General features: G+C 66.4%; 50 protein-coding genes, 3 tRNA genes and 1 pseudogene (1 of these 54 cut by a window edge). 18 read left to right on the top strand and 36 right to left on the bottom strand.

Going from position 1 to position 57,274, the window contains the following annotated elements; genetic code table 11:
• The 3 genes from J7U37_RS19430 to J7U37_RS19420 form a co-directional block, all read left to right on the top strand.
• Positions 1–123, top strand: the 3' portion of a protein-coding gene (locus tag J7U37_RS19430) for a BLUF domain-containing protein (RefSeq protein ID WP_247636761.1). The gene continues 354 nt to the left of window position 1, outside the view; only the last 123 of its 477 coding nucleotides appear in the window; its start codon lies beyond the left edge, outside the window; its stop codon occupies positions 121–123.
• 191 nt (positions 124–314) lie between these two features.
• Positions 315–1,289 carry a cobalamin-dependent protein gene (locus J7U37_RS19425; protein ID WP_247636760.1) on the top strand — a complete coding sequence of 325 codons (975 nt, stop codon included), beginning with the start codon at positions 315–317 and terminating at the stop codon, positions 1,287–1,289.
• 40 nt (positions 1,290–1,329) lie between these two features.
• A complete protein-coding gene (locus tag J7U37_RS19420) occupies positions 1,330–1,752 on the top strand; it encodes a BLUF domain-containing protein (protein WP_247636759.1) in 423 nt (140 codons plus the stop codon).
• Positions 1,753–1,759: 7 nt separating this feature from the next.
• On the opposite strand, the pseudogene J7U37_RS19415 reads toward J7U37_RS19420, so the two are convergent.
• Both J7U37_RS19415 and J7U37_RS19410 read right to left on the bottom strand, forming a co-directional pair.
• Positions 1,760–2,011: pseudogene (locus tag J7U37_RS19415) on the bottom strand (hypothetical protein); the annotation flags it as partial.
• Positions 2,012–2,133: 122 nt separating this feature from the next.
• Positions 2,134–3,570, bottom strand: coding sequence for a carotenoid oxygenase family protein (locus J7U37_RS19410; protein ID WP_247636758.1), 1,437 nt, complete (start codon positions 3,568–3,570; stop codon positions 2,134–2,136).
• Between J7U37_RS19410 and J7U37_RS19405 the strand changes: the two genes are divergently transcribed.
• From J7U37_RS19405 to J7U37_RS19385, 5 genes are all read left to right on the top strand, one after another.
• On the top strand, positions 3,500–3,709 hold the full coding sequence (locus J7U37_RS19405; RefSeq protein ID WP_247636765.1) for a hypothetical protein: 210 nt from the start codon (positions 3,500–3,502) through the stop codon (positions 3,707–3,709). The genes J7U37_RS19410 and J7U37_RS19405 overlap by 71 nt on opposite strands.
• 276 nt (positions 3,710–3,985) lie before the next feature.
• Positions 3,986–4,672 (top strand): zinc metallopeptidase, encoded by a 687-nt coding sequence (locus J7U37_RS19400; RefSeq protein ID WP_247636757.1) that lies wholly within the window; start codon positions 3,986–3,988, stop codon positions 4,670–4,672.
• A gap of 446 nt (positions 4,673–5,118) precedes the next feature.
• A complete protein-coding gene (locus J7U37_RS19395) occupies positions 5,119–7,569 on the top strand; it encodes a PAS domain-containing protein (protein ID WP_348773008.1) in 2,451 nt (816 codons plus the stop codon).
• Between the two features lie 365 nt (positions 7,570–7,934).
• Positions 7,935–10,427, top strand: a complete 2,493-nt coding sequence (locus J7U37_RS19390) for a histidine kinase dimerization/phosphoacceptor domain -containing protein (RefSeq protein WP_247636756.1) — start codon at positions 7,935–7,937, stop codon at positions 10,425–10,427.
• Positions 10,428–11,082: 655 nt separating this feature from the next.
• Positions 11,083–11,685, top strand: coding sequence for a site-specific integrase (locus J7U37_RS19385; RefSeq protein WP_247636755.1), 603 nt, complete (start codon positions 11,083–11,085; stop codon positions 11,683–11,685).
• A gap of 36 nt (positions 11,686–11,721) precedes the next feature.
• Here J7U37_RS19385 and J7U37_RS19380 read toward each other — a convergent pair whose 3' ends face one another.
• Both J7U37_RS19380 and J7U37_RS19375 read right to left on the bottom strand, forming a co-directional pair.
• Complete coding sequence (locus tag J7U37_RS19380) at positions 11,722–12,675, bottom strand: HNH endonuclease signature motif containing protein (RefSeq protein ID WP_247636754.1); 954 nt, start codon at positions 12,673–12,675, stop codon at positions 11,722–11,724.
• Between the two features lie 220 nt (positions 12,676–12,895).
• Positions 12,896–13,177, bottom strand: a complete 282-nt coding sequence (locus tag J7U37_RS19375) for a DUF2312 domain-containing protein (protein ID WP_247636753.1) — start codon at positions 13,175–13,177, stop codon at positions 12,896–12,898.
• A 1,341-nt stretch (positions 13,178–14,518) separates the two neighbouring features.
• Between J7U37_RS19375 and J7U37_RS19370 the strand changes: the two genes are divergently transcribed.
• From J7U37_RS19370 to J7U37_RS19360, 3 genes are all read left to right on the top strand, one after another.
• Positions 14,519–14,704 carry a hypothetical protein gene (locus tag J7U37_RS19370; RefSeq protein ID WP_247636752.1) on the top strand — a complete coding sequence of 62 codons (186 nt, stop codon included), beginning with the start codon at positions 14,519–14,521 and terminating at the stop codon, positions 14,702–14,704.
• Positions 14,705–14,843: 139 nt separating this feature from the next.
• Complete coding sequence (locus J7U37_RS19365) at positions 14,844–15,311, top strand: hypothetical protein (protein ID WP_247636751.1); 468 nt, start codon at positions 14,844–14,846, stop codon at positions 15,309–15,311.
• Positions 15,312–16,054: 743 nt separating this feature from the next.
• On the top strand, positions 16,055–16,648 hold the full coding sequence (locus tag J7U37_RS19360; protein WP_247636750.1) for a MucR family transcriptional regulator: 594 nt from the start codon (positions 16,055–16,057) through the stop codon (positions 16,646–16,648).
• Positions 16,649–16,726: 78 nt separating this feature from the next.
• On the opposite strand, the gene J7U37_RS19355 is transcribed toward J7U37_RS19360, so the two are convergent.
• The gene (locus J7U37_RS19355) at positions 16,727–16,948 is read right to left on the bottom strand and encodes a hypothetical protein (protein WP_247636749.1); all 222 of its coding nucleotides are present in this window, start codon (positions 16,946–16,948) and stop codon (positions 16,727–16,729) included.
• Positions 16,949–17,119: 171 nt separating this feature from the next.
• Here J7U37_RS19355 and J7U37_RS19350 point away from each other — a divergent pair, with 171 nt between their 5' ends.
• The gene (locus J7U37_RS19350) at positions 17,120–17,704 is read left to right on the top strand and encodes a PAS domain-containing protein (RefSeq protein WP_247636748.1); all 585 of its coding nucleotides are present in this window, start codon (positions 17,120–17,122) and stop codon (positions 17,702–17,704) included.
• Between the two features lie 217 nt (positions 17,705–17,921).
• Entirely contained in the window at positions 17,922–18,887 is a 966-nt protein-coding gene (locus J7U37_RS19345) for an IS481 family transposase (protein ID WP_247636747.1), read from the top strand.
• An 18-nt stretch (positions 18,888–18,905) separates the two neighbouring features.
• Here the strand turns inward: J7U37_RS19345 and J7U37_RS19340 are convergent, their stop codons facing one another.
• The 12 genes from J7U37_RS19340 to xseA form a co-directional block, all read right to left on the bottom strand.
• On the bottom strand, positions 18,906–20,156 hold the full coding sequence (locus J7U37_RS19340) for a site-specific integrase (protein WP_247636746.1): 1,251 nt from the start codon (positions 20,154–20,156) through the stop codon (positions 18,906–18,908).
• Positions 20,157–20,432: 276 nt separating this feature from the next.
• A tRNA-Met gene (locus J7U37_RS19335) sits at positions 20,433–20,509 on the bottom strand.
• Between the two features lie 111 nt (positions 20,510–20,620).
• Positions 20,621–21,862 carry a tryptophan synthase subunit beta gene (gene trpB / locus J7U37_RS19330; RefSeq protein ID WP_056184499.1) on the bottom strand — a complete coding sequence of 414 codons (1,242 nt, stop codon included), beginning with the start codon at positions 21,860–21,862 and terminating at the stop codon, positions 20,621–20,623.
• 199 nt (positions 21,863–22,061) lie between these two features.
• Positions 22,062–22,706, bottom strand: a complete 645-nt coding sequence (locus J7U37_RS19325) for a phosphoribosylanthranilate isomerase (RefSeq protein WP_247636745.1) — start codon at positions 22,704–22,706, stop codon at positions 22,062–22,064.
• 25 nt (positions 22,707–22,731) lie between these two features.
• The gene (locus J7U37_RS19320) at positions 22,732–23,106 is read right to left on the bottom strand and encodes a LapA family protein (RefSeq protein WP_247636744.1); all 375 of its coding nucleotides are present in this window, start codon (positions 23,104–23,106) and stop codon (positions 22,732–22,734) included.
• Positions 23,107–23,143: 37 nt separating this feature from the next.
• Complete coding sequence (gene ihfB / locus J7U37_RS19315) at positions 23,144–23,455, bottom strand: integration host factor subunit beta (RefSeq protein WP_055959108.1); 312 nt, start codon at positions 23,453–23,455, stop codon at positions 23,144–23,146.
• 46 nt (positions 23,456–23,501) lie between these two features.
• A complete protein-coding gene (gene sppA, locus J7U37_RS19310; RefSeq protein WP_247636743.1) occupies positions 23,502–24,485 on the bottom strand; it encodes a signal peptide peptidase SppA in 984 nt (327 codons plus the stop codon).
• 409 nt (positions 24,486–24,894) lie between these two features.
• Positions 24,895–26,625: a 30S ribosomal protein S1 gene (gene rpsA / locus J7U37_RS19305; protein ID WP_056184418.1), complete on the bottom strand. Its 1,731-nt coding sequence runs from the start codon at positions 26,623–26,625 to the stop codon at positions 24,895–24,897.
• A 339-nt stretch (positions 26,626–26,964) separates the two neighbouring features.
• Positions 26,965–27,675 (bottom strand): DUF1013 domain-containing protein, encoded by a 711-nt coding sequence (locus J7U37_RS19300; protein WP_056184416.1) that lies wholly within the window; start codon positions 27,673–27,675, stop codon positions 26,965–26,967.
• A gap of 224 nt (positions 27,676–27,899) precedes the next feature.
• On the bottom strand, positions 27,900–28,844 hold the full coding sequence (locus tag J7U37_RS19295; protein ID WP_056097113.1) for a ribose-phosphate pyrophosphokinase: 945 nt from the start codon (positions 28,842–28,844) through the stop codon (positions 27,900–27,902).
• A 148-nt stretch (positions 28,845–28,992) separates the two neighbouring features.
• Positions 28,993–29,220, bottom strand: a complete 228-nt coding sequence (locus tag J7U37_RS19290; protein WP_247636742.1) for a DUF4170 domain-containing protein — start codon at positions 29,218–29,220, stop codon at positions 28,993–28,995.
• A 247-nt stretch (positions 29,221–29,467) separates the two neighbouring features.
• Positions 29,468–31,192, bottom strand: a complete 1,725-nt coding sequence (gene xseA / locus J7U37_RS19285; RefSeq protein WP_247636741.1) for an exodeoxyribonuclease VII large subunit — start codon at positions 31,190–31,192, stop codon at positions 29,468–29,470.
• 460 nt (positions 31,193–31,652) lie between these two features.
• Here xseA and purD point away from each other — a divergent pair, with 460 nt between their 5' ends.
• The gene (gene purD / locus J7U37_RS19280) at positions 31,653–32,936 is read left to right on the top strand and encodes a phosphoribosylamine--glycine ligase (RefSeq protein WP_247636740.1); all 1,284 of its coding nucleotides are present in this window, start codon (positions 31,653–31,655) and stop codon (positions 32,934–32,936) included.
• Positions 32,937–32,946: 10 nt separating this feature from the next.
• Here purD and rsgA read toward each other — a convergent pair whose 3' ends face one another.
• The 6 genes from rsgA to J7U37_RS19250 all read right to left on the bottom strand — a co-directional run bounded on the left by rsgA (position 32,947) and on the right by J7U37_RS19250 (position 40,306).
• Positions 32,947–33,945 (bottom strand): ribosome small subunit-dependent GTPase A, encoded by a 999-nt coding sequence (gene rsgA / locus J7U37_RS19275; protein ID WP_247636739.1) that lies wholly within the window; start codon positions 33,943–33,945, stop codon positions 32,947–32,949.
• A 7-nt stretch (positions 33,946–33,952) separates the two neighbouring features.
• The gene (locus J7U37_RS19270) at positions 33,953–36,685 is read right to left on the bottom strand and encodes a valine--tRNA ligase (RefSeq protein ID WP_247636738.1); all 2,733 of its coding nucleotides are present in this window, start codon (positions 36,683–36,685) and stop codon (positions 33,953–33,955) included.
• A 106-nt stretch (positions 36,686–36,791) separates the two neighbouring features.
• A complete protein-coding gene (locus J7U37_RS19265; protein WP_282103993.1) occupies positions 36,792–37,409 on the bottom strand; it encodes a DUF2497 domain-containing protein in 618 nt (205 codons plus the stop codon).
• 179 nt (positions 37,410–37,588) lie between these two features.
• Entirely contained in the window at positions 37,589–38,956 is a 1,368-nt protein-coding gene (locus tag J7U37_RS19260; RefSeq protein ID WP_056184405.1) for a TolC family outer membrane protein, read from the bottom strand.
• 294 nt (positions 38,957–39,250) lie between these two features.
• Complete coding sequence (locus J7U37_RS19255; RefSeq protein ID WP_247636737.1) at positions 39,251–39,901, bottom strand: protein-L-isoaspartate O-methyltransferase; 651 nt, start codon at positions 39,899–39,901, stop codon at positions 39,251–39,253.
• A gap of 331 nt (positions 39,902–40,232) precedes the next feature.
• Positions 40,233–40,306: transfer RNA gene (locus tag J7U37_RS19250), tRNA-Cys, on the bottom strand.
• A gap of 369 nt (positions 40,307–40,675) precedes the next feature.
• Here J7U37_RS19250 and J7U37_RS19245 point away from each other — a divergent pair.
• Positions 40,676–40,751, top strand: a tRNA-Asn gene (locus tag J7U37_RS19245).
• 245 nt (positions 40,752–40,996) lie between these two features.
• Here J7U37_RS19245 and J7U37_RS19240 read toward each other — a convergent pair.
• The 13 genes from J7U37_RS19240 to J7U37_RS19180 form a co-directional block, all read right to left on the bottom strand.
• Positions 40,997–41,638, bottom strand: a complete 642-nt coding sequence (locus tag J7U37_RS19240) for a DedA family protein (RefSeq protein ID WP_056184401.1) — start codon at positions 41,636–41,638, stop codon at positions 40,997–40,999.
• A gap of 189 nt (positions 41,639–41,827) precedes the next feature.
• The gene (locus J7U37_RS19235) at positions 41,828–42,016 is read right to left on the bottom strand and encodes a hypothetical protein (RefSeq protein ID WP_056184399.1); all 189 of its coding nucleotides are present in this window, start codon (positions 42,014–42,016) and stop codon (positions 41,828–41,830) included.
• A 184-nt stretch (positions 42,017–42,200) separates the two neighbouring features.
• Positions 42,201–42,401 (bottom strand): hypothetical protein, encoded by a 201-nt coding sequence (locus J7U37_RS19230; protein ID WP_056184397.1) that lies wholly within the window; start codon positions 42,399–42,401, stop codon positions 42,201–42,203.
• 202 nt (positions 42,402–42,603) lie between these two features.
• Positions 42,604–43,725, bottom strand: coding sequence for a branched-chain amino acid ABC transporter substrate-binding protein (locus tag J7U37_RS19225; RefSeq protein ID WP_056184395.1), 1,122 nt, complete (start codon positions 43,723–43,725; stop codon positions 42,604–42,606).
• An 86-nt stretch (positions 43,726–43,811) separates the two neighbouring features.
• Entirely contained in the window at positions 43,812–44,177 is a 366-nt protein-coding gene (locus tag J7U37_RS19220; protein WP_056184393.1) for a DUF6867 family protein, read from the bottom strand.
• Between the two features lie 2 nt (positions 44,178–44,179).
• Positions 44,180–44,977 carry an ABC transporter ATP-binding protein gene (locus tag J7U37_RS19215; RefSeq protein WP_247636736.1) on the bottom strand — a complete coding sequence of 266 codons (798 nt, stop codon included), beginning with the start codon at positions 44,975–44,977 and terminating at the stop codon, positions 44,180–44,182.
• Positions 44,974–45,786: an ATP-binding cassette domain-containing protein gene (locus J7U37_RS19210; protein WP_247636762.1), complete on the bottom strand. Its 813-nt coding sequence runs from the start codon at positions 45,784–45,786 to the stop codon at positions 44,974–44,976. Before J7U37_RS19210 ends, J7U37_RS19215 begins: the two co-directional genes overlap by 4 nt.
• 104 nt (positions 45,787–45,890) lie before the next feature.
• Positions 45,891–47,261 (bottom strand): high-affinity branched-chain amino acid ABC transporter permease LivM, encoded by a 1,371-nt coding sequence (gene livM / locus J7U37_RS19205; RefSeq protein WP_247636735.1) that lies wholly within the window; start codon positions 47,259–47,261, stop codon positions 45,891–45,893.
• A 3-nt stretch (positions 47,262–47,264) separates the two neighbouring features.
• On the bottom strand, positions 47,265–48,182 hold the full coding sequence (locus J7U37_RS19200; protein ID WP_056481199.1) for a branched-chain amino acid ABC transporter permease: 918 nt from the start codon (positions 48,180–48,182) through the stop codon (positions 47,265–47,267).
• A 235-nt stretch (positions 48,183–48,417) separates the two neighbouring features.
• Positions 48,418–48,831, bottom strand: coding sequence for an EF-hand domain-containing protein (locus tag J7U37_RS19195; RefSeq protein ID WP_247636734.1), 414 nt, complete (start codon positions 48,829–48,831; stop codon positions 48,418–48,420).
• 133 nt (positions 48,832–48,964) lie between these two features.
• Complete coding sequence (locus J7U37_RS19190) at positions 48,965–49,429, bottom strand: hypothetical protein (RefSeq protein ID WP_247636733.1); 465 nt, start codon at positions 49,427–49,429, stop codon at positions 48,965–48,967.
• A gap of 101 nt (positions 49,430–49,530) precedes the next feature.
• Entirely contained in the window at positions 49,531–49,896 is a 366-nt protein-coding gene (locus J7U37_RS19185; RefSeq protein WP_247636732.1) for a hypothetical protein, read from the bottom strand.
• A 54-nt stretch (positions 49,897–49,950) separates the two neighbouring features.
• A complete protein-coding gene (locus J7U37_RS19180) occupies positions 49,951–50,610 on the bottom strand; it encodes a DNA-binding protein (RefSeq protein ID WP_247636731.1) in 660 nt (219 codons plus the stop codon).
• Between the two features lie 179 nt (positions 50,611–50,789).
• Between J7U37_RS19180 and J7U37_RS19175 the strand changes: the two genes are divergently transcribed.
• The 3 genes from J7U37_RS19175 (at position 50,790) to J7U37_RS19165 (ending at position 56,998) form a co-directional block, all read left to right on the top strand.
• Positions 50,790–51,458: a response regulator transcription factor gene (locus tag J7U37_RS19175; protein WP_247636730.1), complete on the top strand. Its 669-nt coding sequence runs from the start codon at positions 50,790–50,792 to the stop codon at positions 51,456–51,458.
• Positions 51,455–52,894, top strand: a complete 1,440-nt coding sequence (locus J7U37_RS19170) for a HAMP domain-containing sensor histidine kinase (RefSeq protein ID WP_247636729.1) — start codon at positions 51,455–51,457, stop codon at positions 52,892–52,894. Before J7U37_RS19175 ends, J7U37_RS19170 begins: the two co-directional genes overlap by 4 nt.
• Positions 52,895–53,146: 252 nt before the next feature.
• Positions 53,147–56,998, top strand: coding sequence for an EAL domain-containing protein (locus J7U37_RS19165; protein ID WP_247636728.1), 3,852 nt, complete (start codon positions 53,147–53,149; stop codon positions 56,996–56,998).
• The last annotated feature ends 276 nt before the right edge of the window (positions 56,999–57,274 follow it).

Here is a 57,274-nt window from a genome sequence, read left to right as displayed (position 1 = left end):
GACATCCGCGTCGTGTTGCGAGACGCACTCGAAAGCACCGACGACAAGGACAATATCGCGGCCCTGATGCGCATCCTACAGCAACTCGATACGGGTCATATCAATGCGCTTGGGCGAGCTTAGTCGCGGTAGCGATCCGTAGCTTTCAAGCAATGTACCCACAGCGTCGATGTCCTGATCGATGAGAGCGCGAGCTTGGCGGATACAATAATGCTCTCTCTGGATTGTCGTGCGGAACAAGCACACGTCGAGCCAGGAACTTTCCGCAAGCGCCTTTACAATCTGTCAAAGCGGCGGTCTGATGTGTACAAGAGGTGCACGGCATCGACCGACAAGCGCCCCGGCACAGGAAGAGCGTTCGGGGGGAGCAGACCATGTCAAACCTCGCTTTGTCCACCACGGCGTGGACTGATCCGTTGGCGCGACCCGCCGGCTGGGTCTCGGAGGTTCGGCTTGCCTATGCGCGCAAACGCACGGCCGAGGACAGCCGCCAGCGCGCCCTGGCTCTCAGCCGCATCGTCGAAACAGACATCATCCCGCGTTTGAAGCTGCTTCACCCGCAGCTTGCACCCGCGGCGAACGCTCCGCTCGCCAAACCTGACGCGCAACAGATCGAAGTCTTCACGCAGCTCCTCCTCGGTTCGGATCTCTCGGCCGCTTCGGACGCCGTCAGGGATCACCTGGCCAAAGGCCATTCGACCGAGAGCATGTTCCTCGAACTCCTTGCACCGGCCGCCTCCTTGCTCGGACGCCTATGGGACGAGGACCTCTGCGACTTTATCGAAGTGACCGTGGGCGTTGCCCGCCTCCAGCTGCTCCTCTCGCAATACCGATCCGAACCGAAGCTCTCCGCTCACGACGAGGCCCGGGCGGCCCTCCTGATGGGGGCACCGGGCGAGCTGCATACGTTTGGCGTGGCCGTCGTGGAGCAGTTCCTGCAGGTCGCAGGATGGCAGGTCACGAGTGGCTTGGCGTCCAGCCCGGGGCAGATCGCAAGCCTCGTGAGATCGACGTCGTTCGATGTCGTCGGACTCACGCTGAGCTGCGAGACCCGTATCGAAGGGCTCACGGCCTCGATCCAGTCGATCCGCGACGTCTCCCGGAACCGTTCGGTCGGTATCATGGTGGGGGGGCCTGTCTTCCTCGACAAGCCCGAACTCGTCGAGCGGGTCGGCGCGGATGCCTCCGCCGTCGACGCGCCGACGGCGGTCCTGCTGGCGCAGCGGCTTCTCGAGATCGGCCTCGAAGAGAGGCGCCGGGCTGACACCAAAACTGCCTCCTGCGGGTGACCCCGAGGTTTCGAAGGCAACGCAATCGGAGGCTGGCCAAATGAAGCTCGTGCAGCTCGTCTATGCGTCCCGTCCGTTCGGTTTCGATCAATCCGCCTTGGATAGTATCCTCACCCAATCGCGGCGCTGCAATACACGGGACGGTCTGACCGGCGCCCTGATTTGTCGTGGTGACATCTATCTCCAGCTTTTGGAGGGCAGCGCAGACGCTCTCGATGCGACCTACGCGCGGATCGTCCAGGACGATCGGCACTTGGAGATCACGCGTCTCGTCTATGCGGATGCGACCGAGCGTCTGTTTCCCTCCTGGGCCATGCGGAGCGACCCCGCACGCACCTGGATGTGGTCCCAGGATGACGTAGCCAAGGGGGCGGTAACGCAGGCGTCACCCGTGTCCGTGCTTGGAATTTTTCGACGGCTTGCGGCCGAGCCCGTCCAGCCGCCTAAGCTCACCCTCGTATAATCTGCACTCGAAGGGCTCGCCTGAGGTGCGCGTAGATGAAATTGAGGCCGGACGTAGTGCCCCAATGGTCAAGTAGGTGCGACTTCAGTTGTCCCAGGGACAGGGGTTCCCGCAGCAGCGGGTTGTCGAGCAGGTAGATCTGTTCGACCGAGAGGTAGTTTGCTGCCCGCTGGTAGGCATCGATGGCAGCGAGGCCTGTCGGTCCCAGCGTTCCGGGCACGAAGTCGGGGAAGAACGGCTTTCCTTCGTGATCCTGGATGACGGCAGGCTTCGGGTCACTCGCGACAGGCATTTCGGGTTCCCGGGCATTACGGGACAATCCTGCACCCCATGAAATATTACAGAGGAACGCGGATCGAGTGCCGAAGCATCCAGAGACGGTCACTCGGCCTTGTGCTCTGGAAACCAGTTCCCATGAAAGCCTGGCGGGATCCGATGCCCCAGGTGCACCGCGGCGACGGGCGCCGCCTCGAATGCGTGCGCGTCGAGGATGACGAAGTCGGTCGTATCACTCACCGTGTCGACGACGAGCCCAACGAGCCAGCCCTCGTCTTCTTCAGCCTCGGGCCTCGCAGGCACGAAAACGAACTCGCCCGGGACACTGTCGGGGCCGAACTCGTGAACGCGCCGCTCCCGTGTCTCCAGATCGTGCTTGTAGAGTTGCGTCGCGCCCACGAGCTGCGTGTTGCCGTCGGCGGGGACCGAGCCCGTATAGACGTATCGGTGGTGCTGCCCAAAGCGACGCTCGTCGATCCGGGGGAACTCCTGCGCCGCGGAATCGATCACCCGGCGGTCGACCCGCCCCGTCGTGGGGTCGGCTGTCCAGCGCTCCAGCCAGCCCGGTGCATCGAGGCCACCACCTGCCGAGGTGAACACCCTCTCGTAGGTGATGACGTCGAGGATCACCCGCCCGTCAGCGTCGTCGTAGGCATTGGCGACGTGGAAGACGAAGCACGGCTTGACCGCGCACCAGATGATGTCGGCGGCCGTGCCATGCCGCGGGAGCAGGCCGACGCGGGCGCGGTGGGCCGGGTTCCAGCGGAACGGGAAGCGGTGTCCTGCCAGCACCGCGCGCATCGAGAAGGTGACGGGCAGGTCTAGCACGACGACGAAGCGGGTCGTGATCGCGCAATCGTGGATGCAGGGTCCGTGCTCGACCGGAATTGAGACGTCCCGCACAACGCGACCGGCGGGCGAGATAACGACGTGGCGCACGCTGTCCCAGACGCGGCCGTCATAGGCGATGGCATGTGTTTCACCGGTCGCCGGATCGCGATGCGGATGCCCCGTGAAGGAACCGGCGAGGGTGCCGTCGAACGTATCGTAGCGCTGCGTCTCCAAGTCCTCGGATAAAAAGACGGGAAAGCTGCCGGCTTCGACCACGGCAAAAGCGCGGCCGCCGATCGCGACGACGTTGGTGTTGACGGTGTCGTCGCCGCGACGCGGCCCTGGGGCAGCGGGCCGGCCGAGCGCTGCAGAAACTGCATGCGAGCCGATCCAACGGTTACGGTACCACATGGCCTTTCCGTCCTCGATGCGGAGACCGTGCACCATGCCGTCGCCCAGGAACCAATCGTGGCCGCGCGTCGTCGGGCGGGCGGGGTTGGCGCCCATCTTCAGGTATCGGCCCTCAAGCCCCGCCGGGATCGTCCCGGTCACGGGCAAATCCCGCAGGGTCAATTCCTCGCGCATCGGCGCGTGGACCCCGACCACGAAGGGGTGCTGCGTCCTCGGAAGGCGCAATCGATTGCAGGCCGCCACCAGCGCGACAAGGCCCTCGGCGGCGGCACGCAGGCTGGACTCCATCAAGTTCGGCATCGGGGGCTGGCTCGGGGTGATCGGAGGAAAAGCAAGAGCCCCGGTGATGGAGGCGCTCGCGTTTCCGGATAAGAATGCCACCTCTGGTCGCCAGGGAAGACTGGGCGATTTTGTCGATGAAGCATCTAACCACGTCTGACCACGCGAGGGGAGTGGATCGCTGCATCTATGGCGCAGTCAGCCAAGCGCTCGGACGCCTCCAGCCGCCGGATGAATGGCTGCTTTTGGGTTTGCTATCGACCAACTTCTACGGCGTGATTGGGTCGGAGGCGGAATGTCCGCTTCAAGGCGACGACATTAGGCCTACTCCCCACCCAATCCGGTTTTGACGCTTGTCAGGCTATTATCAGACGGTGGGCACCCCGGGTAAGGCGCCGCGCTTTTACGGATACGGCCACGTGCCTACATATCACTCGTGCCTGTCCTCCTAGCGCTTGGCGCCGCCCTCCTGTTCGGTCTGGTGTTCGGCCCCCAGTGGTGGGTGCGCCGAGTGATGCAGCAACACGCCGCCGAGCGGCCAGACTTGCCCGGGACCGGTGGCGAGCTCGCCCGCCATCTGCTCGACATGGCGCGGCTAGAGCACGTCCTCGTCGAGATCGCGCCAGCCGACCACTACGATCCGGTCGCGAACGTCGTGAGACTGTCGCTGGGGAACCACGACGGCCGCTCGATCACGGCGGTCGCGGTCGCGGCGCACGAGGTCGCCCACGCACTCCAGCACGCGGCGGGGGACCGGCTTTTCGCGGCGCGGGTGAGGTTCTCCCCGGTCGTGCAGGGCTTTGAGTTCGCCGCGGCCCTGGTGATGATGACCGCGCCCGTGGTGCTCGCCTTCGTCCATTCGCCTGCCCTGCTCGCCGTGCAGATGGGGATCGGCATCGCGCTCCTTAGCGTTCGCGTCCTGTTCCACTTCCTGACGCTGCCGGTCGAGCTTGATGCGAGCTTCCGCCGGGCCCTGCCCATCCTGGAGACGGGTCGCTACCTCGACGAAGGCGACATGCCCGGCGCCCACACCGTACTGCGCGCCGCCGCCCTTACGTACGTAGCTTCGTCCCTCGTAGCGCTCGTAAACATTGCCCGCTTTCGACGGCTCCTCCCGTTCTAAATCGTCCAACGCGAGCGCCCCGTGTTCTGCCCCGATAACAAAAGCCCGAACGGGGATACCTGGCACCTTGGCCGGGTACCCGCGAACGGTGGCGCCTTCGTCATCCCCCAGCCCAAAGGTTCATCTGGGGGGCGACTCCGCTATATCGAGTATATCGAGCTCGGTGCCTTCCTCTGCGACGACAACGGCAAGCCCGAACAGCAGGCTCTGCTTCGCCTGATCGGCACCCTCGTAGACGTTCCTCCCTATGGCGGAGGAACGACGGCGATATGACCGCCCCCAGGATGTGGAACAAGCTCGTAGCCGCAGCCGTTCGGGAGCCGCGTCGACATTCGGGATCCCAGGGCCATACGCTTGCATGTCCACCCGCAGCCCACCCATGATTTCGATCCGCACCGTGCTGTGGACCGCCTTCGTAAGGACCCACTTCGCCGACGGAGCGTGATGTGGTGAGCGACAGTTTGGCCTTCCTGGCGGGCGGTGGCGAGGCCGCGCGCATGATTCGGGAGCGCGACTGGTCCGACCATCCGCTCGGCCATCCCGCGAACTGGTCCCCGGAGCTCCGCACGGCGCTCAGCCTCGTGCTCAACTCGCCGGAATCGATGATACTAGCCTGGGGGCCGGAGCTCACCTTCTTCTTCAACGATACCTACTTCCCGCTTCTCGGGCCACGCCTGGAATGGGCGATGGGCGAGCGCTTCGATGTGGTTTGGGCGGATGGCTGGGAGCAAGCCAAGCCAATCATCGACGCGGCTTTCGCCGGCCGAAGCCGACGCTTCGACGACCAGCCGTGGAGGCTCGACACCGACCGGGGCGAGGCCGATAGCTGGTTTTCGTTCTCGTACTCTCGCGTGCTCGACCGCGACGGTGGCATCGCAGGCCTCTTCATCTTCACTAACGAGACCACCGCGCGCGTGCTGTCCGACCGGGCACTGCGCGAGAGCGAGGAGCATTTCCGACAGACGGTCGAGCTCAATCCGCAGGTACCTTGGACCTGCGATCCGGACGGCAACATCCTGTCCTACTCGAAGCGCTGGCTCGACCTCACCGGTCAGGCGGCGGGCGAGCCGGACGGCTCCGGCTGGATCGCGGCGGTGCATCCGGAGGATGTGCCCGGGACCCTCGTAGCGTTCTCTTCCTCGCTAGCATCGGGCGAGCCCGTGGACGTGGACTATCGCCTGCGGGTGGGAGCCACCGGCGGCCATCGCTGGATGCGAGCCCGCGCCTGGCCACGCCGCGACGAAGCCGGTGCCGTCATCCGGTGGTACGGCGTCGTCGAGGACGTGCATGACCGCAAGCTTGCGGAGGCATGCCTGCGCCAGATGAACGTAACCCTGGAGCAGCGTGTCGAAGAGGCGCTGATGCAGCGCAAGCTCTGGGCAGACGTCTTCGAGACCACGGACGCCATGGTGGGCGCCCTGGACATGGATTACCGCCTACTGGCTGCTAATCGGTCCTGGATCGAAGAGTTCGAAGCCGCGTTCGGAATGCGACCCCGGATCGGCGACGACATCGTCGGCCTTCTCGCCCGTAGGCCAGATCACGCCGCCGCCGTCCGGGCGACTTGGGGACGGGCCCTAGCCGGCGAGGAGTTCACGATCGTCGAGGAGTTCGGCGACCCTGATCGTAAGCGGACCTTCTATGAGCTGAAGTTCACCACGCTGCGCGACAACGAGGGCCGCCGGATCGGCGCGTTCCAATATGTGCAGGACATTACCGAGCGGCTGCGCGCTCAGGAGCGCCTCGGCCAGGCGGAGGAGGCCTTGCGGCACGCGCAGAAGATGGAGGCGGTTGGCCAGCTCACCGGGGGCGTAGCACACGACTTCAACAACCTGCTCACCGTCATCAAGTCGTCGGTCGAGTTCCTGCGGCGACCTGACTTGGCCGAGGAGCGGCGCGCTCGCTACCTGGCGGCGGTCGGTGACACGGTTGACCGGGCCGCCAAGCTGACGAGTCAGCTTCTCTCCTTCGCGAGACGGCAGGCGCTGAAGCCTGTGGTGTTTGACGTTGCAGAGCGTCTGCGGGCCGTCGCCGAGATGCTAAACGCGGTGACAGGGGCGCGCATTCGCATCGTCACCGAGGTGCCGGAGCTGCCTTGCCACGTCCGGGCCGATCTGAGCCAGTTCGAGACCGCGCTAGTGAACCTGGTGGTCAACGCACGCGACGCCATGAACGGCGAAGGTACGCTGACCCTTCGCCTCGCATGCGGCTCCGGGCTACCGGGCATCCGCGGCCACGCGCCGGCCCCCGGGGTGTTCGCCGCGCTGGCGGTTGTCGACGAGGGCGCGGGTATCGCACTCGACCTGCTGGAGCGGATCTTCGAACCCTTTTTCACCACCAAGGAAGTCGGCAAGGGCACTGGGCTCGGCCTCAGCCAGGTCATCGGCTTCGCCAAGCAGTCCGGCGGCGACGTCGACGTGGCGAGCGAGGTCGGTCGCGGCACCACCTTTACCCTCTACCTGCCCCAGATCGAAGCATCGGTGGCGGTGGAGGAAAGCAGAGCGGGGGACGCCAGGGCAGTCACCATCGATGGCGGCCTGAACGTGCTCGTGGTCGAGGACAACCTCGACGTCGGACGCTTCTGCACTCAGCTCCTCCAGGACCTTGGCCATGCGACCTTCTGGGCGCAAAATGCCGAGGCCGCCCTGGCCGAAATGGATAGGGATCCCCGTCGGTTCGACGCGGTGTTCTCCGATGTGGTGATGCCGGGGATGGGCGGAGTTGAACTCGCTCGTCGCCTTCGTGCGAAGCATCCGGACATGCCGGTCATCTTGACGACCGGCTACAGCGGCGTCCTCGCCGGTGACGATAGCCATGGGTTCGACCTTCTCCGCAAGCCCTACTCTGCCGAGGATGTCGCCCGGGCCCTTGGCGAGGCCATCCGGCGAAGGTGGTAAGAGCTGTACGGGTGACCGTTACACCACCTTACGGAGCGCGAACCTGGCTGCGACAGACGCCTAAACGCCGGTCAGGACCAGGCGCAGGAAACAGGCAGGATGGTCGCGACGGTGTCGAACTGGGACGCTCGCCGTCCGAGATGGTCGGGGCGTCGTTCTGCCTGTCCATTCGGGCTCATTCATACACGGGCCAGCCATCCCGTGCCATAGTATGACCGGGTAATGCGAACCCTCCTGATGGGAATGATATGACGAGAGGTGACGGCAAGGGACTGCCCGCTGACGGTCCAGGCTATGACTCGCCCACGGTGAATCGGATCGCCGACATACCGCACGGCGTCGTTTGGCTTGACGACCGGGGCATCGTGCGTGCCGCCAACCCCGCCGCCGCAATCCTCTTGGTTCAGGCGAACGCAACCCTGGTAGGCCGGGACTTCTTCCGCGACCTGATGCCGGGAACCAACGTTCCCCGTGGACGCGGCCGCTTTCTCTCGGGCGTGCGCCGTGGGCGTCTCGACGTCGCCGCGCGCTTCGCCCTCGACCGTGCCGCTGGCCCGGTCCAACTCGACCTGCGCATGGCGTCGGTCGACGCTGCGGAGGGAGCGTCAATCGAGCTGATCCCGACCGAAAGGCCTGCTCCCCGTGATCCACGCCTGGGCGCCGCCGCTGTCGAGCGTCGCGAACGCGCTGAGCCGGTAGACGTCTCGGTCTGCGAACGCGAGCCGATCCACATCCCGGGATCGGTCCAGCCCGGCGTCGTCCTCCTCGTCGCCAATCCTACGGACCTCACCATCCTCGCTCACAGCGCCAATGTCGCCGAGGCGTTTCCCGATGCAGGATCGTCGTTGCTCGGTCGGTCGCTGCACGAAGTCCTGCCCGACGGCTTCGTAGCCTGCATCAGCGAAGCCCTCGTGGAAGGGCGCATGACCGGTGGCCAAACCGTCTTGGAGCGCATGTGTCTCGGCGAGGATGACACCGTCCCGTTCCTCGGCGTAGCCCATGCTCATGACGGTCGCGTCATTGTCGAACTGGAGGTCGTCCCGGAGCGACCCGGCGACTTCCGGTCCACGCAGCGATCGGGGGCGGGCCCCGCTGTGTCCCGGTTGCGTGCCGCACGGAGCGTCGCCGAGGTGGCCGAGGCGACGGCGCGCGAAGTCCGTGCCGCCACCGGGTTCGAGAGCGTCCTGGTCTACCGCTTCGACGCCGATTGGAATGGCGCGGCCATCGCCGAGGACAAAGTTGGCGACTGGTCCCGCTCGCTGCTCGGCCTCCATTTTCCTGCCTCGGACATTCCCGCCCAGGCTCGCGCCCTTTACCTGCGCGCCCGGAGCCGGTTCGTTACCGACCGTGATGCCGAGCCCGTGCCGATCCTCGGCGATGCTGCGGAGGCCGAGAGCCCGGTCGACCTCACATTTGCGCAGCATCGCTCGCTGTCGCCCATCCATCTGGAATACCAGCGCAATCTTGGCGTCAACGGCTCGATGTCGGCCTCCATCGTCGTTGACGGGGCGCTATGGGGCCTGCTGATCGGACACCATCGTCGTCCGCACTACGTGCCACCGGAGGTTCGGGCCACGGCCGCGCTGCTTGCCGAGACCCTCGCCATGCGGGTCCAGGAGATCGAGGGGCGGCGCCTCTGGGAGGCGCAGCAGGCCCATCTCGCCGCCGAGGGACGTCTCGTGCGCCAGCTGACCCGGTCCGACGACTACGTGGCTGCGCTGACGGCCGGTGAGACCACCATGCTCGACCTGTTCGAGGCGGAGGGAGCCGCCGTCGTAGCAGACGATGCCGTTACCGTGGTCGGCCGGGCACCAGAGCCCGAGGCTATCCGTACCCTCCGGGATTGGCTCCTGGGCGCTAGACCGACGGCCGAGGCCGGGTTCAGCACCCACGCCCTGCCCGCCGCCTATCCGCCAGCTTTGGCCTATGCAGACCGCGGCAGCGGCCTCGTGGCGGTCTTTGTCGACGAGTCGAGGCGCAACCTGCTGCTGTGGTTCCGACCCGAGGTCCCGAGTACCGTCTCCTGGGGCGGCGACCCCCGCAAGCCCGTGGCGCCCGGCAGCGGGTCGGCCGCCGTGTTGCCGCGGCGATCGTTCGAGCGCTGGATCGAGGAGCGTCAAGGTTTGTCGAAGCCCTGGGCGGAGTGGCAACTCTCCTTTGCCACTTCCCTCGCACAAGTCGTAGAGGGCGTCGTGCTACGCCAACGCCGTACCATCGTCGAGCTGACGGGACTGCTGGCGGACAAAGAGCGGGCCCTGGAGCAGAAGGACGTGCTGAGCCGGGAGATCGACCACCGGGTGAAGAACTCTCTCCAGATCGTATCGGCCTTCCTGCTGATGCAGCAGCGCCAGACCAGGGACCCGGAGGCAAAGCAGGCTTTCGCCGAAACTTCGGCACGGGTGATGAGCGTCGCGCGTGTCCACGACAGCTTGTACCAGGCAGAGAATATCGAGGACGTGGATCTCGGCCAGACTATTGAGAACCTCTGCCGCGACCTATCCGGCATGGCGGGCGACGGCCATACCGTCGGCATCACAGCCGACGCCCGGGTAATGGTTCCCTACCGCAAGGCGGTGGCGCTCTCGCTCATTGCCACCGAGCTCGTCACCAACGCCTTCAAGTACGCCTCCCGAGATGCGGGCGGCAGCCATATCTCGGTCAGCGTCAGCGACCAGGGCGGTGGCCGGGTCCGGGTGCGCGTCTGCGATGACGGCGAGGGCCTGCCAGAAGGCTGGGCCGATCGGAAGCCGAAGGGCACGGGGCTTGGAATGAAGCTGGTGCGAGCCATGCTCGACCAGATCGACGCGACGCTTGAGGTGGCGAACGATCCGGGCGCCTGCTTCACCGTGCATGCGTGAGGCCCGGGATGTCGGCCGTGATCCCGACGGTAACCGTGCTCGAACGATCGCGTACGGGCCGGGGTCCCACCCCTGGCTTGCTTCGGCTATGGCCTCCGCAGCCGTCCGGGAACCGACCCACGGTCGCAGCCTGCGGTCCTTGAGCTCGAACCGGCAACACGGACCTGTACAGCCCCGGCGGTGACCCAACTTTGCCATCCTAAGCCCACACGGTGGCCCTCAACACGCTTCGAGCCCCCGCGCCGCAACTACCGCGATTACGTCGCGATCGATGCCGAAGCGGGTCCCTGCAGGGGCTACCTGCCCGCGATCGGAAGGTTGCTTGCTGCTTCAGTCCGGAAATTTCAAACGCGAGGTCAATGGCTACTCGGGTCGCCTGGCATAGCCGAGCCGGAAAGAGCTGTAGTCCGACTGAACGACTGCTTCTGGGAACCCGGAAGAGGCCTTGCTATGACCTATTTGGGTCGAAAGCAGCCAGTGCACGCTTTAATTGTATATTCTTAGGTTGGTTGTGCAGGCACAAAAAGCTGAGCTTCAGGCCGACCCATAACATCATAAAAGCTATGTTTTATGATATTCAATAACAAGGTAAGTCTTTGCTGTTGCTGATTTTGTTCCAGGCCTCGCCCTTTCGGTCAATTGGAAACAGCATGCATTGTCGCTGATCCGCACACAGCATGAGATTTCAATGAAGCAGGCCAGGGTGCCCACCGAGGCGGAGTTCCGGCGGCTTGCAGCAGTGGTGAGTCAGGGCAAATATGGGCCGCGCAATCGAATAGCCCTGATGCTTAGCTACTTGGCCGGGCTACGAGTGGGGGAAATTGCATCGCTTCGGTGGAATGACCTCCTCGACTGTGAGGGCAAGGTCCGCGAGCAGCTCCGGCTCAGCGCGGCTGTCACCAAGGGCGGGCATGCCCGCGTGGTGTTCATGAACGGTCGGCTCCGCAAGGAGGTGGAGCAGTACCGGGGCAGCCTCGCGCAGCCCCCTGCCCCGCTTCAGCCGGTACTCATCACTCAAAAGCGCTCAGCGTTCAGCGCGAACACGCTGTGTCAGCTCATGAAGGGCTGGTACAATCTGGCTGGGTTGGATGGCGGATCGAGCCACAGCGGACGGCGCTGGTTCATTACGAAGCTCGCTCACGCCGGTATCTCACCCAAGGCTATCATGATGCTCGCTGGACACCGCCATCTCTCGACCACGCAGCGCTACATCGACGTCAACGATGAGATGATGCGTTCGGCTGTCGAAATTCTTTGAAGGAGCTGCTGCGCCTCGTCGGGCTGCGCTGGGCTCCTACTGAGTTGTAGTGCCAAATTTTGCTTTGGCATGCTGTCGGTGAAGCTCGAGGTATTTTTTATGCTTTGAATCAAGCCCCTCAACGCGGCATTCCGACATTCGATCTAAGCCAGCCTGAAGAAGCTGAGCTGGCGATAGCTGCGCAACATTGATCCATGCTCCGTTATCATCCAAGGTAATTAGGTGTTTGTCGAAGGCAGCATCAAAAGCAGCAGAGAGTAGTAAGCCATTGTGTCCGTCGAGGCGCTGATAGTTATCAGATATCGCCCAGGGATAAATATGAGATGCGCGGAGGAGCTCAGTTCGGTCTAGGCCTGTTGCACAACATCTCGGGCCTAGGAGGTCAATTACTCGCTTGCGGAATGTGTCCTGTCCAATTCGCTTGCTTTGCAGTGCGTTGTAGGTGGTCGCTGGATGTGTGGCGCCATCCTCTGCAGCCGCTGAATTGGTCTGCGCGAGTTGTTGACTAGAAAGTAATTGCAAAAGCCTATCAAACAGCTCCTCGCCGTCCCAGTCCGGAATGCGGCCTAGAAAGACCTGCAGCCCGTCACCGCTGCCGTCCGGCATAAGAGTTTTGAAGGGGCTATCCGGCGCTTCCTTCTTGAACAGCCCCTTTACGATCTCCTGCCGAGACGGCGGTCGCTGGAACTCTAAGAAATCAACCTGCAGCTCCCACCCATTAGGGCCCCAACCTTTGCTAGCATATTGCTTTAATGCGACTGGAACAGGAATATTCGCAGAGACATTTCCTTTTGATACTAAGAGGGCTCTTATCTTTTGATTATTGCAGGCAACGATAAAATTACCATCGTTTATTTCCTCAATCAAAGACCAATGCGATAATGGCGCTTGTAACTTTCCGTTTCGCTGGAGCTGATTCGGGCACCACAGTCTTCCAGCGCTCCGCTGCACCTTGTAAGCCTCACCGAGATTTACCCACCAAAGTGCCATCTATTCCCCGTGGGTGATTCAGCGACTTATCGATAGTGAGTTAGCAGGTATCAGAGGCTCTGCAAGAGCGGCCTGATTTCTGCTTGAAATAACGTGTTGAGACGCATCTGCAGCATCCTGTTGCGGTATTATCTTGTTCGGAGCAGCAAAACTTCATGCCGCCATGGGGATTTTCTGGCCACCACGGCGGCTCAACGCGACGAAGTTTACTGTTCCCCCCTTAGGCCGCTTCAGCCATCGGAGTGGGGCTCGGAGCATCCATCGCACGCATGTAGACGTCGAGCAGGGTCTCGTGCTCGTCTCGCTCGTCTTGATCCAATTTGCGGAGCTTCAGGATTTCTTTGAGAATTTTTACGTCGAGGCCCTCGCCTTTGGCCTCCAGGAAGATCTCCTTCTTGGCCTCCATAAGGTCCTTAATCTCTTCCTCGACCTTCTCGACGCGCTCGATGATCGAGCGGATACGGTCGCCGGCAACGCCAACGGTGTCGATGGTGTCGGACATGCTCTCTCCCTGGACTGTTCCGACCCGCAACCTCGTGGGTTTGAGTAAGCGAGAGGTTAAGATGCCTCGTAAGGTATGCCGTTTCCCAGCAAGGCAGAGCCCGTCTCGCGGGCAACCATCGTTGCGTTCCAGGGAAGGAGGCCGAGCCACTTCTGGTCGTGTAGCTGTACCAGGGAGAAAATAGAAAAAGCCCCGCCAATGACTGGCAGGGCTCTCGACCGTACAGCTTCGGTGTGTGGTGCCGAAACTCGCTTAGGCGGCGACCGTAGCAGTGCCAGCCGAAGTGTTCTCGTTTCCGACCTTAACAGCGCGGGGCTTTGCAGAAGTAGGAGCGCCCTGCGTGACGGCTACAAGCTCGCCTGCCGACGGAGAAGCGTCGCCCTTAGGGCTAAGGCGGTCAGCCACGAAGGCCACCAGCGCAATGTTGGCGATGCCGGCAGCGAGAACGGCAAGAAGCAGGGTGATCATGGTGCGAAGCCCGGGAGGTCGTTTGCGTTGCAGCATCTATGACACCGCACTGCCGCTTTTGGTATGCCAGATGCCAAATACCAGTCATTCTCTGGGTGCATGAGAGAGCCTGTAAGCAGGCTAAGCCCCTACTTTCGAGTAGTATAATGCGGAGGTATCCACCTGCGGCGCGCTATTTTGCATGGACAGGAGTTTGGCGATCTGCTTAATCCAGTTCCGCGAAGCGCCCGAGGAACAGCCTACTTCGAGCGCATTGCGTGGGTGTCTGTGGTTGCCCGCGGATAACCGAGGAGCTGCTGCATGTCTGCCGTCAGAAACCGTCAAGCTACTGAGCAGTGGATCACGCCGCCTGAGCCTGCGCTCAACCGATACCTGATCGGCTCGTACCGCCGTGCTGCCAATGATAATCGTGGCTATTCATCAAATAATCTACTGATCCTAAAGATATCTGCTTGCCTGACGATGATCGGTGTCCTTACTCTCCTGGCTGCTTTTACTCATTAGTTTTTCAGGCTCTTCTGTCTTCGCCCTCAGCATCAATTTCCGTCAATTCGCGTTTTGAGTGCTCTATAGAGCGGAGCCTATGTTGAGCTGTAGTTTGGTCGAAACCAGCTCAACTAGCTGAATCGGCCTTATGCCGTAGGATACTCTCTTCGGCCGATGGGCTCGCTGACGTTCTCTATCGCCTGTAGGACGTGAGCGGGGCAGCGAGCCCTCTGGTGTCCATGCGTGCGTTGAGAAGGAGTCTCTGCAAGGCATGGTCAGGTGTCGCCGCGGCTTGCCCCGGCGTAAAGCCTCCATCCCGAGCGGCCCAACGGCTGCCCGCAGCGTAGTCTTCACGACTCCTCAACCATGCGGCACCACGATGGGGGTATGCTGAACCTCTCACCTCCTCGTGCCATCACGTTTCTCGTGTCACTCGTGCTGATTGGCCTTGCTGTCGCTAGCCTCTACCTGCGCATCCCCACGATCGGTCCCACGGTGGTGAAATTCCGAATGTGGTTCTTCGTCGGCGCATACGTGGTGCTTGCGCTCGGCGTCGTCTCGAGAAGCCTTTGATCATCTGCGGGATTCCGGCCCTTTCAGACGATGACTTGCAGCGTCGCCGAAGCCGGCCCCTGACACTGAACGTCTTCCTGTGTGCTGCTGTTGCTGGCTCAGGCTATCGAAGCCGAGTTTGTGAGGTCGTGCCCGTCTGATGCCAACAGTGTTTCTGGATTGCGACGGCGTGCTCGCCGACTTTGATACCGGCGCGACCCAAGCCATTGGGATGCCGCCGGCAGAGTTCGAGCGCCGCTTTGGCCTCAGGCGGTTCTGGGGCAAGCTCGCCTCGCTCGATAGCTTCTTCGGCGAGCTTCCGCTGTTGCCGGATGCAATGGAGCTGTACGAGGCCGTTCAGCACCTGAAGCCGATTATTTTGACCGGTCTGCCGCGCGGGAACTGGGCTGAACCGCAGAAGCGTCGCTGGGCAGAACGTCACTTCCCCGGCGTAGAGGTGATCACCACAGGCGCTGCGTTAAAGCGGGAGCATTGCCGCCCTGGAGACACGCTCGTGGATGACCGGGAGAAGTACCGGCATCTGTGGGAGCAGGCGGGCGGCCTCTTCATCCATCATCGCACCGCGCAAGGGTCGATAAAGGAATTGCGCAAACACGCGTTTATTTAGCGCGACAGCCGTATCTGTGTTGAAGCGTGACTAGACACGGATAGCCTGTGCGCCATATGATATGTCTCCGCCGCTGGCGCGTTTTGCGCCGCTGAGCGTGTAATTTTCAGGATCTTTCCATACATGAAGCGCCGTAGCGCGCGACCGTTTACGGTCGAAATCAAGCATACCCGTACATCCCGCGTTTCGCTCATCGATGCCACGGCCCGTACTCGGACAAGCCAGAATGTCTGGTGTGCAGAGCTGATTGCCGCGGCGAACGCGACCGCTGAGGTTGAACCTACATATGTGCCGCGTGCCGAGCCTGTGCGTGCCGAAACGCCGGCACGGCGAGTGCTGCCGAGCCTTGTGCCGATGTTTGCGATGCCCGTTGAGCCAGACGCTTCTGAGGTGCGCGAGGCCCCTGCTGAGGAGCGGTTGCCACGGGTACGCCGGGTAAAGCCGCCCGCCAAACGTACGAAGAGCTCGGCAACCGCCGATAAAGCTACGCCGGTCTCTGATGAGGCCCAGGCTCAACGGCAGGTCGCTCCTTCGGCTGTTGACGCTATCGTTGAAGCTGATGCCGCTGTAATCGCGCAGCCCGCCTTGGCGCAGATGCGTTCCGCACGGCGCACGCAGCAGGCAGCCACCTTGCGGCCCGGTGAGCGCTGGAAGCGCCGGCTTCCGCGAGCCCTCTGGTGACTTGATAGCCCTGGTTTCCGTGATACCTGACCCTCGTGAGGTTCAGGTCTTAAGGAGCACGGATGGCCATCGAAGCTGGCGAACAGGACGATCTGGTAGAACTCACCACGCGGATCGTCACTGCCTACGCCGCAGGCAATCATCTTTCGGCGACTGAGCTTCCGGAGTTGATCAGAGGCGTTCATGCGAGCATTCAAGGGCTCGCCTCAGGGAGCGCGCAGCCCACCGAGAAGCAGCGCGTGCTGACGCCGGCTGAGATTCGGCGCTCGATCCAGCCTAACGGTCTGATCAGCTTTGAGGATGGCAAGGCGTACAAAACGCTGCGCCGGCACCTTGCCCGGCTTGGCCTCACACCGGAGGCCTACCGGGCCAAGTGGGGTCTTCCTGTGGACTATCCGATGACCGCCTCGGCCTACTCAGCCCAGCGCTCGCAGCTCGCACGCGATCTCGGCTTGGGCAAGTCGCGGGGTGCTGCGCCCGAGGCGCCCTTCTCTGCGGCGGACGAAGGGTCCACAGACAGAGATGATTCCTCGGCTGACGCAGAGCAATCAGTGACGCAGGACTCGATCCCAGAGCCTGAGCAGGCAGATATAGCCGATGCTTTCGAGGAAGAGATAATCCGCGAGCCGTTCGACGAGGATGGCATAGAACCCTGAGGATGCCTCGATAGATTGCATCTTCAAGTCTGTGTTAAGAAATAAATATAGTGGCGCCGCTTCAGATCCTGCGGCAGATCAATCGGCAGAAGATATTTCCAGTAAAGCTGCGGCAAATATTTTACGCTCCTCAGTGTTTAATCGACGTAGATGTTCACGTACGTGACTCAGCAGGGCCGCTGACTTAAGATTTGTAAGGCTGTTATCGGATCTGCATTGAGGTGAAATCTCACTAAATTCTGATGTCGGCACTCCAAGAGCGGCGGCGATACGAGCTAAAACTTTTTTGTCGTTCGCCATCTTCCTCGCGTCTCGTTCAGTGCTTCCGCGACGTCGTCGCGGCTGGCAAGAAGCTATCACTTCAGCGCTTACGCTGCCACAGCAGCCAAGCTGTGTTCAAGCATTGCAATCGCATATGTTATTCTTAGGAAAAATCTGTCACGGTGGGATGGAGGATTCGGAGGGGCGCTCGTGGGATTCGGTGCTATCAGCCAACAAACAGATCTGGAGCACCTACGTGCTGCTCTTGATGCATCGTGTGTCGTCGGTACCTGGAAGTGGGATCATATCCGGAACGTTGTCACCTATGACGAAGGCGCCGCACTACTTCTCACGGGCGATCCGGAGCTTGCGGATCGCGAGATCTGCGGCCCCATTGCTCTGAAGGCGGTCCATCCCACGGATATGACGTGGCTGATGGAACACATGCTTAAAGCTGTTCAGGCTGGTGGTTTGGTGCTGGCCGAATATCGAGTTTTTAAAAAAGATGGAACAGTACGATGGCTACTCAGTCGTGGGCGGACTTACCACGACGCAGTCGGCCAACCGGCACGTTCGCATGGGATCCTCATCGACATCACTGAGATGCGCGACGGCGGTGAGCGCTACATCCTCGGCAATCCACCGATGTCGAACGATAATCTTGAGCATGCTGCAGATCTTAGCATTGCGCTTAAGCAATCGCTGCCTCTTGATGCCCCAACCGAAGTACGTAGAGCGGTTGATCTTGTGTTGTTGAGTATTGGGCGCTCAATATCTCAGACACTTGATAAATAATTGTAGGTCGTTGCGGGTAGTGACGGGACCTCAATCACGACTCAGGCTTCTCCGTGCGGCTATTCAAAAGTAGGATTGTGGGACTGTTCCGTTCGAAGATTCAAAAAACAGATTTCAGCGAACCGTAAGCAGATTTCTTCGAGCTTCTGCTTAGGTGTGCAGTCCCGCAGTGTGGTGGCATCAGTTTAGCTGAGGTTGCCGCACACCGGGAGGCGTTATGGGACAGGTTCTTCACGGCTGCGCCACGACCACGCACGCGGTCAGTGCAGCGCTACAGCGATCGAAAGCTCCGCTCAAAGATCTTGCCGCTCAGCATGGACTGAACCTCAAGACGGTCGCGAAGTGGCGTAAGCGTGCCTTCGTGCATGACGCGGCGATGGGACCGAAGACGCCGCGCTCGACCGTGCTCACGACCGAGGAAGAGGTAGCGATCGTCGCCTTCCGCCGGCACACCCTCTTGCCGCTCGACGACTGCCTGTACGCGATCCAGGCCACCATCCCGCACCTGACCCGGTCGTCGCTGCATCGCTGCCTGCAGCGCCACGGGATCAGCCGGTTGCCCGAGGTTGGCGGTGATAAGCCCTGCAAACAGGCCTTCAAAGCCTACCCGATTGGCTTCTTCCACATCGACATCGCGGAAGTTCGCACCGGCGAAGGCAAACGGTACCTTTGGGTGGCCATCGACAGGACATCCAAATACGCCTTCGCCCAGCTGCACGAACGCGCTGATCGGCCCATGGCCTGCGCCTTCCTGGAGGCGCTCATCGAGGCTTGTCCTTACCGCCTGCACCTCATCCTGACCGACAACGGCATCCAGTTCGCCGAGCTGCCTAAGAACCGTCGAGGCCCGACTGCCCTGTACCGCGTCAACCGCTTCGACCAGATCTGCCGGGCGCACGACATCGAGCATCGGTTCACCAAGCCAAACCACCCGTGGACCAATGGCCAGGTCGAGCGCATGAACCGGACCCTCAAGGAGGCGACCGTCAAGCGCTACCATTACGACAGCCACGACCAACTGCGGGAACACCTCGCCGCTTTCCTGGATGCCTACAACTTCGCTCGGCGACTCAAGACCTTACGCGGCCTCACGCCATACGAAGCGGCCTGCCGAGCCTGGGCAGACGATCCGGACCGGTTCAGATACGATCCGACCCATCTCACCTCGGGACTGAACACCTAAGGTCAACTTCTGACTAACTCAGGCCCGCGTCCATTCCGGCCGGAGCCGATCTGCCACTCGTTCCAGCCGCACCTGCCCGTAGTGTTTGTCGATCATGACGAGTGAGGTGCGGCAGTTGCGGGCCACATCCATGACCTCCGCGCCGTTGGCCAGCTGCTCGCTGATGTAGAAGTGGCGCAGCGAGTACGGCGTGCGCTTGATGCCGCGATGATCCCGCTCCAAACCTGAGGCCTTCAACAGCTCCGTGAAGCCGTTCGCGACGGAGCTGACGCGTTTGCCCTGCTCACTCGCGAACACCGGGTCCGTATCCAGGGGCTCTCGGCCCATGCTGCGCTCGAACAGCATCCACAGGGTGTCGAACCACGGGATCGCCGCCTTCTGAGGAATGGCCTTGCCGCTCTTTCCCTTGCCTCGCACCTGCAAGCGAATGTCTCGCTGATCCACCGGCTTGCCCCTGCCCGCTCGGTAGCCCAGCACGTCACCCCAGGTGAGATTGTACATCTCCGTGGGACGAAGGCCGGAGAACGCGCCGATCATCACGTACGCGTGCAGAAGGGTTCGATCCCGACGGGTGTGGTCGTCCAGCCGCTTGATGCGCCAGCTGCGCCGGCCGCTGGCCCGCACCTCCGCGCCGGTGCCATCCATGATGGGATCCACAAGCCGGCTCAGGCTCACCGCCTCCAGGCGGGCAAACTCGTGAGGCTCAAAGCTGGGCCGACGATTGTCGGGCGCACGCCGCGCCTTGATGCTGATCTCAGGCGGTGTCTTCAGGTAGCCCTGCCGCGAGGCCCAGCGCAGCAGCGCCCGCAGCACCACGGTCTCACCGCGCTGACGGCTGATGGAGGGTGCTGAGCGCCGCACGGGTCGGCGCAGGCGGTGCCCGTCACGCTCGTACTCGATGTGCTCGATGAGCTTGCCAGGGCCTTCGGTCCAGTAGGTGCGCCGCCACTCCGCGTAGCGCTCCAGATCCGTGTCCGTGATGGCATCGACGGGTTTGGAGCCGAAGTAGCCGATGAAGAAGCGCCGAATCATCGCGGGCTCGCTCTTGCCCTGATCCGCTCGGCGCTCGCCCCGCTCCACCTCACGATGAATCTGCGCGATGAACTCCTCAGCGACAGCCTCAAAGCCGTGTGCGCGAGCGGTGAGACCCTGTTTGGCCCGGTAGGTGGCCTCGTACCAGATGGCGTCAGCGCGGCGCTCAGCCTCCCCTCGATCGTCCGTGTCCAAGGATCGCTTCAGCTGCCCCTGCCCTCGCACGCTGAAGCGCATCTGCCACTTCGTGCTGCCTGCGCGTTGGAACAGCTGGTAGCGCTCAGCTTGGGGGCTGGTTGGGGTGCTCACGATGCGCCCTGTCTGGTTACTGCGATGCGGAGGACTGCGCTAGAAGTGCGCTAGGGTGCTTTCTGAGCCCCCAGCAAACCGTTACGCCCGCACGACAATTTTTTCGGCTGCGCTAGGCCTGTTCTAGGATTTATAGCCTTTTTCCCGCCGCTCAAAGAGCAAAGAAAAAGCCTGCTAAGTCATTGACCTAGCAGGCTTAAATCTTGGTAGCGAGGGACGGATTTGAACCGCCGACACAAGGATTATGATTCCTCTGCTCTAACCAGCTGAGCTACCCCGCCAGACCGCGGCCGCCGAAGATCGAGGCCGCGATGAGATCGGCGGTATAGGGAACCCCGCCGTTGGGTGTCAACGGGGTCGGCCCCAGGAAAATGGCCTGTCCCGTCGCCCTGTCAGAGCCGGGTCCCGAAGATTTCGGCGACCTGGGGAATGTCCTTGTCGCCGCGTCCGCACAAGTTGACGACCAGGAGGTGATCCTCGGGCTGCTGCGGTGCCAGTTCCCGCACCTTGGCGAGGGCGTGGGCCGGCTCCAGGGCCGGGATGATGCCCTCCAGCATCGAGCAGAGCTTGAAGGCGTCCAGGGCTTCCTGATCCGTCGCCGAGAGGTAGGTGACGCGGCCGGCCTCGTGCAGCCAGGCGTGCTCGGGGCCGATGCCCGGATAGTCGAGGCCGGCCGAGATCGAGTGCGCGTCCGCGATCTGGCCGTCGCCATCCTGCAGCAGGTACGTGCGGTTGCCGTGAAGCACGCCGGGCTTGCCGCCCGAGAGCGAGGCCGCGTGCAGGCCGCTGGAGATGCCGTGGCCGGCCGCCTCGACGCCGTACATCTTGACCTCGGGATCATCGAGGAAGGGGTGGAACAGGCCCATGGCGTTGGACCCGCCGCCGATACAGGCAACGAGGGAATCCGGCAGCCGGCCCTCCATCTCCAGCATCTGCGTCTTGGTCTCGCGGCCGATGATCGACTGGAAGTCGCGCACCATCGCCGGATACGGGTGCGGGCCCGCCACGGTGCCGATGCAGTAGAAGGTGTCGGCGACGTTCGTGACCCAGTCGCGCAGGGCCTCGTTCATCGCATCCTTCAGGGTCTTGGTGCCGGATTGCACCGGCACCACCTCGGCGCCCAGCATCTTCATGCGGAACACGTTGGGCGCCTGACGCGCCACGTCGACGGCCCCCATGTAGACCACGCATTTCAGGCCGAAGCGGGCGCACAGGGTGGCGGTGGCGACGCCGTGCTGGCCGGCGCCGGTCTCCGCGATGATGCGCGGCTTGCCCATGCGGCGGGCCAGCATGATCTGGCCGAGCACGTTGTTCACCTTGTGCGAGCCGGTGTGGTTCAGCTCGTCACGCTTGAAGAAGACCTTCGCCCCGTGTCCGGGGGCCGCCTGCGCGCGCAGGTGCTCGGTCATGCGCTCGGCGTAGTAGAGCGGGCTCGGCCGGCCGACGTAATGGGTCAGATGGCTGTTCATCTCCGCCTGGAAGGCCGGGTCGGCCTTCGCGGCGGTGTAGGCCGCCTCCAGGTCGAGGATCAGCGGCATCAGGGTCTCGGCCACGAAGCGTCCGCCGAAGATACCGAAGCGGCCGCGCTCGTCCGGGCCGTTGCGGAACGAGTTCGGAGGGGGAGCGATGGTCACGGGCATGATCCTCGGAGTGACGGAGGCATGCAGGACGGATGCATGCGAGACGGGCGGATGCGTTTGGCCAACGCCTAGACCCGCGCGGGGGGCGGCGACAATGCGGCCAACACGTCGATCCTTGAAATCAAGGGTTTTTCGACCCGATTGCAAGGCCGTCGACGGTCAGAAATGCTGAGTCGTCGAAGATGTCGGAGCGTCAGGCGCCCCGGGCGGCCGCGACGAAGGCGGCGATGCGGGCCGGCGATTTCTCGCCCGGCCGGATCTCGACGCCCGACGAGACGTCGACGGCGCGGGCACCCGTGCGGGCGAGCGCGGCCGCCACGGTGTCGGGCGTGAGACCGCCCGAGAGCATGTAGCCCGCCGGCAGGGTGGCCCCGTCGAGCAGGCTCCAGTCGAAGGCGTGGCCGTTGCCGCCGGGCAGGTCGGCGCCGGGGGGCGCCTTGGCGTCGAGGAGGATGCGGTCGGCCGCGCGCGCCTGCGCGGCCACGGCGTCGAGATCCGCCGCGCTGGCGACACCGATGGCCCGCATCACCCGGCGGCCGGTGCCGGCGCGGATGGCCGCGACCCGCTCGGGCCTCTCGCGGCCGTGGAGCTGGATCCAGTCCGGATCGAAGGCCGCGACGGCGGCCGCCACCAGGGCGTCGTCGGGGTCGACCAGGAGCACCACCCGCTCGGTCCGGCCCTTCGCTCGCGCGGACAAGGCCCGGCCGGTCTCGAGATCGACGTGGCGGGGGCTCTTGGGGAAGTGCACGAAGCCGACGAGGTCGGCCCCGGCCTCCAGGGCGGCGTCGAGGGTCGTCGGGGTGCTGAGCCCGCAGATCTTGATCGCGACGGCGGACATGCGGGCGGGGAACCGGGGTTCGGCCTCAGTGCGGCGCCGGCAGGGCGACGCGGTCGGAGGCGTTGCGGTAGATGCCGTTCGGACCCTCGTTGGTCGGCGGCGGGGCGTAGGTCTTGAGGCGCGCCGTCTCGTTCTCCAGGCGGCGGATCTCGCGGCGGCGGGCGGCGCTGGTGCGGCGTGTGCCCGCCTGCCCGAGCCAGGCGCCGCAGCCGCCTAGGAGCACGCCGATCGCCACTGCGATGAACAGCAGCAGGTAGAGCGGCAGCGCGGCGCTGAACACCGGCATGTCGGGCGAGACGGGATCGAACGACACCCGCACCACGTCGCGGTTGGCCACCGCGAAGGCCACCACCAGGACGGCGACGGGGAGCAGCAGCAAACCCTTGAGGAAGCGGATCATCGAGAGGAACTCCGAACGGTTGGGACGGGGCAGCGGGTCAGGAAGCGGCGGCCTCGCCGTCCCCGATGCCGGCCTCGTTGAGGCGCAGGCGCATCTCCTTTCCGGTCTTGAACACCGGGATGGCCTTCTCGGAAACGGCAACGGCCGCACCCGTGCGCGGGTTGCGCCCGCGTCGCGCATCGCGGCGCTTCACCGAGAAGGCACCGAAGCCGCGCAGCTCGACCCGGTCGCCCCGGGCGAGCGCGTCCGCGATGGTGTCGAGGATCGCGTTCACGAGGGTCTCGACGTCGCGCTGGTAGAGATGCGGGTTCTGCTCGGCGATCTTGAGCACGAGCTCCGACTTGATCATGCGAGGGCCTTCACGAAATCATGCACGAAAGACGGGGCGCGGACCGTCAGCGGGCCGCCTCGGCGGGGCCGGGCCGCCACAGCACCAGGAGGCCGCCCTGAGCCAGCCCCGCCGTCTCGTCGCCGACCTGGCGCAGGCGGGCGGCGAGGCCGTCGAGCCCGATGAGATCGGCCCCGAGGCCGAGGGCCGACCACAGGCGGAAATCGCTCTTGGTGGTGGGTTTCCAGTCCAGCACCGGCAGGTTCTCCGGCACGCCCTTCTGCGATTCGAGCCAGGCGACCGCCTGCCGCTCGCCGCCGAGGCCGTCGACGAGCTTCAGGGGCACGCTCTGGCGGCCGCTGAACACCCGTCCGTCCGAGACGGTGGCGAGTTCCGTGTCGGACATCTTGCGCCGGTCGGCCACCAGGCCCTTGAACCACCCGTAGGTGTCGCCCACCACGGCGGCGAGCGCCGCGCGGGCCTCGGGCGAAGTCGGAGTGAAGCCCGAGGGCTCGGCCTTGAGCGGCGCCGACTTCACCGACTCGACCTTGACCCCGACCTTGTCGAGCAGGCCCGACAGGTCCGGATACTGGAACAGCACGCCGATGGAGCCGACGAGCGCGGTCTCGCGCGCCACGATGTGGTCCGCCGCGATCGCCGCGATGTAGGCGCCCGACGCCGCCGTGCCGTCGACGAAGGCCACCATGGGCTTCTTCTCGGCGAGCGCGCGCAGGTTGCGGTAGAGTTCCTCGGAGCCGGTGGTGGTGCCACCCGGCGAGGAGATCGACACCACCACGCCCTTGACCGCGGCGTCGTCGCGCACGCGCTCGATCAGCTTAGTGGTCGATTCGCTGCCGGCGATGAAGCCGCCGATCGAGATCCGGGCGATCTGCGGGCGCAGACCGCCGAGGCCGAAGGTGTCGCCGCTGCGGACCCGCAGGCCGACCGCGCCCACGGCGACCACGAGGCCGCCGATGCCGAGCACCCGCCAGAGGGACAGCTTGCGGCGCAGGCGCCGGCGATCGATCAGAAGTTCGGCATCCGCGGCCATGCGCTGGTTCTGCTCCCTCGCGCCGGCTGAACCGGCGGATTGTTTTTCAGGCCCGGGTTCGGATGCGGGACCCGCACCGACTCGCGTCCGCGCGCCGGGCGATCCTTGTCCCACACTCCCCGCCGATTTGCACCAAGCCTTTGTCGCGTCACGCGTCCTCAGGGCAAACCCCGGGGCAAACCATCCTTGGTCCGTGTTCTAGCGCTGCCCGGCCCGGACCCACAAGAGGGCAGGTCGCGGGGCCTGCGGGGCGGCGTCTGGCCGGGGCGGTCGCGCGCGTCGCGGGGGCGGCCGGCCATCCGGTGACGGGGCGCATACGAAAACGCCCGCGCGGGAAGCGATCCCGCGCGGGCGTCGAAGAGACGGACGGATGCCCCGGTCCCGAAGGACCGGGGCACGCGCGCCAAGCTTAGTCCTGCGACTCGTCCTTGTCGTCGCTGGTGCGGGCCTTCTTGAAGGCCGCGCCCAGGATCTCGCCGAGCGAGGCACCCGAATCGGTCGAACCGAACTGGGCCATCGCCTCCTTCTCTTCGGCCATCTCGAGGGCCTTGATCGAGAGCTGGACCCGGCGCGCCTTGCGGTCGAACTGGATCACGCGGGCGTCGAACTTCTCGCCGGCGGCGAAGCGCTCGGGGCGCTGGTCGCCACGGTCGCGGGCCAACTCGGCCCGGCGGATGAAGGTCGTCAGGTCGGTGTCGACGATCTTCACGTCGACGCCCGAATCCTTCACGTCCACCACTTCGCAGGTCACGATCTGACCCTTCTTGAGGTCACCGGCTTCCGTGAAGGGGTCGCCGCCGAGCTGCTTCACGCCGAGCGAGATGCGCTCCTTCTCGACATCGACGTCGAGAACCTGGGCGCGCAGCATGTCGCCCTTCTTAAACTCCTCGATGACCTGCTCGCCGGGACGGTTCCAGTCGAGATCCGACAGGTGGACCATGCCGTCGACATCGCCGTCGAGGCCGATGAACAGGCCGAACTCGGTCTTGTTCTTGACCTCGCCCTCGACCTCGGAGCCCACCGGATGCTGCTGGGCGAAGGCCTCCCAGGGGTTCTGGAGGGTCTGCTTGAGGCCGAGCGAGATACGGCGCTTGACCGGATCGACTTCGAGGATCTGCACTTCCACTTCCTGCGAGGTGGAGACGATCTTGCCCGGGTGGACGTTCTTCTTCGTCCAGGACATCTCGGAGACGTGGATCAGGCCTTCGATGCCCGGCTCCAACTCCACGAAGGCGCCGTAATCGGTGATGTTGGTCACGCGGCCCTTGAGCTTGGCGTCGACCGGGTAGCGCTGGGCGATGCCCTCCCACGGATCGGCGAGCAGCTGCTTGATGCCGAGCGAGATGCGGTGGGTCTCGTGGTTGATCTTGATGATCTTGACCTTGACCGTCTGGCCGATGGTCACGACCTCGGACGGATGGTTCACGCGGCGCCACGCCATGTCGGTGACGTGGAGCAGGCCGTCGATGCCGCCGAGGTCGACGAACGCACCGTATTCGGTGATGTTCTTGACGACGCCGTCGATGACCTGGCCTTCCTCGAGGTTGGCCACCAGCTCGGAGCGCTGCTCGGCGCGGCTCTCCTCGAGGACGGTCCGGCGCGACACGACGATGTTGCCGCGGCGGCGATCCATCTTGAGGATCTGGAACGGCTGCGGGGTGCCCAGCAGCGGGGTGACGTCGCGCACGGGGCGGATGTCGACCTGGGAGCGCGGCAGGAACGCCACGGCGCCGTCGAGATCGACGGTGTAGCCGCCCTTGACCTGGTTGAAGATCGCGCCGGTGACGCGCTCGTTGGCCTCGAAGGCCTTCTCGAGCTTGACCCAGCTCTCCTCGCGGCGCGCCTTGTCGCGCGAGATGACGGCCTCGCCGAGGGCATTCTCGATGCGGTCGACATAGACCTCGACCTCGTCGCCGACGGCGAGTTCGCCTTCGCGGCCGGGGCCGTTGAATTCCTTGAGAGCGACACGGCCTTCCGTCTTGGCGCCGATGTCGATGACGGCCACGTCCTTCTCGATCGCGACGACGCGACCCTTGACGACGGACCCTTCGGTGATCTCGTGTTCGAGGAAGGACTCCTCGAGAAGAGCTGCGAAATCGTCGCGGCTCGGGCTACGCTGTAGGGCGTTACCAGCAGTCATTCTGTCTCCTGACAGGCCTCATCGGGAGGCCGGCATCGGCGGCTCGTGTGACGGGACACCCTCGACGTCGCCGCCCGGGGTCCTGGACCCGACGGGCTCAACCTCCCGAAGGAGGGCCGACGCATTCTCAAGCGATGGTCGAGAGCGGTCCTCCAACGGGGACGCGGCCCGGCAGAACCCTGCCGAGACTCGTCGATTCCGATCGGAGAACGGCGGTTGCATAGCCGATTGCCGGTCATCCGGCAACTGGCCGGGCGCCCGGGCCGCTTCGGTCTCGGAAACGAAAAATCCCCGCGGCCAGGCTGCGGGGATCGGTCGGCACGGCGCGTACGGGACGTGTCAGTCCTCGTCGTCGTCCTCGGTGCTGCGCATGCCCTTGAGCTTGGCGAACACCGAATCGGCGTTGAGCTTCTCGTCGCGGGCGGTGCGGTGGTGCTCGTCGGACTCGGTGTAGTCGGTGGCGGTCGAGACCTCGGTCGGCAGCAGCGTGGCGCCGCCGTCCACCGGCATGTTGGCCGGACGATCCTTGGCCGAGCGCTGGACTTCGAAATCGAGGTCGATCTGCGTGCAGAGGCCGAGGGTCACCGGGTCCATCGGCTGCAGCGAGGCGGAGTTCCAGTGGGTGCGCTCGCGGATCTGCTGGATCGTCGACTTGGTGGTGCCGACGAGGCGGATGATCTGCGCATCCTTGAGTTCGGGGTGGTTGCGCAGCAGCCACAGGATGGCGTTGGGCCGGTCCTGGCGCCGCGACAGGGGCGTGTAGCGCGGACCCTTGGTGGTGCGCTTGACCTCGGGCAGCTTCACCTTCGAGACCGCGACCTTGAGCTTGTAGTTCGGGCTCTTCTGCGCCTTCTCGATCTCGTCGCGGGTGAGCTGGCCCGTGGTGATCGGATCGAGGCCCTTGATGCCGGCCGCGACTTCGCCATCGGCGATGCCCTTCACCTCGAGGGGGTGCAGCTTGCAGAAATCGGCGATCTGCTCGAAGGCCAGCGAGGTGTTCTCCACCAGCCACACGGCGGTGGCCTTCGGCATCAGCGGGCCTTGGGACATCGGGCTACTCCAACAGGTTCGGGCGGGACGGGTCATCGGGGCGCCGCCGACAGGGCGTCGCTCGCTCCGGCCCGAGAGTGGCCGGCAGCATCCCGTCTCAACGCTGCAATAGGGAAGCGCCGTCTATACAGGTTTCCGTGGGGTCAAGGCAATTGCGATCCGCTGCACCCGCAGGATCGGGCACGGCCGTGAAAGCGGTTCGGGATTTCTCCGGGGGCCGCGCCTCAGGTGAACAGGCTCGACACGCTCGATTCGGTCGCGGTCCGGCCGATGGCCTCGCCCAGCAGGGGCGCGATGGTGGCGACCCGGATGTTGCGGGCGAGCTTGACCGCCTGCGTCGGCTGGATCGAATCGGTGATCACCAGTTCCTTCATCCGCGAGGCGGCGATGCGCGAGACCGCGCCGCCCGAGAGCACCCCGTGCGTGATGTAGGCGGAGACGTCCTTGGCGCCGGCGTTGAGCAGGGCTTCGGCGGCGTTCACCAGCGTGCCGCCCGAATCGACGATGTCGTCGACGAGGATGCAGGAGCGGCCCTCGACCTCGCCGATGATGTTCATCACCTCGGATTCGCCGGGGCGCTCGCGGCGCTTGTCGACGATCGCCAGGGTGGCGTCGATGCGCTTGGCGATGGCGCGGGCGCGGACCACACCGCCGACGTCGGGCGACACCACCATCCAGTCCTTGGGGTCGAGCCGCTCCTTGATGTCGCGCACCTTCACGGGGGCGGCGAACAGGTTGTCGGTCGGGATGTCGAAGAAGCCCTGGATCTGCCCGGCATGGAGATCGAGGGTCATGACACGGTCGGCGCCGGCCTCGGTGATCAGGTTGGCCACCAGCTTGGCCGAGATCGGCGTGCGGCCGGAGGTGCGCCGGTCCTGGCGGGCATAGCCGAAATACGGGATCACCGCGGTGATGCGCCGGGCCGAGGAACGCCGCGCCGCATCGATCATGATGAGCAGTTCCATCAGGTGATCGTTGGCCGGGAACGAGGTCGACTGGACGATGAACACGTCCTCGCCGCGCACGTTCTCCTGGAGCTCGACGAAAATCTCCATATCGGCGAAGCGCCGGACCATGCACTTGGCCAGCGGCAATTCGAGATAGGCCGCGATCGCCTCGGCCAATGGCCGGCTCGCATTGCCGGCAATGATCTTGATCGAGGACTTCATGCCGGGGTCTTCATCTCGCGATCCTTGGGGGGGCGTCCCGTCGTCGCTTCGGGCAAGCCCTCGCTGTCGCGCTCATACCAGCCGCGACCGGGGCGTCACAATGCCTTCACGCAGCCTTCACCTGGATTACGAGGCCAGGTCGCCGGTCTCAGGGCTCGAGCAGGCTGTGCAGGTGCACGATGAAGTAGCGCGTCTGGGCGTTGTCAACCGTCGATTGTGCCTTGGCCTTCCAGGCCGTCTGCGCCGAGGCGTAGTCGGGAAAGATGCCGACGATGTCGAGATCCTTCACGTCGCGGAAGTTCACGCCGTCCAGGTTCTCCAGCTCGCCTCCGAAGACGAGGTGGAGCTTCTGTGCGCTGTCGATCGTCGTCGTCATTCCGCCTCTCCTGCCGCCTGGCCGCGGTCGCATCCCGCCGGGTGTCCCGCGAGGCGGGCTCCCGATCGGGCTAAGTCCCCGATCAGGCAAAATCCCCGCAGGCATGCGCCATGCCGTGCTGCCGGTGCGGTCGCAAACCCCGCCCGGTTCGTCAACCCGCTGTGGGTGCCGCGGAACACGCAGGTCCTCCCCGGCCGACGCATGCCACCGCCGGCGTTGCGCCCCGGCCACCGCTCCGGTCATCCGGTCAGAGTTCGAACAGGGTCCCCTGCCGGGTCGCGGCGGCGACCTCCGGCTGCGGCTCCTGGGCGGCGCCCTTTTTCCGGGGCGGGGCCCGTTTCGCGGCGGATTTTCGCGGCGCGGGGTCCAGGCCCGCGTCGGCCGGGTCCGGTGCGCGCGGGGAGCCCGAATCGCCGTGACCGTGACGAAACCCTCGTTGTATTTCATCGCGTCGCACGTCGACGAATCCATCGGCGAATTCGAGGGTCATCGCCGGCGTGGCCTGCGCGGCGATGCGGACCGGCCGGCCCTCGGCGTCCCGCACCAGGGCGTAGCCCCGGGCCAGCACGGCCCGGTAGCTCAGCGATCCGAGCAAACCCGCCAGCCCGGCCAGCCGGTCCGCCCGGCGCTCGGTCAGGCGGTCCCCGGCCTGCACGAGGCGGGCCTGCAGCGCCCCGAGGCGGTCGCGGTTGCGCGCCTGCTCCGTCCGAGCCCGCCCGAGGGTGCCCTCGCGGGCCAACACGAGGCGACGGCCAAGGTACGACAATCCCTCGCCTTTTCGCGCCACGTCATGGCGCAGCGCGGCGCCGGGCCGCTCGCCGATCCGGGCCAGCCGGCCCTGCGCCTGCGCCAGAGCCAGGGTCGGCGGGTGCCGGGCGAAGCGCTCCACGAGGCGCGCCACGCGGAGCCGGAACACCCGGGCATTGCCCGCGAGAGCCGGTCCGAGCCGGGCCTCGGCGAGGTCGAGGCGCTGGCGCTTGCCAGCCAGGAAGGCGTCGACATCCGGCATCGCCCGCACCAGGGCGCGCAGGTCGCTGCGCTCCCGGTCGAGACGGCGCTGAACCGCCTCGCGCTGGCGCCGCCCGAGGTCGACCACCTCGGCCACCAGGTCGGCCCGCACCGGAACCGCCATCTCGGCGGCCCCCGTCGGGGTCGGTGCCCGCCGGTCGGAAACGAAGTCGATCAGGGTGGTGTCGGTCTCGTGGCCCACCGCCGAGATCAGCGGAATCTCCGACTCCGAGGCTGCGCGCACCACGCATTCCTCGTTGAAGGCCCACAGATCCTCGATCGAACCGCCGCCCCGCGCCACGATGAGAACCTCGGGACGCGGGATCGCGCCCCCGGACACCAGGGCGTTGAAGCCCCGGATCGCCGCCGCGATCTCCTCGGCCGCCCCTTCGCCCTGCACCCGAACCGGCCAGACCAGAACGGGCCGGGCAAAGCGGTCTGCAAGCCGGTGCAGGATGTCGCGGATGACGGCGCCCGTAGGCGAGGTCACTACCCCGACGATGCGGGGCAAGTAGGGGATCGGCCGCTTGCGCTCGGAGGCGAACAGGCCCTCGGCCGCCAGCACCCGCTTGCGCTCCTCCAGCAATGCCATCCAGGCCCCGATGCCGGCCGGCTCCAGGGTCTCGATGACGATCTGGTAGGAGGACTTGCCCGGGAAGGTCGTGATCCGGCCGGTGGCAACGACCTCAAGCCCTTCCTGAGGCCGCTGCCGCAGGCGGTTGAAGGTGCCCTTCCAGACCACCGCATCGATGCGCGCCGAGCCGTCCTTCAGCGAGAAGTAGGCGTGACCGGAGCTGTGCTGGCCGCGAAAACCCGAGATTTCGCCGCGCAGCCGAACATGGCCGAAGGCATCCTCCAGCGTTCGCTTCAGGGCGGAGGCGAGGTCGCCGACCGACCATTCGGGCACGTTGGACACAGGGCCGGACGATGCAGCGGTTCTAGCGGGCGGAGGGGGGACGGCCATGGCGGCGGACGCTAGGCCCGGCATAGCCCCAGGTAAAGTGGGGGCGCGTTCGCCGCCGGGTCACATCAGAATCGACAGGATCACCAGGACGGAAGCGACTGGAACAGCGCAGATCGCCAAGGCCATCCGCCAGATCGGCAATGCGTCGAGGCTGTGATTGTCGTTGCACGCCCGCACCGGCACACGGCCCCGTGTCAGGTAATGTGAGGCACTGACGCCTCGGGTCGGAGGCGGCGCCATCAAATACGGAACGGATTTGCGACAGCCTGGCATGATTGTCACAACGTGACTCCGGTTCGTTCGTTCCACGCCAAAGGATGAGAACCGATGCCATTGGATCTCGGTTCTGCGGCGAGAGTACGGCCCTCCCCCCCTTCCGCAGAGCGCTTCCCGTGTACATTGACGGTCTTAGCGGTAAATCGGCCTTTTCAACGAACGGCTTTTGGGGAACATCACCCCCATGAACATCCTCCTCATCGGCGCGGGTGGGCGTGAACACGCCCTGGCCTACGCCATCGCCAAGAGCCCCCTCTGCAGCCGACTGTTCACCGCACCGGGCAATCCCGGCACGGCTGATTTCGGTGAGAACCGGCCGGACCTCGCCGTCTCCGATCATGCGGCGGTCCGCGCTTTCTGTGAATCCGAGCGCATCGGCCTCGTCGTGGTCGGGCCGGAGGCGCCCCTGGTGGCAGGCCTCGTCGACGACCTCCAGGCGGCGGGCGTCCGGGTGTTCGGCCCGACCCGGGCCGCCGCGCAGCTCGAAGGGTCGAAGGGTTTCACCAAGGATCTCTGCGCCGAGGTCGGCATCCCGACCGCCGCCTTCGCCCGCTTCCAGGCTCTCGAGCCTGCTCTGGCCTACCTCGCCGAGCACGGCGCCCCCATCGTGGTGAAGGCCGACGGTCTTGCCGCCGGCAAGGGCGTGGTCGTGGCCGAGACCCGGGATCAGGCGGAAAGCGCGGTGCGCGCCCTGTTCGAGGAGCCCGGCGCCGAGATCGTGATCGAGGAATGCCTGTTCGGCGAAGAGGCGAGCTTCTTCGCCCTCTGCGACGGCACCCGTGCGGTGCCGGTGGGCACGGCCCAGGACCACAAGCGCGTTTTCGACGGGGACCGCGGCCCGAATACCGGGGGCATGGGCGCGTATTCCCCGGCCACCATCCTGACGCCGGCCCTGGAGCAGGAGGTGATGGACACCATCATCACTCCGACGCTGGACGGGATGCGCGCGCGCGGTACCCCCTTCACCGGCATCCTCTATGCCGGTCTGATGCTGACGGCCGATGGTCCGAAGCTGATCGAGTACAACACCCGCTTCGGTGACCCCGAGGCCCAGGTGCTGATGCCTCGCCTCGCCTCGGACCTGGTGCCCGCCCTGCTGGCGGCCTGCGAGGGCGACGTGTCCGGGATCGCCCTCGAATTCGACCTGCGACGCGCGGCCCTCACGGTGGTCATGGCGGCGGCGGGCTATCCCGGCACGGTCCTGCGCGGGTCGGAGATCCGGGGCCTCGCGGCGGCGGGCCAGAGCGACGACATCCTGGTGTTCCAGGCCGGCACCCGTGCCGAGGACGGGCGGCTCCTCGCCGATGGCGGCCGGGTGCTCGCCGTCACCGCGCTCGGCGAGAGCATGATGGAGGCCCAGGCCCGCGCCTACGCGGCGGTGGCCCGGATCGACTGGCCGGAGGGCTTCTGCCGACGCGACATCGGCCGCCGGGCCGTGGCCCGCGAGGTCGCGGGCGGCGGGATCTGACCGCCGGCTGTCAGCGCCGCTTGTTGCCGCGTGGGCCCGTTGGGACCACCGTGTTGCCCCGGTTCTCGGCCCGCAGGACACGCCAGCGTGCGACCCGATCCGGATCGAGCTGGCCCACCGCCACGGCAGCCTGAACGGCGCAGCCGGGCTCATGGGCATGGGTGCAGTCGCGGAAGCGGCAAGCCGGGGCCAGTTCGGTGATCTCGGCGAACAGCGTCTCCAGCCCCTCGGCTGCGTCGCCGAGCTGAAGCGAGCGGATGCCCGGTGTGTCGATGACCCAGCCGCCCCCCGCGATGGCGTGGAGCGAGCGGCTGGTGGTGGTATGCCGCCCTTTGGCATCGTGTTCCCGGATGCCGCCCGTTGCCTGCGGTGCCGCGTGGTCCGGGCCCGCCAGGGTGTTCACGAGTGTCGACTTGCCGACACCCGACGAGCCCACCACCGCGACGGTCCGGCCCTGACCGCACCAGGGCTCGAGATGTGTCGCCGCGTCGGGCTCACGGGGGTTCACCAGAACCACGGCAAGGTCGCGCTGCAGCGCCATGGCCTCGCGACGGTAGCGCTCCGCATCCTCCGCGACATCCGCCTTGGTCAGGACGATGACGGGCTCGGGTCCACCCTGGTTGGCCAGGGCGAGGTAACGCTCCAGGCGGGTCGGATTGAAATCCGCGTTGCAGGAGGTGACGATGAAGAGCGCGTCGACATTGGCCGCCGCGAGCTGCGGCGCTACGCTGCCCTCGCGCCGCCGCTCCAGCACGGTGCGCCGCTCCAGGCGGCGGCGCAGCATCTGCGTGACCGCTTCGACGAGAACCCAGTCGCCGACGGCATAGTCGCCGGTGTTGGTGTGGACCGGCAGCATGAGCTTCGCCGGCCCTGCCTCGGAGAGGGCACCCATGCGGGCGCGATGCACGGTGGCGACGCGCTGTGGCAGCAAGGCAGCCTCGTCCGTGCGGCACTGATCCGCGAAGAATGCGGACCAGCCGAGTTCGGCGAGGGTGTGGGCGGTCTTCACGACGCCCTCAACCGGCGAGACGCGTCAGCGCCTCCGTGATCTTCTCCAGGCGGGCGGCCTCCCCGTCCCGGCGCTCGCGCTGCTCGTCCACCACCTCATCGGGCGCACGGGCGAGGAAGTCGGCATTGCCGAGCTTGCTCTCGATCTTGGCGATCTCGGCGGTGGCTTTCGCCGCCTCCTTCTTCAGGCGCGCGACCTCGGCACCGAGATCGACGATGCCCTCGAGGGGCAGGGCCGCCACCGAGCCGCGCACCAGCAACTGCACGGAGTTTTTCGGCGCTGCCTCCGCGAAGCGGATCTCGGAGAGTCGTGCAAGACGCACCAGAGTGTCGCCCCAGCGTGTGGCGCGGGCCCGCAAGGCCTCGTCGGCTCCCACCACCACGAGGGGAATCTGGGCCGCCGCCGGTACGTTGGTCTCCGAACGTGCCGAGCGGATCTCGGAAACGAGATCGACCAGCCAGCCGATCTCGGCTTCCGAATCCGAATCGTTCAGCGCGGCCAGGTCGGGCCAGGGCGTCAGGGCGAGGAGGCCGCGATCCACGATGCCCTCGCCCTTGATGGCCCAGAGTTCCTCGGTGAGGAACGGCATGAACGGATGCAGCAGCTTGGCGATCTGGTCGATCAGGAACGCCACCGTCGCCTGCGTCTCGGCCTTCGCTGCCGCTGCGACGCCCTCCCCCTGAAGGACGGGCTTGGCCAGTTCCAGATACCAGTCGCAGAAGATGTTCCAGACGAACCGGTAGGCCGCCGCCGCCGCATCGTTGAAGCGGTAGGCCTCGAGGGCCGCCCTCACTTCGGCGACCGCCCGCGCGGCTTCGCCGAGCGCCCAGCGGTTCAGGGTCTCGGCGGCGTCCTCGGGCCGGTAATCAGGGCGCAGCATGCAGCCGTTCATCTCGGCGAAGCGTGAGGCGTTCCAGAGCTTGGTCGCGAAGTTGCGGTAGCCCTCGACCCGGTTGACTGCGAGCTTGATGTCCCGCCCCTGCGCGGCCATCGCCGCGAGCGTGAAACGCAGGGCATCGGCGCCGTACTGGTCGATCAGGCCGAGTGGGTCGACCACGTTGCCCTTCGACTTCGACATCTTGGCGCCGGAGGCGTCGCGCACCAGCGTGTGGAGGTAGACCGTCGAGAACGGCACCCGATCGGTCACGTGCAGGCCGAGCATCATCATCCGGGCGACCCAGAAGAAGATGATGTCCTTGCCGGTCACCAGCGTGTCAGTCGGGTAGTAGCGCGCGAGTTCCGGCGTCTCGTCCGGCCAGCCCAGCGTCGAGAACGGCCACAGGGCGGAGGAGAACCAGGTGTCGAGGACGTCCTCATCACGACGCAGGGCCACCGACGCCCCGCGCTTCGCGTCCGCCCGTGCTTGCGCCTCCGCTTCGCTCGCCGCGACGTAGATGCCGCCAGCCTCGTCGTACCAGACCGGAATCTGGTGGCCCCACCAGAGCTGGCGCGAGATGCACCAGGGCTCGATGTTCTCAAGCCACTGGAAGAAGGTCTTCTCGTAGTTCTCGGGCACGAAACGGGTTTTCCCGTCGCGCACCGCCTGCAGGGCGCGCTCGGCCAGGGGCTTCACGTTCACGTACCACTGGTCCGTGAGGTAGGGCTCGATGACCACGTTCGAGCGGTCGCCGTGCGGCACCGCATGGGTGTTGGGCTCGATCAGCCGCAGGCGCTCGCGTGTCTCCATCAGGGCGACGACCCGCTTGCGGGCCTCGAACCGATCGAGGCCATGCAGGGCGAGGGCTTCCGGCTCCGGGTTCGCATCGGCTAGGAAAGCCGCGTTACCGTCAAGACTTATGCGAGCTTCCGAATCCAGAATGTTGATCGGCGTGCAGCCGGCTCGGCGGCCGACCTCGAAGTCATTGAAGTCGTGCGCCGGCGTGATCTTGACCGCACCGGTCCCCTTCTCGGGGTCGGAATAGGTGTCGGCGATGATCGGGATCAGCCGTCCGACCAGCGGCAGGCGAACCCGCTTGCCGACGAGTTGGGTGTAGCGCTCGTCATCCGGATGAACCGCGACGGCGGTGTCGCCCAGCATCGTTTCGGGCCGCGTGGTGGCGACCGTGATGACCTCCCCCGTCTCCGCGCCGGCCGCGTCGACGACCGGGTAGTCGAAGTGCCAGAGATGGCCCTTCACCTCGATCTGGAGCACTTCGAGGTCCGAGATCGCGGTCTGGAATTTCGGATCCCAGTTCACGAGGCGCTTGTCGCGGTAGATCAGCCCCTGCGCGTGCAGGTCGACGAAGGTGCGTGTGACGGCGCGGACCATCTGGTCGTCGGGCGCGCCCGAGAGGCCCATGGTGAAGCGCTCGCGCGACCAGTCGCAGGAGGCGCCGAGGCGCTTCAACTGGTTGACGATCGCCCCGCCCGATTCCGCCTTCCAGGCCCAGACCTTCTCGACGAAGGCGGCCCGGCCGATCTCGCGCCGGCCCGGCTCCTGTGCCTCCGCCAGACGACGCTCCACCACCATCTGGGTGGCGATGCCGGCATGGTCGGTGCCCGGCTGCCAGAGCACGTCACGCCCTCGCATCCGCTCGAAGCGGCAGAGGATGTCCTGGAGCGTGTTGTTGAGGGCGTGCCCCATATGGAGGCTGCCGGTGACGTTCGGCGGCGGGATCACCATGGTGAAGGGCTTCGCCCCGGCCCGCTCGGGTCGCCCGGCCTTGAAGGCACCGCCGGTTTCCCAGGCGGCGGCGATGCGCGCCTCGACGGCAGCGGGGTCGAAGGTCTTGTCCATCATGGGCGGGGTCGGTTCACGTGTCGGAGAAAGCGGAGGTTGGCCCGCTTTCAACCCGTCATGGCCCCTGCGTCAACTCGCGAGTCCGGTCATTCGACCGGGGCGGTCCTCAGCGGCCTCTGGCCACGCGCTCGATCTCGGCCCGGACCAGCCGTTCGACCATGCCGGGCAGGTTCTCGTCGAGCCAGCCCTTCAGCATCGGTCGGAGCATATCCTGCACCAGATCCTCGAAGGTTCGGGCCTGACTGCTCATCACGGTGTGCGAGAGCATATGAAAGGCCTGCGCGACGCTGGCGTCGGTAACGGCCGAGGTCAGCCGTTCTGTCGGCGTCGGGACGGGCTCCGGATCGGGCTCGCGGACGGCGGGCTGCGGCGCGGGGCGCGGCGGCTCGACGGGTGCGGCGGCACGGATCGGCGGAAGAGGCTCGGGCTCCGGCTCGTCGTCATCGAAGGAGATTGCATCGAAATCGATCTGCCCGTCCTCGATCGGCTCCTTGCGGAACGCGATCTCGGGCTCCTCAATGGGGGCCGGCCGGCGCACCGGCTTGGCCACCTCGGCGAGGTCCAGCACGTCGTCGTTCTCGGGCTGGAGCACGGAGGGTTGTGGCGGGCTCACCTCGGCCTTGGCATTCTGATCGTCGGCGATGATGCGACGGATCGAGGCCAGGATCTCCTCCATGGAGGGTTCCTGCGTCTTGTCCAACACCTTGGGGCTCGCTGCACTCATCCGGACGACGCTCGGGATCTGGGATGGACGGTTGATGACGGGGGCGAGTATTTCACGCTCCCGTCCCGATACAAGCGCTGGCCGCCGCGCGACGCGGGATAAGCCCGCATCGGATCCAGATATGCGCAGCAGCCGATCCGCTCCGGCGGGCTGCTGCGCTCGCGACCGGCTTTCGGAGGTCAGCGGCCGTCGGGTGTGCGCACGCCGTACCAGAGGTCCTTGACCTGATCGAAGTGTTCCTTCGGGCTGTACACCGCGACGGGCAGCGCGGTGTAGCGCACCGTCAGGCGGCCGACGGCCTGGACCACGCCGTAGGAGAAGATCACCCGATCGCGCTGGGCGATGATGAGGTTGGTGCGGGCGTTCAACAGTTCCTGTTGCGCGTTGAGGACGTCGAGGGTGGTGCGCTGGCCGACGCGGGCCTCCTCACGCACGCCGTTCAGCGCCACTTCGTTGGCCTGCACCTGCGCCTGGGAGGCGATGACCTGCGCCTTGGCGGCTTCGAGACGGCCCCAGGCGGTGACGATCGCCGAACGGACCTGATCGCGCGTGTCCTCGGCGTCGAGCCGGCGCTGGCCCACGGTCTCCTTGGCCTGGCGAATCTGCGAGTAGGTCTGGCCGCCCTCGTAGAGGGGGATGGACAGGCGACCGACGATCGAGGCGCTGACCGCGTTGTCGCCCGGGAACTGGTTGTCGTAACGCTGCTGCACCGAGCCCTGAAGGCCGGCGGTGGGATACAGCGCGCCTTCGAGAACCTTTACCTGAGCCTCGGACACATCGACGAGATGTAGTGCCGAGAGAATCTGCGGATGCTCCTTCAGGCCGATGTTCAGGGCGGTATCGAGGCTTGACGGGACGAAGCGGTCCAGCGGCCGACCGGGCGCGAGCTGGCGCGGCTCGACACCGATATAGCGGCGGTAATTGCCGATGCTGGCACGCAGGGTGGCCTCGGCGCCGCTGACCTCGGAGCGTGCGCCAGCCAAGCGTGCCTCGGCCTGGGCGACGTCGGTGCGGGTGACTTCGCCGACGTTGAAGCGGTCACGCGTCTGACGCAGCTGCTCCTCGAGCACCTCGACGTTGTTGCGGCGCAGTTCGAGGTTCGCCGTATCGCTCAGAACGAACATGTACGACTGGGCGGCATTGAACAGGGTGTTCATCTCGGTGGCGCGCAGCGCCTCCCGGACGCGGAGTACGTCCGATTCCGCCTGACGGGTCTGGTTGTCGGTGCGAAAGCCGTTGAAGAGGGTCTGGTTCACCGTGAGGCCCGCGCCGCCCGGCCGCGTGACCTGGTTGAGCGGGATACGAGATGTTCGGCCGTCCGTCTGCGCAAGGCCGATATCGGCGTCGAGGGTGACGGTCGGACGATAGCCGGACTTGGCCTGCGCTACGGTCTCGTCGGTCGCACGCACGCCGGCGCGGCCCGAATTCAGAGTGGGATTGGCCGCGTAGGCCCGCGACAGGGCGCTCTCCAGCGTTTCGGCACCGGCCGGGCTCGCTACGGCGAGGGCCAGCACGGCGAAGCCGATCGGCCGAAGCCTCGTGCGCATCGCAGGTTTCGAATCTCTCACGCTCGTCGACCCTTGCGGTTTCTAGATGAACCGGACGACCATACGAGATGGTCACCGCGCCACAGCGCGAATCCGGATTGCCCGCCTCAGCGCGGAGAGTAGCCGACCTTGGCCGGCAGAGCACCGGGTGGTTCCAGTCCGCCGCACGAATCCGTGTGCGGTGCCGTAAAAAAGCGACACTACTCAGAGTTGGTGTCAAATTGATACACAACCAGAGGGATTTCAGTCGGGCGTCAGGAATGCGAGGCGTTGCGGCTCTTCGTCAGGCGCGAATCAAAACGCGAAATCGGCCTCGGCCGCGAAAGCACCGAGGGCTGGCAGGGCGGCATCGAAGAGCGGACGCGCACCGAAGGCCTCTCCGGCGCGGACGAACAGAGTCGCCTTGGCGGCCCGGTCCTGCCCCATCACGCAGACGAGGCGACCGCCATCCTTCAATTGGTCGAGCAGGGCCTGCGGGCGGGTTTCCACCCGGCCGTTGACTAGGATGGCGTCGTAGGGCGCGGACTGCGCCGCCCCCGCGTCGAGGGGGCCTTCGACCAGTGTGATGCTGCCCTGGCCCGCCAGACGCTCGCGGGCTCCGGCCAGAAGGTCCGCATCGGATTCGAGGGCCGCCACCTCGGCTCCGATCTGTGCCAGGATCGCGGCGGCGTAGCCGTAGCCGGTGGCCACGTCGAGCGCCGTCTCGCCGGGCTGGATCGCCAGGGCCTGGATCATCCGAGCCAGCAGCATCGGCGCCGGCATCGCCCGACCCGAGGGGCCAAGCCGCAGGGTCTGGTCGATATAGGCGAAATCCTCGCGCCCGGGCGGAACGAAGCGCTCGCGGGCGATCTCCTCGAAGGCGTCGAGAACCGGGACATCGTTCACGTCGAAGGTCCGCAACTGACAATCGACCATGAGGCGTCGCGCCTGCGCGTAATCGAGCATGGTAGCTGTCTTCCTCGACGCTGAGCCGACGCCGGACGCCGGTCTATCCCTCCGGGCGGCCCGAGCGGCCACGCCGAAGCTTGCGGGTTGTCGGGGATCGATTGGCAAAACGCAAGGTTCTCGACGCCCCTGCCCGTCCGACGATCCGAGACGGTACGATCCGGCTTCGCCGACGTCATTCCGTCTCCGGGGACGCCCGAAGAGCCTCTCTTGCGAGAACCCTTCGCGGTAGAACCCTTCGCGTACGAGCCTGGGCTCGGCTTTCCCACGTGGGAGGGCGGTCCGGATCCGGGCGTGATCGCGAAGGTCTTATGAAGGGGGAAGTCGACTTTGGAGGCCTCGGAGGGAATCGAACCCCCGTGCAAGGATTTGCAGTCCTCTGCGTAACCACTCCGCCACGAGGCCTCTGTCGCACGGCCCCGAAGGACCCGTTTGGCGACCCCCGTCCGGGCGGCCGGCTCGGGGAGAGGCGTCTCTAGCAGAGCCCCCCGCGTGAGGGCAACGGCCTTTGGACGATCTCCGCAAATTAGGAGGCGGTCGCTTTCGCGACTCGGCCCAAACCGCTCCGACCCGGTGCTGCGATCCACCGCCTCCAATCCGATGCGGCCCCTTACCCAAATCGCGGGCCAAGTCGCGGGCGAGATCGCGGGGTGAGGCGCGGGAATTTCAGGCAGCGCCCCGGGGCACCGGCCAAAAAATGTGACGGAATCGTCAAATCACCGGTCCGGACACCCTTGCGTCCCGGCGAAGCGCTGTGTAGACCCCCGATCGCGGTCCCCGATAGCTCAGTTGGTAGAGCAAGCGACTGTTAATCGCTTTGTCGCAGGTTCGAGTCCTGCTCGGGGAGCCAATTTTTCTTCAAGACTTGGCTGTACTCTTGACGAGGCAGCTATAGCGGTTGAGCCGATCGTGAGATCTGGCCCTGCATGCTCGCAACAGTTGGTCCGAAGCGCCCATCGCGTGCGCCACCGTTGCGGTGTTTTCGTGAACTCTTTTCTCTCTGTCACGCGTCTCGCGCTCGTCCTTTGAACGACGAACCTCGCCAGCCCCGAGAGCCGGCGAAGTTGGTTTCAAAGGTGCGCGAGCTCGCGTCGATCAGGTGAGTGGGCCCGGAATCGCGCTCTCCGCCTCTGCGAGCAGGCGCGTTTCGTGTTTGCGCACGAACAGCCAGAGGGCGAGGCCGCCGAAGATCACCACGGCGAGCAGGCCAAGGCCCACGGGACCGGCGATATGCTCGATCGAGCGGCCACAATAATACGATCCCAGCCCCATGATCGTCGCCCAGGCGATGCCGCCGAGACCGTTGAAGACCAGGAAGCGGCGGGCGTCGAGCTTGTTCACCCCGGCCAGCACGGCCGCGTAGGCCCGCAGCATCGCGGTGAAGCGGCCGAAGAACACGATCTTTCCGCCATGCTCGCGAAAGAGATACTGGCCGAGCTTCAGCCGCCCGTGATCGAGGGCGATGAGGTGACCGTAGCGGAGCAGGAGCGGCATGCCCCAGCGTCGACCGACCCAGTAGCCGAGGTTGTCGCCAAGGATCGCGGCGGCCGCGGCGGCCAGGATGATCAGGCCGATCTGCAGGTGGCCGGTGCTGCCGGCATAGACGGCCGAAGAAATCAGGATGGTCTCGCCCGGCAACGGCACGCCAGCGCTTTCCAAAGCGATGACGACGAAGATCGCAATGTAGCCATAGCTCGCGATCAGGTCTGCAATTGGAAGATTTGAGAGAAACGACATCGGCATTCCCGAGTGGTGCGATGGGCGCACTGTGCGCGGGAACGTGGCGGGATCGGGGCTGACACGGGGCACCACAGGCCTGGAAACCGCCGAATCCGTTGGGACGATCCGGATGCGAGGTGCCCCTCGCCCGGTCGGAGGCGTCCCGCAGCCACCGCGCATCGCGTGCTCGCAACGGGACGCCGTGGCTCAACCGAAGGAGCCGAAGCCCTCGAAGCTGTCGCTGTCGAAGGTGGAGGGCGGTTCACACGCGACCGGATTGGAAGCGATGTCGTCGGCGGGCGTGTCCGGCTTTCGGGAGAGGGTTTGCGGGAAAATCTCGTCAGAGACAGATGCGAGCGGCGAGTCGGGGCGATCGTGCTGCACGTCTTTGGTCATCCAGGCTCCTCAAGCAGCGTGCCGCGGATAAGGCACAGCTTGGGGTACCTGAGGAACACGGATTCGTGAATCCTGCCGCTGCCCGGTTCCGGCGCATCTGCCATGCGGTAGCGGGATGACGCGACCACGCATCGGAGAGATCGCGGCGGGGGCCGCGATCGACGATCCGGCAGCGGGTTTGTGGTCAGGCGTTCTTGCGCGGCCGATGGCTTGGGTCGATCCCGCCCTCGGGCGTGGTCTCGTTGTCGACATCGCCTTCGAAGGTCGAATCCGCCGCGATGTCCTCCGGGTCGCGCCCCGTCATGCCCTTCGATGCGCCGATGCCTGGATTGCCCTTCAGATCGGCATCGCTCGGGACATCGGTCTTCAGATGCTTGTTCGACATGTCTGCTCCCACTGATGAGGGCTCGGCGCCTTGTCCGGCGCTTCGCGATCGTTCTCAGCCAACCGGCCGGCGGTGGGCGCCGTTCCCGGCGGATTGGGTGCGCGCGTGGTCGCGGGGGAAGCGTGGTGTCGATGGTCGGCCCTGAAAATAGGAGAGGCCGGGGGATGCGTTCCCCCCGGCCTCCCCGTCGGTGCGTCCCGGCCTACGGCTGTTCGTTGCCGGCGTAGTTGATGGAGCCGTCGGCGCCCTTCTTCCACATGTACATCACGTAGTCCGGCCGGGTGATGTCGCCCTTCTTGTCGTACGAGATGTCGCCGATCACCGTGCTGAAGGGCTTGCCCTCGTGCATGTAGGCGGCGACCTTCTGGCCGTCGGTCGACTTCGTCGCCTTCATCGCGTCAGCCAGGATCTGCATGGCGGCGTAGGAGTAGAGCGTGTAGCCTTCGGGATCGAAGTTGATCGCCTTGAAGGCGTCGACCGTGGCCTTGGACTTCGGATTCTTGCGGGCATCCGGCGAGAAGGTCATCAGGGTGCCGTCGGAGCCCGGACCCGCCACCTGGGCGAACTCGCGGTCGGCGATGCCGTCACCGCCCATCAGCGGTGCGTTGAGGCTCTGGTCGCGCATCTGGCGGATCAGCAGGCCCGCCTCGGTGTAGAGGCCACCGAAATAGACCACGTCGACATTGGCTTGCTTCAGTTTGGAGACCAGAGCCGAGAAATCCTTCTCGCCCGGGTTGATGCCCTCATAGAGCACGTTGGTGCCACCCTTGGCCTTGAGGGCCTTCAGGGTCTCGTCGGCCAAGCCCTTGCCGTAGGGGGTCTTGTCGTGGACGAAGGCGATCTTCTTGCCCTTGAACTTGTCGGCGAGGTAGGCGCCCGCCACCGCGCCCTGCTGGTCGTCGCGACCGCAGGTGCGGAAAGTATTCCAGTTGCCGCGCTCGGTATACTTGATCGCCGTGGAGGCCGGGCTGACCTCGACGATGCCGGCTTCCTGCAGCACGTCCGAGACCGGGATGGAGACGCCCGAGTTGAAGGCGCCGACCACGGCCTTCACGCCCTCGGAGGCGAACTTGTTGGCGACCGACACGCCCTGCTTCGGGTCGGAGGCGTCGTCGCCCACCGTCATCACCAGCTTCTCGCCGTTGACGCCGCCGGCCTTGTTGATGTCGGCGATGGCCTGCTGGGCCCCGGTCTTGATCTGTGCACCGAAGGCGGCGTTCGGGCCGGTGACGGGAACCACGACGCCGATCTTGATCTCGGCCTGAGCGGCGGTTGCCGCCAGCATCAGGCTGAGGGCGACACCGGCTGAAAACAGTGACTTCATGCTCGTTTCCCCTCTTCAGGCGCCGGACCGGGCGTTCGCTTCGCCGGTACGGTCGCCAAAACGCGGTGTGGTCTCGCGCCGCGCCGTCACGGCGTCGGCGCGCTCGTCCGGTCCCGCCAGCTCAGCGGTCCGGTGCGCTCGTAGAGCCAGGCATATTGCCGGGTCATCTGTCCGGTGCGGGTGTAGCGGTAGGCCACGGCCCCGATGGCCAGGACAACCACCGCGTCGACCAGATAGGCCGGAAGCGACAGCAGCGGGTCCTCGAACAGCGCGTAGTGCAGGAACCGCGTCACCGCCGCGATCAGCAGCAGGGCCAGGGCGCAGTGCCAGAACGGGCGCCAGCCGCGGGCGAGTCCGCTGCCCGTCATCCAGGCGGCACCGCCCCCCATCGCCACGGTAATCAGGAGGAAGATGCCCAGGGTACGCAGATCGAGGCTGAAACCATCGGCCATGCTCAATGCGATCCCCCCTCGAGGTAGGCGGCCTTCACCTGCGGGTCGTCGAGGAGCGCCTGACCGGTGCCGCTCATCGTGACCGCCCCCGTGACCATGACGTAGCCGCGATGCGCGAGCTTGAGGGCATGATAGGCGTTCTGCTCGACGATGAACACGGTCAGGCCCTCGCGGGCGTTGAGGTCGCGCACGGCGGAGAAGATCTGCTTGACCACCAGGGGCGCCAATCCGAGCGAGGGCTCATCGAGCATGAGCAGGCGCGGCCGGCTCATCAGGGCACGGGCGATGGCGAGCATCTGCTGCTCGCCCCCCGACATGGTGCCGCCGCGCTGATCGATGCGCTCCCGCAGGCGCGGGAAGAGGGTGCACATGCGCTCGAGGTCGTCGGCAAAGTGCTTGCCGCCGTTGACGGCCGCGCCCATCTGCAGGTTCTCGCGCACCGTCATGCGGGAGAAGATGCGTCGGCCCTCGGGCGATTGGGCCAGGTTGAGCCGGGCGATCTCGTGGGTCGGCAGCTTCGTGATGTCCTGGCCCGCGAAAGTGATGGTGCCCTCGCGAGCCTGGGGCTGGCCGAAGATCGTCATCATGAGGGTCGACTTGCCGGCCCCGTTGGCCCCGATCAGGGCGACGATCTCGCCCTCGTGCACGTCGATGTCGACGCCCTTCAGGGCGCGGATGCTGCCGTAATAGGCCGAGACGCCGCGCACGCTGAGCAGCGGCGCTTTCGCGCCCTCCTCGTCGGTCTTCCCCATCCGGGCGCGGGTCTCGTCCACCAGCACGTTGATGCCCGCGACGCTCATGCCGTTGTTCCCGCCAGACCGACTTCCGCTTCCACCGCCGCCACCTCCTCGTCGTCGACGCCGAGATAGGCCGCGATCACCCGGGTGTCGTTGCGGATCTCGTCCGGCGTGCCGTCCGCGATCTTGATGCCGTAGTCGAGCACCACGATGCGGTCGGAGATCTGCATCACCACCGACATGTCGTGCTCGATCAGCAGGACCGAGGTGTCGTACTCGTCGCGGATCATCCGCAGCAGGGTGTTGAGATCGGCCGATTCCCGCGGGTTGAGGCCGGCCGCCGGCTCGTCGAGGCAGAGCAGCACCGGGTCGGTGCACATGGCGCGGGCGATCTCCAGGCGGCGCTGGTCGCCATAGGGCAGGTCGCCCGCCGGCTCGTCGGCCCGGTGGGTCAGGCCGATGCGTTCGATCCAGCCGGCGGCCTTGGCGATGGCCTCATCCTGCGCGCGGCGATAGCCCGGCAGGCCGAGGATGCCCGCGAGCGAGAAGCCGGAGGCCCGCATCAGCGGCTTGTGCATGGCCACCAGCAGGTTCTCCAGCACGGTCATCTGCGGGAACAGCCGGATGTTCTGGAAGGTGCGGGCGACCCGGGCGAGGCGGTTGACGTCGTGGCCCGGCAGGCGCTCCAGCAGGTAGGTCTCGCCACCCGTCTGCGACAAGCGGATCATGCCCTCGGTCGGCTTGTAGAAGCCGGTGATGCAGTTGAAGACCGTGGTCTTGCCGGCGCCGTTCGGACCGATTAGCGCGGTGATGTCGCCGCGCCCGACCTTGAACGACAGGTCGCCCACGGCGGTGAGGCCGCCGAACCGCATGGTGAGGTGGTCGACCACCAGGATCGGGTCGGCCGGGCCGCCGGAAATCGCGGCCGGCGGCGCGTCCTGCAGCGTGGCGAGGCGGGTGGTTCCGGTGGCGAGGCTCATGCGGTGCGCCCTCCCAGGCGGACCGAGGGCGAGCGCTCGGAGATCAACCCGCGCGGGCGCCAGACCATCATGCAGACCATGGCGAGGCCGAACAGCAGCAGGCGGTACTCGTTCGGGTCGAAGCCCTCGCCGAATACCGCCTTGAGGAAGGTGAGATTACGCAGCAGTTCCGGCGCGCCGACCATCACGATGGCGGCGATGGCAACGCCGATCTGGCTGCCCATGCCGCCCAGCACCACGATCGCCAGAATGATCGCGCTCTCGAGGAAGTTAAAGCTCTCGGGGCTGACGAAGCCCTGGCGCACGGCGAAGAACGAGCCGGCGAAGCCCGCGAACATGGCGCCGAGCGCAAAGGCGGTGAGCTTGGTCATGGTGGTGTCGATTCCGAGCGAGCGGCAGGCGATCTCATCCTCGCGCAGGGCCTCCCAGGCGCGGCCCAGCGGCAGGCGGCGCATGCGGAGCGTCACCAGGTTGGTGATCAGCGCCAGGGCGAGGATCAGGTAGTAGAGGAAGACGATCCGGTGCATCGGGCTGAAGCTCAGCCCGAAGGTCTGGGCGAACCCGCCCTCCCCGGCCGCGAACGGGATGCCGAAGAAGCTGGCGCGGGGGATCGAGGACAGGCCGGCGGCGCCGCCGGAGAAGTCGACCCAGTTGATGAGAACGAGGCGGATAATCTCGCCGAAGGCGAGCGTCACAATGGCGAGGTAGTCGCCGCGCAGGCGCAGCACCGGGAAGCCGAGGAGCACACCGAAGGCGGCGGCGAACAGGCCGGCCAGCGGCAGGCAGATCCAGAACGAGAGCCCGAACACCGTGGAGAGCAGCGCGTAGGAATAGGCGCCCACGGCGTAGAAGGCGACGTAGCCGAGGTCGAGCAGCCCGGCGAGGCCGACGACGATGTTCAGGCCCCATCCGAGCATGACGTAGGTGAGGATGAGAATGCCGAGATCGATCCAGTAGCGCCCCTCCGACAGGCCGCCCGAACCGAGGGCGGCGAGCAGCGGCAGGGTCAGCGCGACGGCGAGCGTCACCGGACCGAGCACGCGGCCGGCCCGCTTCGCGACCGGCGCCGCATCGAGGGTCGCGAGACGGTGGACTTCCCGCCGGCGCGCGACCTCGCCGAGCAGCAGGCGCTGGCCGAGGCGCAGCACGAACACGGCGAGACACAAGCCCGCGACGACGCCCCAGCGGCCGGTGAGTTCGAGGCCGGTGCCCTGCCCGAGATCGGTGCGGTAGGCCACCACGGGAATGCTCAACCCGAGCGTCACCAGGGCGAAGAGGGCCGAATCCTTGAGCATCTCAGGGAGCGCCGCGCCGGAGCGCCGGGCGACGGTGGGTGCCACCGCGCCGATGGTCGATCCTGTGGCCATGGTTCAGACCTTCTCGACTTCGGGGCGTCCGAGGATGCCGGATGGTTTGAAGATGAGCACCACGATGAGGATGAGGAACGCGGCCACGTCCTTGTACTCGATGGAGAAATAGGCCGACCAGAAGGTCTCGATCAGCCCGATGATCAGCCCGCCGAGGACGGCGCCGGGAAGCGAGCCGATACCGCCGAGCACCGCCGCCGTGAAGGCTTTCACGCCGGGCACGAACCCGTCCGAGAACGAGACCACACCGTAATAGAGGAGGTAGAGGGTTCCGGCGACGGCGGCGAGGGCGGCGCCCAGCACGAAGGTCAGCGAGATGGTCCGGTCGACGTTGATGCCGAGCAAGGCCGCCATGCGCCGGTCCTGCTCACAGGCCCGCTGGGCCCGGCCGAACGAGGTACGCTGGACGAGGTACCAGAAGCCGGCGAGCAGGAGCGCCGTCGTCGTCATGATGATCGCCTGCTTGTAGGACAGGGTCACGGTGTATTGCTCGTTCTGGTAGAGCACGATCACGTCGCGGACGAGGGGTGGAACCGGCTTGTTGCGGGCGCCCTGCACCACCTGGACGAAGTTCGACAGGAAGATCGAGACGCCGATGGCCGAGATCAGCGGTGCGAGGCGGAACGAGCCGCGCAAGGGGCGGTAGGCTACCCGCTCGATGGCCCAGCCCCAGAGCGCGGTCAGGATCATCGCCAGGACCAGCACGATGAGGAACACCAGGGCGACCGATGTGAGTCCGAGCCAGGTGGTCAGGATCAGGAAGAAGATCAGCGCGATGAAGGATGACAGCATGAAGACGTCGCCGTGGGCGAAGTTCACCATGCCGATGATGCCGAAGACCATGGTGTAGCCGAGCGCGATCAGCCCGTAGATCGACCCGAGCGTCAGGCCGTTGATGAACTGCTGGGCGAAAAATTCCATGTACCGGCCTTCGTTTCGACGCCGCGGCCATTCGCGAATGAGAAGTGAGAACGGGGATAGCATGTGCGAATGGCATGCCAGCCTGGAATGTTCTGAACAAACGCCTCGGGTCAATCCTCACCGCAGCGCGACGCTTGAGCCTCCCCGATTCCTGAAACGCGAACGGCCCGGCGCGTGGAGCGCCGGGCCGTCGAACGGAAGCGTCGGAGTCCGGTGCCTTCGGCACCGGTCGGACTTACTTGAGCAGCGAGACCAGGGCCTTGCCGGCGGGGGTCTTCAACTCCTTGGCGTCGAGGGTGCCGTCGTTGTCCGGATCGGCGGCCTTGAAGCGGGCCTCCACGAGGGCGAGGTACTCGGCCTTGTCCAGGGTACCGTCCGAATCCGGATCGGCGGCCTTCAGGGCCTTCTTGCTGACCCGGCCCTTGAGCTCTTTGGTATCCAGAGTGCCGTCCTTGTCGGATTCCAGCTTGTCGAACAGCGCGCCGGCCACGGCCTGTGCTTCCTTCAGATCGATGGTGCCGTCGTTGTCGGTGTCGACCATCGTGATCACCTTCGCGGCGCTGGCTTCCTTGGCCGAAGCCGGGATGGCCAGGGGAAGCGCGAGGGCCGCGGCACCGAGGATGCCGGCGAGACGGGACAGGTTGGACATGCAGAGAACTCCGTATCAGCAATAACGATTGCCAATCTATCACGCCGAAACGGATCGGCGAAAGATTTATGTTGCAACGCGGTATCGCTTCCAGGCTGCTGGTCCCGCTCCCGCCCCGCCCTATGGCGGGGGATCAGTCGATTCCGGTGACGCCGTTGGATATCGCCTTGGTCTTGCGGATCACCCCCGCGAAGGTGACGTGCGCCTCGAAATGCCCGCCGTCCTTCCGGGCATGGATTTCGAAATGCTTCGGCTTGCGCCGGGCCTCCCCATCGACCTGATAGCCCGCCTGCCGCAACGCCGCGAGAGCGAGCGCCGGATCGGCCTTCCCCGCATCTCCGTCCTCGGGACGAGACCGGGTGATGCGGTGCCGCGTGCCGTCCGGAGCCGTGATGGCGCTGGCCTTGATCTCCGAGGGTTTTTGCTTGCCGGTCACCGCGATGGCATCGCCCGGCTTCAGGGTCACCGCCGCGCCAGCGAGCGCCTCGGCGCCCTCCGGGCCGAGATCCACGAGGACGCGGCCTTCGGGGCCCTCGAGTGCGAGGCGATGGCCGAACAGGGCCCAGATGGTTCCGTGCGTGCTGCGTGATGGGGGCATGGGCTGATGGTGCTTCCTTGAAATTGGGGGCAAACCGGGATGCAGGCAGGCCGAGATGCGGCGCCTTCGGGAACCGCCGCACCGGTCCTGGGGTGCGGGGATCAGCGGGCCTCAGGCTTGGCAGTCTCAGGCTTGGCAGTCTCCGGCTTGGGACCTTCGGGCTTCGAAGGGTCCGGCTTCGGTAGTGCGGCCAGGCGTTCGAGCATCTGAAGGGTGAGATCGGCACAGGCCCTCATGGGCTCGTCGTCGGCACATTTCACGTCGACGGCGGTTTCGCCCCGTTCCAGGCGGAAATGCGCGGCCTTTGGCGGGGGCGGCGGCGCATCGGGGCCGCGACGAGGGCCGCCCGGAGGCGCATCGGCCTCCGGTCCGGGGCGCGGACCACCGGGCGGCGGGGCTGGCTGGGCGACGGCCGCGCCGGCAACGAGGATCGCGGCGGCGGCGAGAAGGGCTGTGGTCTTCGTCATGATGGAGGTCCTGTCCGGGGAGATCGTAGGGTGGGGAATGGTGTCACAGGGCGTTCAGAACACCCGCTTTTCGCGGACCTGACCGTCGAAGCCGACGTGGAGTTGGCGCTCGCGCCCATCGCTGCCGCGTGCGGCGACCTCGAGGTGACGCGGCCCCCGGCCGGTGACCCGAATGTCGGAGTAGCCGGCCGCCGCGACGCCGGCGGTCAGGGCCGGCACGTCGGGCTTTGCCCCGAGGCCGACCTTGTCCTTGGCCCAGTCGAGGGTTCCGGCGGGCGGGCCGCCGGCGGGGCCGACGCGGACTTGGCTGCCATCGGCGCGGGTGATGAGTAGGGCGTGAAGGAATCCGTTCTCGAACCGGCCCTGCACGGTGACGGCCTCGCCCGGCTTGACGAGGGTGCCTCCCTCTCCCGGGCGCCCGGTTTCCACCAGTGCCTTGCCGGTCCCATCCTGCATCACGAACTTGTTGCCGTAGATCTCGGCGACGTCGCCCTTGGCGGCGATCGAGCCCGAGGCCTTCAGGGCGGAGATCGCGGTGGGCGCCACCGGCGTCATCACCGAGGCGCCGGTCTGGGCCAGCGACAGGCCGACCGCGCCGAAGGCGAGGGGCGCCGCGATGGCGCCGACGACGAGGCCGCGGCGCGAGCGCATCGGGGCCGGGGTGAGGGTCGGCGTGGGGCTGGCGGGTGTGCTGCTCTGCGGAGTCTCGGTCATGGTGGCCTGTCCTTCTGGGGTTCGACGGTGGCCCTCTCGGGGTGACGGCGTTCTAGGCCGGGGCCTCCAACCCGATCTGAACCGGACGGTTCAGCCCCCGTTAAACGACGCGGCTTAGGCCGCTCCCGCACGCCTGCCTTGCCCTCGCTTCCCGCCCTTCCATCCCCGGACCCGACTCCATGAAACTCCTGCTGGTGGAGGATGACGCGCCGCTGGCTACCGAGATCGCCAAGGCGCTCCGGGCCGAGAACTTCGCCCTGGACCACGCCGTCAATGGCGAGGACGCGCAGCATCTCGGTGAGACCGAGACCTACGACGCCGTGGTGCTCGATCTCGGCCTGCCGAGGCGCGACGGCCTCTCCGTCCTGCAGGCCTGGCGCCTCGCGGGGCTCACCGTCCCTGTGCTCATCCTCACGGCCCGGGACGGTTGGAGCGACAAGGTCGCGGGCTTCAAGGCGGGTGCCGACGACTTCCTGGTCAAGCCGTTTCGGGTCGAGGAACTGGTGATCCGCCTGAGGGCTCTGGTACGCCGGGCGAGCGCGCATGGGGCGTCCCGCGTCACCTGCGGTCCCCTTTCCTACGAATCCGGCCTCGGCACCTTCGAGCGCGACGGCCTGCCCCTCAGGCTCACCGGCCTCGAATGGCGGGTCCTGTCCTGTCTGATCCTGCACAAGGACGGGGTGATGCCGCGCAGCCAGCTCATCGAACGGGTCTATGACGGCGATGCCGACGTCGATTCAAACTCGGTCGAGGTCATCATCACGCGCCTGCGCCGCAAGATCGCCCCCGCGCGGATCGAGGGCGTGCGCGGCCATGGCTATCGGCTGCTGCCGGGCGATCCCGCATGACGCCGCCACCCTCGGGGCGGGGTCCGCGGCCTGCCGGGCTGACGAAGCCCGCTGCGCCGGACAAGCCCAGTCCACCTGCAAAGCCCGCCGGGCTTCTCCAGCTCGGGTCCCTCCAGCGCCGGCTGCTGCTGGCCGCCCTGGCCTTCGTCACCCTCGCGCTGGTGGTCGCCGGCCTGGCGATCGGGGTGATCCTGCACCGCTTCGTGCGGGCGCAGCTCGACAGCCGACTCGACAGCCAACTCGTCGCCATCGCGGCGAGCCTGGAGCGCGGCCCCGGCGAGCGCCTCCGCCTCGACCGTACCCTCGATGGCCCGCCCTTCGACCGGCCGCGCTCGGGCTGGTACTGGCAGGTCCGGCAGGGGCGCACCACGCTGCGGGCGGACTCCCTCGAAGGGCGCGACCTTCCCGTACCGGATCGGCCGGCACATGATCCCGACCCGGACCGCGTCCTACCCGGCGACGCGACCGGTCCCTGGGGTGATGCGCTCATCCTGCGGACGCGCGTGCTGCCGGCTGAGGCGGGCCGTCCGCCGGTGATTCTCGTCGCGTCCGCCCCCGCCCAGGCCCTCAACGGCCCCTTGCGCGAGGCGGGCCGTGCCCTCGCCGCCATCCTGGGCATCCTCGGACTCTGCCTCGTAGCCGGCACCGTGGCGCAGGTTCGCCTCGGCCTGCGCCCCCTGGAGCGCCTGCGCCGGGACATCGCCGAGGTCCGGGCCGGCCGGCGCCCCCGCATTCCCGGCCAGCAGCCCGCCGAGATCCGTCCCCTGGTGACGGAGGTGAATGCTCTGCTCGACCAGAACGCCGCCAACCTCGAACGGGCGCGCACCCATGTGGCGAACCTCGCCCATGGTCTGAAGACGCCGCTGGCCACCCTCACCCTCGCCCTGTCCGACCGAACGCGCGACCCGGATGGCCGTCTGGCGGCTCTCGTTGCAGCCATGGACCGGCAGGTGCGCCATCATCTGCGGCGCGCGCGCACCGCCGCCCTCGGCGGCGCGACCCGCGCCAGGACCGATCTCGCCGGCCCCCTGTCCGACCTGCGCACCACCTTCGGCCGGCTCTATGCCGAGAAGACGCTGGTCATCGATCTCGATCTTCCGGAGGGGCTTGCGGCGGCCTGCGACCCCCAGGACATCGACGAGATGCTGGGCAACCTCATCGACAATGCCTGCCAGTGGAGCCGCGGCCGGGTCCGCATCGCCGGACGGCCCGCCGAGGCCGGCGTCACCCTGACGGTGGAGGATGACGGCCCCGGACTGGATGCCGCCGCCGCCGCGCGGGCGATCCGGCCCGGCGGGCGCCTCGACGAGAGCGTTCCGGGCCATGGCTTCGGTCTGTCGATCACCACTGAACTCGCGGAACTCTACGGCGGAGGGCTCCAACTCGGACGCTCTGATCTCGGAGGCTTGAGCGCCCGGCTGCAACTGCCGGCCTGATCCGGTCCCGGAGCGATCCTGGCGAGAGGCGGATCGGGCCCGTGCCCACTGCCGCTCCGGGCGCGCCCGCATAAACGAACGTTAAAGGCTGCTGCCGCATGATCGGACGTCGGCGACTCTGTAGGGGGGCTCCCGCAGGTCACCGACGGCAATCATGCCGCTGCGGGAGCCTGTCATCGACACCGGTTTCCGCAGGCATTCGGGAGACACGCGGATGTGCCGCGGGCCGCGGGTCGGCGAGAGGGAAGTGACGTGCCGAGCGCCCCCGTCGAGACGCAGCGTCTGGCGATCCTGAACGATCTGGGGCTGTTGGAGAGCCCGCCGGAGGCGCATCTCGATGCCGTCTGCCGCATGGCCTGCGCCCTGTTCGGCGTGCCCATCGCCCTCCTGAACCTGGCGGGCAGCGAGACCTACACCCTGAAGGCCCGCTGCGGCATCGCCGAGAGCGGACCCCTACCGCGCGCTGGCGCCTTCTGCGACCGCACCATCCTGGGAGAGCCGGGGGCGGTGCTGGTGCTTCCCGACCTCCTGGCCGATGCCGAATTCGCGGTCAGCCCCCTCGTCACCGGGGCGCCCCATGCCCGCTTCTACGCCGGCGTTCCGCTGGTCTTGTCGGATGGCCTGCCGCTGGGCACGCTCTGCGTGATTGACACCGTCCCGCGCGACGATTTCGATGCGGTCAGCGCGTCACGCCTGCGCGACCTCGGGACGATCGTCGAGGCTCACCTGCGTCTCACCGCTGCTCAGCGCGCGAGCGAGGCCGAGCGGGCCGAGCGCTACCGGGCCGAAACGCTGCTGGCCGCGAAGGCCGCCGATCTCAAGCTCGTGGTCAGCGCTCAACGGATGACCGAATCCGTCGCCCATATCGGGTATTGGCGCATCCATCCGAAGACCCGCATGGTTTCCTGGTCTGAGGGCGTCCGCGGCGTCTTCGGACGTCCGATGCCGCCCGGTGGCGAGATCCCCCTGGAGCGCCACCTCGGCTACTATCATCCGGACGACCGTGCGGCGGTGGCCGCGCGCATCGATGCGGCCCTGGACGAGGCGGGACCCGACAGCGCGACCTACCAGGGACGGGCGCGGATCGTCCGGCCGGACGGAAGCCTGTGCCACGCCATCGTCCAGGGCGTCGCCGAACGGGCCTTGGCCGGCGGGCAGGTGGCGCTCTACGGCCTCATCCTCGACGTCACCGACCTCGTCACGTCCGAGGCCCAGCTCCGCGAAAAGGATCTGCGCCTGCGCGCCATCCTGGAGAATATGGACCAGGGGCTGGTGATGCTCGATGCCCAGGGTTGCGTGCGCCTGCTCAATCCCCGGGCGCAGCAGCTCCTCGCGCTGCCGGACACCGTCCTGCGGGAATCCGCGCCCCTGTCCGAGATCCTCGCCGTCTTGTCCGGACGGGGCGACCTCGCCGCGGCGGTCTTTCCGGAGGGGCCGCCGCGGCTGCGCGACGCGGCAGGTGCCTGGGCGCCGCTGCGATTCGATTGGCGCCGGCCCAATGGTGCGACCCTGGAGGTTCGGGGCGTGACCCTGCCGGATGGTGGGATCGTCCACACCTTTACCGATGTCACCGAGCATCGCGCGGCCGAGGCCCGGACTCAGGACGGCGAGCGGCGCTACCGGCTCCTGGCGGATTCCGTCTCCGACATGATCGTCCGCCGCAGCGTCGCCGCGTCGAGCGAGGGGGATGCTCCGAGCCTGGATGTCCCTGCCCGGGATGTTCGCACCTACGTCTCCCCCGCGTCGCAGGACCTTCTCGGCTACACCCCCGAGGAGATGCTGCGCCTTCCCTTGAATGACTCGCTCCATCCCGATGACAGGGCCGCCACGCTAGGGTTTCTCGAGGGCTTCCGGACCGGCCGGACCGAGCGCGGGCGCATCACCCATCGCCTTCGGCACCGGGATGGGCGCTGGATCTGGATCGAGGCCCAGACGCGGCTCGTGCGCGACGCGGCCGGGCGTCCCCACGAGACCATCACGGCCGCGCGCGACGTCAGCGAGCGGATGGCGGCCGAGCAGGCCCTGCGCCTCGGTGAGGCGCGTTACCGGGCGCTTGCCGATTCCCTGCCGCAGATCGTCTGGGTGGTGTCCCTCCGGGACGGGGAGGCCACCTACGTCAACCAGCGCTTCGAGAACTTCTACGGCCCGATCGGTTCGGCGCGCGCGGCCCGCCTGGCCTGCAACCATCCCGACGATGCCGAGCGAATGGAGCAGGCTTTTCGCGAGGCCTCGCGGGAGGGCGATCCCTACGAGGTCGAGGGACGCCTGCGCCGGCAGGACGGCGCCTATCGCTGGCACAAGCTGGTGATGCTGCCGATCCGGGAGGATGGCGTCGTGGTGGGCCTGCTCGGGACCGCCCTGGACATCGACGACATCGTCACGGCACGCAAAGCCCTGGAGGAGACCTCGAACCTCCTGCGGCTCGCCCAGGAATCGGCGGGAGCCGGCCTCTGGTCATGGGACCTGAGGGAGGGCATCGTCCGTCTCTCGGTCGACAGCGCGCGGATGTACGGCTTGCCGGTCAAGGACGGGCAAACCGCCGACGCGCCGGTCGAGGTCGCCGTGGCCGAATGGGACGGCTGCATCCATCCGGACGATGGTCCCGTCCTGTACGGACACATCTACCGCTCCCTCGCCGACGGCACTTCCTACAGCTGCGAGTTCCGTCTGGCGGTGCCGGACGGGGCCCCGCAACGCTGGCTGCAATCCTTCGCCCGCATCGTTCGGGATACGGAGAGCGACGATCCCCTCCGGGTGGTGGGGCTCACCATGGACATCACCGAGCGCAAGCTGGCCGAGGGCCGCATCGCCCACATGGCGCTGCATGACGGGCTGACCGGGTTGCCGAACCGTCTCCTGTTCAAGGAGCGCCTGAACCGCGAACTCGCCCGCGCCGACCGGCGGACCGACGGCTTTGCAGGCTTCGCCGTCCTGGCTTGCGACCTCGACCGCTTCAAGGCGGTCAACGACACTCTCGGTCACCCGGCCGGCGACGCGCTCCTGCGCGTCGTCACCGCGCGCCTGAATGCCGTGGTCCGGGTGGGCGACACCGTCGCCCGCCTCGGAGGCGACGAGTTCGCCGTCATCCTGGTCGATCTCGACGATCCCCAGGCGGCCGGCCTCGCCGCCCGGCGCATCATCGAATCCCTCGAGCAGCCGGTGGATCTCGACGGCCATCGCGTCGGCATCGGCGTCAGCGTCGGCATCGGCCTCGGCATCCAGGACGGCGTCGACGCCGATACCCTGTTCCGGAATGCCGACATCGCGCTGTATCGAGCCAAGGCCGCGGGGCGCAACACCTACCGGTTCTACGAGGCGGCGATGGATGCCGCCACCACCCAGCGCAATCTGCTCGAACTCGAGATGCGGGAGGCGGTCCGGGTCGGAGACTTCAGCCTAGTCTATCAGCCGGTGCTTCATCTCGACAGCGGCACGGTCCGGGGCTTCGAGGCCCTGTTGCGGTGGCCGCATCCGGTTCGCGGGATGATCGCGCCGGGCGAATTCATTCCGCTGGCCGAAGAGTCCGGGCTGATCCGCCAACTCGGGACCTGGGCCCTGCGTCAGGCCTGCATCGAGGCTGCTTCCTGGCCGGGCGACATGCGCATCGCAGTCAACGTGTCCGCCGTGCAGTTCGGGCAATCCGCCTTGGAGCAGAGCGTGATCGGGGCGCTATCGGCCTCCGGGCTGCCCGCGCGGCGTCTGGAGCTGGAGATCACCGAGAGCGTGTTGATGCAGGATGCCGAGGCCGTGATCGCCTGCCTTCACCGCCTGCGGGCGCTCGGCGTGCGCATCGCTCTCGACGATTTCGGCACCGGCTACTCCTCCTTGAGCTACCTGCGACGGTTTCCATTCGACAGGATCAAGATCGACCGGTCGTTCGTCCGAGAAATCGCCGATCCAGGCACGGCCGCGATCGTTCGGGCGGTGGTCGGCCTGGGGACCCAGCTCGGCGCCAGCATCACGGCGGAGGGTATCGAGACCGACGAGCAGCTGGCGCGGGTGCGCCAGGAAGGCTGTACCGAGGCGCAGGGATTTCTGATCAGTACGCCCCTGCCGGCAGACGAAGCGAGGCGCTTCCTCGTCCGCTGCCGCGATGCCGCCTGACCGGGCTGTCGCTTTTCCGTCATGACGCTGTTGACAGGCTCTGGGTCTGTGGGTATACCCCCTTCATCGGCGAGCGGCCAAGGCGATTGGCGGCTTGCTTTTGCATCTCCTGACTGTTGATGGGTTGTCGCCTGGTGATCTGGGCGGTATTTCTGTCTGTTGTTGGTGTTCTTTGACAAGTGAATCTGAGAAAGAGAAGCGTGGGCGGCGATTATTGTCCTTGCGGATCCCTGTAGTGGGGATTGTGAGACGATTGCTGACACGTTTCGAGAGCTC

It is taken from the genome of Methylobacterium sp. 37f, from assembly GCF_023093475.1.
Taxonomy (GTDB): domain Bacteria; phylum Pseudomonadota; class Alphaproteobacteria; order Rhizobiales; family Beijerinckiaceae; genus Methylobacterium.
The sequence above is the reverse complement of the archived record's forward strand: the minus strand, read 5'-3'. Positions and strand labels throughout refer to the sequence as shown.

Bases quoted from the DNA above. Each gene is read 5' to 3' on its own strand.
- J7U37_RS19420 (WP_247636759.1), top strand. From the start codon at position 1,330: ATGAAGCTCGTGCAGCTCGTCTATGCGTCCCGTCCGTTCGGTTTCGAT.
- J7U37_RS19410 (WP_247636758.1), bottom strand. From the start codon at position 3,570: ATGCCGAACTTGATGGAGTCCAGCCTGCGTGCCGCCGCCGAGGGCCTT.
- J7U37_RS19380 (WP_247636754.1), bottom strand. From the start codon at position 12,675: ATGGCACTTTGGTGGGTAAATCTCGGTGAGGCTTACAAGGTGCAGCGG.
- J7U37_RS19375 (WP_247636753.1), bottom strand. From the start codon at position 13,177: ATGTCCGACACCATCGACACCGTTGGCGTTGCCGGCGACCGTATCCGC.
- J7U37_RS19370 (WP_247636752.1), top strand. From the start codon at position 14,519: ATGCTGAACCTCTCACCTCCTCGTGCCATCACGTTTCTCGTGTCACTC.
- J7U37_RS19365 (WP_247636751.1), top strand. From the start codon at position 14,844: ATGCCAACAGTGTTTCTGGATTGCGACGGCGTGCTCGCCGACTTTGAT.
- J7U37_RS19360 (WP_247636750.1), top strand. From the start codon at position 16,055: ATGGCCATCGAAGCTGGCGAACAGGACGATCTGGTAGAACTCACCACG.
- J7U37_RS19355 (WP_247636749.1), bottom strand. From the start codon at position 16,948: ATGGCGAACGACAAAAAAGTTTTAGCTCGTATCGCCGCCGCTCTTGGA.
- J7U37_RS19345 (WP_247636747.1), top strand. From the start codon at position 17,922: ATGGGACAGGTTCTTCACGGCTGCGCCACGACCACGCACGCGGTCAGT.
- J7U37_RS19340 (WP_247636746.1), bottom strand. From the start codon at position 20,156: ATGCGCTTCAGCGTGCGAGGGCAGGGGCAGCTGAAGCGATCCTTGGAC.
- J7U37_RS19325 (WP_247636745.1), bottom strand. From the start codon at position 22,706: ATGTCCGCCGTCGCGATCAAGATCTGCGGGCTCAGCACCCCGACGACC.
- J7U37_RS19320 (WP_247636744.1), bottom strand. From the start codon at position 23,106: ATGATCCGCTTCCTCAAGGGTTTGCTGCTGCTCCCCGTCGCCGTCCTG.
- ihfB (WP_055959108.1), bottom strand. From the start codon at position 23,455: ATGATCAAGTCGGAGCTCGTGCTCAAGATCGCCGAGCAGAACCCGCAT.
- sppA (WP_247636743.1), bottom strand. From the start codon at position 24,485: ATGGCCGCGGATGCCGAACTTCTGATCGATCGCCGGCGCCTGCGCCGC.
- rpsA (WP_056184418.1), bottom strand. From the start codon at position 26,625: ATGACTGCTGGTAACGCCCTACAGCGTAGCCCGAGCCGCGACGATTTC.
- J7U37_RS19300 (WP_056184416.1), bottom strand. From the start codon at position 27,675: ATGTCCCAAGGCCCGCTGATGCCGAAGGCCACCGCCGTGTGGCTGGTG.
- J7U37_RS19295 (WP_056097113.1), bottom strand. From the start codon at position 28,844: ATGAAGTCCTCGATCAAGATCATTGCCGGCAATGCGAGCCGGCCATTG.
- J7U37_RS19290 (WP_247636742.1), bottom strand. From the start codon at position 29,220: ATGACGACGACGATCGACAGCGCACAGAAGCTCCACCTCGTCTTCGGA.
- xseA (WP_247636741.1), bottom strand. From the start codon at position 31,192: ATGGCCGTCCCCCCTCCGCCCGCTAGAACCGCTGCATCGTCCGGCCCT.
- purD (WP_247636740.1), top strand. From the start codon at position 31,653: ATGAACATCCTCCTCATCGGCGCGGGTGGGCGTGAACACGCCCTGGCC.
- J7U37_RS19270 (WP_247636738.1), bottom strand. From the start codon at position 36,685: ATGATGGACAAGACCTTCGACCCCGCTGCCGTCGAGGCGCGCATCGCC.
- J7U37_RS19265 (WP_282103993.1), bottom strand. From the start codon at position 37,409: ATGAGTGCAGCGAGCCCCAAGGTGTTGGACAAGACGCAGGAACCCTCC.
- J7U37_RS19260 (WP_056184405.1), bottom strand. From the start codon at position 38,956: ATGCGCACGAGGCTTCGGCCGATCGGCTTCGCCGTGCTGGCCCTCGCC.
- J7U37_RS19255 (WP_247636737.1), bottom strand. From the start codon at position 39,901: ATGCTCGATTACGCGCAGGCGCGACGCCTCATGGTCGATTGTCAGTTG.
- J7U37_RS19240 (WP_056184401.1), bottom strand. From the start codon at position 41,638: ATGTCGTTTCTCTCAAATCTTCCAATTGCAGACCTGATCGCGAGCTAT.
- J7U37_RS19235 (WP_056184399.1), bottom strand. From the start codon at position 42,016: ATGACCAAAGACGTGCAGCACGATCGCCCCGACTCGCCGCTCGCATCT.
- J7U37_RS19230 (WP_056184397.1), bottom strand. From the start codon at position 42,401: ATGTCGAACAAGCATCTGAAGACCGATGTCCCGAGCGATGCCGATCTG.
- J7U37_RS19225 (WP_056184395.1), bottom strand. From the start codon at position 43,725: ATGAAGTCACTGTTTTCAGCCGGTGTCGCCCTCAGCCTGATGCTGGCG.
- J7U37_RS19220 (WP_056184393.1), bottom strand. From the start codon at position 44,177: ATGGCCGATGGTTTCAGCCTCGATCTGCGTACCCTGGGCATCTTCCTC.
- J7U37_RS19215 (WP_247636736.1), bottom strand. From the start codon at position 44,977: ATGAGCGTCGCGGGCATCAACGTGCTGGTGGACGAGACCCGCGCCCGG.
- J7U37_RS19210 (WP_247636762.1), bottom strand. From the start codon at position 45,786: ATGCGGTTCGGCGGCCTCACCGCCGTGGGCGACCTGTCGTTCAAGGTC.
- livM (WP_247636735.1), bottom strand. From the start codon at position 47,261: ATGGCCACAGGATCGACCATCGGCGCGGTGGCACCCACCGTCGCCCGG.
- J7U37_RS19200 (WP_056481199.1), bottom strand. From the start codon at position 48,182: ATGGAATTTTTCGCCCAGCAGTTCATCAACGGCCTGACGCTCGGGTCG.
- J7U37_RS19195 (WP_247636734.1), bottom strand. From the start codon at position 48,831: ATGTCCAACCTGTCCCGTCTCGCCGGCATCCTCGGTGCCGCGGCCCTC.
- J7U37_RS19190 (WP_247636733.1), bottom strand. From the start codon at position 49,429: ATGCCCCCATCACGCAGCACGCACGGAACCATCTGGGCCCTGTTCGGC.
- J7U37_RS19185 (WP_247636732.1), bottom strand. From the start codon at position 49,896: ATGACGAAGACCACAGCCCTTCTCGCCGCCGCCGCGATCCTCGTTGCC.
- J7U37_RS19180 (WP_247636731.1), bottom strand. From the start codon at position 50,610: ATGACCGAGACTCCGCAGAGCAGCACACCCGCCAGCCCCACGCCGACC.
- J7U37_RS19175 (WP_247636730.1), top strand. From the start codon at position 50,790: ATGAAACTCCTGCTGGTGGAGGATGACGCGCCGCTGGCTACCGAGATC.
- J7U37_RS19170 (WP_247636729.1), top strand. From the start codon at position 51,455: ATGACGCCGCCACCCTCGGGGCGGGGTCCGCGGCCTGCCGGGCTGACG.